Origin of the sequence: Kosakonia sp. N21 (assembly GCF_050587465.1) — a bacterium.
Lineage (GTDB): Bacteria > Pseudomonadota > Gammaproteobacteria > Enterobacterales > Enterobacteriaceae.
On the sequence record NZ_JBOBHR010000003.1, the window covers coordinates 115,344 to 173,014 of the forward strand.

Here is a 57,671-nt window from a genome sequence, read left to right on the forward strand (position 1 = left end):
TTCAATTCTGCGCGGATCGCAGACGATGATTTTCGCCCCGTTCTGTTTCGCCCGAATAATATGATTGGCGACGATAGGGTGAGAATCCGCCGGGTTGTAACCAAAGATAAACACTAAGTCCGTGTTATCAATTTCATTAATGGCATTACTCATCGCGCCATTACCGACCGATTGGTGCAGACCTGCAACCGAGGGGCCGTGTCAGACACGAGCGCAGCAATCGACGTTATTGGTTCCAATAACGGCGCGCGCGAATTTTTGCATTATGTAGTTGGTTTCATTACCCGTACCGCGGGAAGAGCCGGTGGTCTGGATGGCATCCGGACCGTACTTCTCTTTGATCGCTTTTAAGCGCCCGGCGACATAATCGAGGGCTTCATCCCAGGATACAGACTCCAGTTTGCCGCCACGCTGGCGGCGGATCATCGGGGTTTTCAGACGAGGCGTCAGGATTTGGGTATCGTTAATGAAATCCCAACCGTAGTAGCCCTTCAGACAGAGGGTACCCTGATTGGTCTTCCCCTGTGCTGCCTCCGCCCGAACGATTTTGCCGTTATCGACCACCAGATGGATCTTGCATCCCGAGGCGCAATACGGGCAAACCGTGACGACTTTTTTCATCACTTTCGCTCCAGTTAACATTGTCGCCCCCCATTATGCATCTTCTATGCCATAGCGTTATTGGGGGTATTGACTGATATTACGGCGGATATTTGGTCAAAATACTGACGAAACGCAGGTCATCGTCAAAAGTGACGTGTCGAAAGGCGAGGGGGATGTGACCGTGATTAAAAAAACGGCATTTATTCACTGCATTTATCTCTGGCTACCAACAGAATGGATCACACTTAGCCCAACGAAGCCTGCGGACGCGACTGATGAAACCTGCGATTTTGGTGGTGGATGACGATACGGCGGTGTGCGCACTGCTGGAAGATGTGCTTAACGAGCATGTCTTTACGGTCTACGTCTGTCATAACGGGCTGGATGCGCTGGCGCTGGCTGGCGAAAAAACGGATATCGCGCTGGTGCTGCTGGATATGATGCTGCCGGATATCAACGGGTTGCGCGTGTTGCAGCAGTTGCAAAAGCAGCGGCCTGAACTGCCGGTTGTGATGCTTACCGGTTTAGGCAGCGAGTCGGATGTGGTGGTCGGGCTGGAGATGGGCGCAGACGATTACATTGGTAAACCGTTTAATGCGCGCGTGCTTGTGGCGCGGGTTAAGGCCGTGCTGCGCCGTACTGGCGTACTGGCCGCCGAAACGCCTGCGGCGAAATCCGCCGGTTTCCTTTTTAACGGCTGGCATCTCGATCCTGAACGCTGCGAGCTGTTTAACCCGCAGCAGCAACGGGTGGCCCTGACACAGGGCGAGTACAGTTTGCTGCTGGCGCTGGTGCAGAACGCGCGCCGGGTGTTGAGCCGCGAACAGCTGCTGACGTTAACCCACAGCGAAAGCGTGGAGGTCTTTGACCGCACCATCGACGTACTGATTATGCGGCTGCGACGCAAAATCGAAGCGAACCCTCACCAACCCGGTTTTATCAAAACCCTGCGCGGCCTGGGCTACGTATTTGCCGCAGATGTTGCCCATAACCACCAGGCGGCGTAGGCCATTAACGCGCGCCGGACGTTACGCCGGAAGATCCATCTCCTGTTGCAACGCTTCCAGCGTTTTTGCGCCATCAATTGCGTTGGCGCACAGCAGACTGGCGCGGGCGCAGGCGTGCGCCAGACGGACGCTGGCCTGCAACGACCATGCTTCATGACAGCCATATAAAAATCCGGCGCAGAACGCATCCCCCGCGCCAACGCTGCCAATAATTTCCGCCTGGCTTAACATGCGCGAAGGGATCCACTCGCCTGCCTGCCCGGCGGCTTCGCCCCACGCACCTTCCGGGCAGTGGATCACCACCCGTTGTTTCACCCCTGCCGCCAGCAGTTTTGCCGCCGCGAGGGAAATATTGTCGATATGCGGCCCGTCGTCCGCGGTGCGCATCTCCAGGCCGCTGAATTCTCCGGCTTCCAGTTCGTTAATCACCAGATAATCGAGATGCTTCAGACACGGCAATACCAGCGGCTGATAGCGCGGATCGCCCTTGCGCGACACCAAATCCAGCGAGGTTTCGTAACCCTGCTCACGCATTTGCGCCAGCAGCCGCGCGCTGCGGGTGCCAAATGTCTCGTCCGGCATATCCAGGCTGTCGAGCAGCAGTAAATAGCCGAGATGGAAGATTTTCATGCTGCTATCAAGGCGTTCGAAGGCGGGCAGATCCAGCAGACGATTAGCCCCTGGCGAGTGGAAAAAGGTGCGCTGCCCGGTGGGATCGGTCATCACTTGTGACATGGAGGTCGGTGCGGCGTGAGTGCGTTGCACATGCTGGCGGTTGACATGGTACTGCTCAAGCATCGCCATAATATAGTCGCCATCGCTGTCTTCACCCACCAGCCCCACTGCCTGCAACGGCATGCCGGTGTGCATTTTCGCCAGCGTCAGCAGCACATTAAGCGGTGCGCCGCCGGTCGACCGCTCGCTGTGGGTGATCTCCGCCAACCAGCCGCGCTCCGGCCACTGCACAATTTGGTGGACATGATCGACCAGCATATTTCCCGCCGCGATAACCCCCTTACGGTCCATCAGATTTGCCCCGCGCTGCCAAAGATCCGCATCTGCCCGGCAACGGTATCGGTTATCGCTTCTTCGATACCCAGCAGCAGTTGCGCGAACTCATCGTACAGCGGCTGGCGGTTTGCCATTTGCTGCTCAATGGCGCCCAGCGCCGCCTGTGACATGCCGGTGTAGAAGTTGATTTTGTGGATGCCGAGCGAAATAGCGCGCCGGAAATCCGCATCGCTGATGCCGGACCCCCCATGCAGCACCAGCGGCAGTCCGGTCTGCTGGCGAATTGCATCCAGCCGTTCAAAATCGAGTTTCGGCTCGCCTTTGTATTTGCCGTGGGCATTGCCGATAGCCACGGCAAGGGTGTCGATACCGGTGCGATCCACAAAGTCCCGCGCCAGTTGAGGATCGGTAAAGTACGCTTCATCGGCGTGACCATAGAGCGCGCCGCCTTCATCACCGCCTACCGCCCCCAGTTCCGCCTCGACCGAAACGCCGACGGCGTGGCACATTTTCACTACTTCCCGGGTCTGGCGAATATTCTCTTCATACTCCAGCGTGGAGCCATCGAACATCACGGAGCTAAAACCGAGACGCAAAGCGCGCACCACCGACTCAAAATGCAGACCGTGATCGAGGTTAAGCACCACCGGAATGGCGTGGCGGGCGGCTTCAAACTTCACGGCCTCAACCAGCGAATCCAGCGAGATATATTTAAAATGCACTTCAGCAATATTGATAATAAACGGCGAACGTTCCTGCTTTGCAGCGGCGAAGAGGGCGCGCAAAAAGTGGGAGTCGAGCACATTGAACGCACCTAAGGCGTAGTGATGCTCGCGGGCGTGCGCCAGCCCGTCGGCAAGAGAAATCATCGGCATAATGGCCTCCTTCTACACCGGATAGTTAGCTCAGAAACAGGTGGTATTCGTTGCACAGCACCAGCTGTGCCGGTTCGTCTTCCAGCACGTTATTGAAGCGATCAAACGGTTGCAGGAAGCGGTTGTCATGTTCGTCATCATTCACTGACGACACTTCGCCAACCAGCACATCGCCGAAGCCCGGTTCGCCCCAGAAGCTGTGATACAGCCCTGGCGCCAGCGTGATGCTTTCCCCTGGTGAGAGGCGCAACTGGCTGCCTGCTGCGTGAGTCTGAATGCAGCCATCAATGACCACGGTAACGTCGCGCATGTCTGTTTGTTCGTGCGCGTCGGCGTTCCACAGTTCAATAATTAAATTACCGCCGCCACGATTAATGATGTCTTCGCGCTTACGCCAGTGAAAATGCATCGGCGTGACCTGTGCGTCGCGCACATGCATGATCTTTTCCGCATAACACTTTTCATACGGCGTGCCGTTGGGCGAACCGTTGCGCAGGGTAAACAGTGTCAGACCCTGAGCGGCGAAGTTCGATCCGCCAAAGGCGGTGACGTCCCACCCCAGCTTCAGATCGAAGACTTCGCGCCAGGCTTCCCGATCAAGTTGTTGCCATTTGGTCGGCGGAAAGTTGGCGAACGGCGGCAGGTGCACATCATGCATCGAGAAAAACTGCCGCGTATGACCGAGAATTTCATTAATCGCAGAGCGTTTCATGGTATCCCCTGGGTTGGCGTTCCCTCTCCCTTGCGAGAGAGGGAGATGTCCCTTATTTAACCGTCCAGCCTTTGTAGCTGCCGACATTCTGTTTATCGATCAGGGTCACCGGGATCAGCACCGGCGCTTTGGGGGCCGGTTTGCCCTGCAGGATGTCATAACCAATTTCCACCGCGCGGGCCGCCATCACTTGCGGATCCTGCGCCGGAGTGGCGACAAACAGTGAGTTTTTACGTTTCAGCGCCTCTTCACCGTCCGGGCTGCCATCGACGCCGACAATAAAGAACTCGTTACGCTGCGCCTGTTTCGCTGCCAGATCCGCGCCGATCGCCGTCGGATCGTTAATCGCGAAGACGCCATCGATTTTCGGGTTCGCGGCCAGCAGTGACGTCATCACCTCCAGCCCGCCTTCGCGGCTGCCTTTGGCGTTTTGGTTATCAGACAGCACCTTAATATCCGGGTGGCGTTTAAACTCGGTCTGGCAACCTTCGACACGGTTCTGCACCGCAGAAACCGGCGGTCCGTTGATGATCACCACATTGCCTTTGCCTTTCAGGCGGTCAGTAATGTATTTACAGGCGATTTCGCCTGCCTGGGTGTTATCGGAGGTGATGGTCGCGTCAGCGCCTTCTGCCGCAACGTCTACCGCCACCACCACAATACCGGCGTCTTTGGCGCGTTTTACCGCCGGGCCAATGCCTTTGGAATCGGCGGCGTTGAGAATGATCATGTCGACTTTGGCGGCAATAAAGTTATCGATCTGTCCTACCTGCTGGCCCAGATCGTAGCCGCTGGAGACCAGTGTGACTTTGACGTTATCGCCTGCCAGTTTGCGTGCTTCCAGCTCCGCGCCTTTGGTGATCTGCACGAAGAACGGGTTCGCCAGATCGCCCACCGTGACGCCGATGGATTTCAAATCTTTGGCCTGCGCAAAAGGTGCACTGGCCAGCAGAGCGCCAGCGCAGAGCGCAGTGACAAGAGGTTTAAGACGCATGCTGTAATCCTCGCTTCTGTTTTGTAGGGTTTCGTTATGCTGCCTGATGATGCCGGGTACGGTATTTGTCGATCAGCACCGCAATGATGATCACCGCCCCTTTGATCACCAATTGCCAGAAGTAGGAGACGCCCATCAGCGTCATCCCGTTATTTAGCGTGGCGATAATCAGCGCCCCCACCAGCGTACCGGTGATGGTGCCAATGCCGCCGACAAAGCTGGTGCCACCGAGGATCACCGCCGCGATCGCGTCCAGCTCATAGCCCATGCCGAGGTTGCCGTTGGCGCTGTACAGGCGCGAGGCGCTCATCACCCCACCCAGCCCCGATAACAGGCCGCTCATGCCATACACGAACAGCAGCACCAGCCACACCTTAATGCCGGTCAGCCGTGCGGCCTGCATATTGCCGCCGACCGCATAAATATGAACCCCGAGCGTGGTGCGGCGCAGAATAAACCAGCACAGTGCCACTACCGCCAGCGCGATCACTACCAGCCACGGCACCGGGCCAAGGTAGTTGTTGCCCACCCACTCAAAACTGATGTCGGAGTTGATCACCGTCGTGCCATCGGCCAGTAAATACGCCGCCCCACGCAGCGCCGTATAGGTGCCGAGCGTGACGATAAACGGCGGCAACCCGGCAAACGCGACCAGCACACCGTTAAACAGGCCGAGCAACAGGCCGAGCATCAACGCCGCCGGGACCGATAGCATGGCGAATTGTGGGATCAGCGACACCACCATTGCCGCCACCGCCGTGGTGCCGAGAATTGAGCCGACCGACAGGTCGATCCCGCCGGTGAGGATGATGAAGGTCATCCCGGCCGCCAGCACAATATTGATTGACGCCTGACGGGTGATATTCAGCAGGTTACTTTCGGTGAAGAAGTTCGGTGCGATAAAACCGAAAACAGCGACGATCAGGATCAAAATCGGCAAGATACCGACCGTTTGCATCAGATCGCCCATCAGCATCTTTTTCGCGGAAGCCGATTTCGCCACCGGCACGGCGGCATTGTCTTTGGAGTCAGTCATGAGGCACCGCCTGGTGATGAGAGTCGTTAACGCCGGTGGCCAGCGTCATAATGTTTTCCTGGGTGATGCTGTCGCCGTGCAACTCGCCCGCAATACTGCCTTCGCGCATCACGTAGACGCGGTCGCTCATGCCGACCACTTCCGGCAGTTCGCTGGAGATCATCAGAATGGCCACGCCCTGACGCGCCATCTGGTTCATGATGCGGTAGATCTCGCTTTTCGCTCCGACATCGACGCCGCGAGTGGGCTCGTCAAGGATCAGAATGCGCGGGCCTATCGCTACCCAGCGGGAGATCAGCAATTTTTGCTGATTGCCGCCGGACAATCCGCCCGCCCGTACCTGCGCATGCGGTACGCGAATATTGAGCAACTTGATGGCGTCATCGGAGATGGTCTGCGCTTTTTTGCGGTTAAGCATGCCCCAGGCCGCGTCGCGTTCCAGCGTTGCCATGGTGATATTCTCCTGCGCTGCCAGTTCAAGGAACAGGCCCTGCTCTTTGCGGTTCTCCGTCAGGAAACCAATGCCTAAATCAATCGCCGCGCGCGGGGAGTGGATCACCACCGGTTCACCGTCGATTTCGATCATGCCGCCAGTGGCTTTACGTACGCCAAAGATCAGTTGCGCCAGCTCTGAACGCCCGGCACCCACCAGCCCGGCGAGACCGACGATTTCCCCGGCGCGGACGCACAAACTGACGGGCTGAATTTTTTCACCGTCGGTCAGGTGATGAATGTTCAGCCGCGGGTTACCGAGCGGAATATCGCGCTCTTTATTAAACAGGTCGCTTAACGGACGCCCGACCATCATGCGCACCAGTTCGGAGGCATTCAGTTTGTCGCGCGTCAGGCTGCCTACGTACTGCCCGTCGCGCAGCACGCTGACGCGATCGGAAAGTTCATACACTTCCGCCATGCGATGGCTGATGTAGATAATGGCCATCCCTTCGTCGCGCAGACGCAAAATGAGTTCAAACAGGCGGTGTGTTTCGCGGGAGGAGAGGGCGGCGGTGGGTTCATCCATCACCAGAATGCGGCTGTTGCGGTGCAGCGCACGGGCGATTTCCACCTGCTGTTGTTCGGCGATGGTCAGTTTCATCACCCGGTCGGTGGCCTTAAAGTGGGCACCGAGACGGTCAATGACCGCCTGCGCCTGAGCGACCATCTCTTTGCGTTGTACCAGCCCGCCGCGCGCCAGTTCGCTGCCCAGAAAGATGTTTTCCGCCACGGTCAGATTGGGGGCGAGTTGCATCTCCTGGTAAATCAGGGTAATGCCCGCAGCCAGCGCATCTTTCGGCCCTTTGATGGCGTAGGGCTGTCCGTCGATCAGGATCTCGCCGCTGGTAGCACTGTAAGCGCCGGCAAGGATCTTCATCAGCGTGCTTTTTCCTGCGCCGTTCTCGCCCATCAGCGCATGGATCTCACCGGGCCAGACGGTTAAATCCACCCCTTTGAGCGCAAAGAACTTGCCGAACGCTTTGGCAATATTGCGCATCTCCAGTACGGGCATGTTGCTCATGTCCTGGCTCCTGAGAAGAACGATATCCGCACTTCATCACACGTTGGTAAATGCAAAATGTCAGAAGCTGTTCATATTTGTCATAGTGACGTTAAGAAACTGTTTAACCCTCTTCTGGAGCCGCTATGCCGTATCGTGCGAATTCGTTTTTCGCCAGTACCCGTGGGCGATTGCTGTTCTTCAACTTGCTGGTGGTGGCGGTAACGTTAATGGTCTGCGGCGTGGCGGTGCTGGGGTTTCGCCATGCCAGCCAGATCCAGGAGCAGGTGCAGCAGCAGACGCTGGATGATATGACCAGCAGCATGAATCTGGCGCGGGATACCGCCAGCGTTGCCACGGCAGCGGTGCGGTTGTCGCAGGTGGTGGGCGCGCTGGAATACAAAGGTGAAGCGGAACGGCTGGAGGCAACCCAACACGCGCTACAGTACTCGCTGAGCCAACTGGCGAATGCGCCGCTGGCGCAGCAGGAGCCGCAACTGGTGGCGCAAATCACCCGGCGCAGCCATGAGTTGCAACAGAGCGTCACCGAGATGCTGCAACGCGGGCAGCGCCGCCATCTGGAACGTAATGCGCTGCTCAGCTCGCTGTACCAGAACCAGAGTTATTTGCGCCACCTGCAACAGGTGAATGCCCGTGATGGCGGCAATGTTCCTGATAAACGGTTACTGGAGGAGATGGATCGGTTAATTATTGCCGCAATTCAGACCCCTTCGCCGCGTCCCACCGTCCGGCAGCTCACCGATATCATGGGGCAGTTACCGCAGCGCATAGACAATTCTGCGGTGGGGTTTATTTTGCCGGATTTCAGCGCCGAACTGCGTAAGCTTGGCCCGCTGTCGCTCCAGCTTGAAGAGAGTGATTTGGCGATCAGCTGGTCGATGTTTCATATCAAAGCGCTGGTGGCGCTGTTGAACAGTGATATCAACCGCTATGTTGCCGCTGTGGCGCAGGCCTCGGATCTGCGTACCGTTCAGCGCCACCAGGAGATGCGCTCTATCATCTTCTTTATCAGTGGTTTCGCGCTGCTGGCGCTGGTGATCACCGGGTTCGCCGGATGGTATATCTACCGTAATCTGGGCTCCAATCTGACGGCGATTTCACGCGCCATGTCGCGGCTGGCCCATGGCGAGCAGGATGTGTCGGTGCCTGCACTGCAACGTCGTGATGAGTTGGGCGAACTGGCGCGTGCCTTCAACGTGTTTGCCCGTAATACCGCCTCGCTGGAGCACACGTCAAAGCTGTTAAAAGAGAAAAGTACGCAACTGGAAACCACGTTTCACGCCATGCGCGATGGGTTTGCGCTGTTTGATAATCAGGGCTGCCTGGTGGTGTGGAATCCGCAATATCCGCTGTTGCTGGGCTTAACGGCGCAGGCATTACAGCGCGGTCAGCACTATCAGATGCTGCTGCGGCAGGTGAGCGACTTCCCCGCGCACGTGCAGGAGAATCTCGCCCGCCCGCTGCCGAAAGCGCAGGAGTTGCGACTGGCGGATAACCGCACGATCGAACTGCGTTTCAGCCCGGTGCCGGGGCGTGGGATGGTCAACGTGGTGCTCGATCGTACGGAACGTAAGGGACTGGAAGAAGCGCTGTTGCACAGCCAGAAAATGAAAGCGGTAGGGCAGCTTACCGGCGGCCTGGCGCATGATTTCAACAACTTGCTGGCGGTGATTATCGGCAGCCTCGAACTGGTGGATCCAGTCTCACCGGATGCCCCGCGTATTTCCCGCGCCCTGAAAGCTGCCGAGCGAGGGGCGTTGCTCACGCAGCGGCTGCTCGCATTTTCCCGCAAACAGTCGCTGCATCCGCATGCGGTAGAGATGCAGCCTCTGTTAGAGAACCTTGGCGAGCTGATGCGCCACTCGCTCCCCACCACGCTGGTGCTGGACATTGAAGCGCAGCACCCGGCGTGGCCTGCCTGGATAGATGTCGGGCAACTGGAGAATGCGATCATCAATCTGGTGATGAATGCCCGCGATGCGATGGAAGGGCAAAGCGGTGTCATTAAAGTCCGGACCTGGAACCAGCGCGTCACCCGCCGTGACGGGCGCAAACAGGATATGGTGGCGCTGGAAGTGATCGACCATGGCTGCGGGATGTCGCAGGAGGTTAAAGCGCAGGTGTTTGAGCCCTTCTTTACCACCAAACAGACCGGCGGCGGGAGCGGGCTGGGGTTGTCGATGGTCTACGGCTTTGTGCGTCAGTCCGGCGGTCGGGTTGAAATTGAGAGTGCGCCAGGGCAGGGTACTACGGTGCGTTTGCAACTCCCGCGCGCGACGGTGCAGGCGCTCAGTCATGCGGAAGCTGATCAGGCGCAGGTGCGCGACACCAGCGATACGCTGATTCTGGTACTGGAAGATGAAGCCGATGTGCGCCAGACGCTCTGTGAACAGCTCCATGAGCTGGGCTATCTGACGCTGGAGGCGGAAAGCGGTGAACAGGCGTTGCAACTGCTGGAAGCCTCGCAGGAGATCGGCATATTGATAAGCGACCTGATGCTGCCAGGGCGTTTAAGCGGGGCCGACGTGATTAACGCGGCGCGCCAGCACTACCCGCAATTACCGTTGCTGCTGATTAGTGGCCAGGATCTGCGCCCGGCACATAACCCCGCGCTGCCAGACGTTGAACTGTTGCGTAAACCCTTCACCCGTGTACAGCTCGCGCAGGCGCTGCGGCGTATTGCGGCATAAAACAGAATCTGAAAATGAACGCTATTTTGCTGGTGAAGAAAAAAAAGCAGAGTAAATTTTAGCGTGTTATTTCTGGTGATGCTCTTCACAGACCCTGAAATAACACTCTTGTCCTTCCTGTTGATGCCGGATAAATTGGATTTATCAGGATTGTTACTCTATTAAGGCTAAACCTGAAATCCGCTTACTCCCCGTTTCGACGGCTTTTGGATTTCAGGTTTTTTTTGTTTTTATTCATCATGAATATGCATGAATAATATCAAAATATAGTTGAAAATAATAAAGGGAAGATAGAGTGAAAAAATGGCTGTGTTGTAGTTTGCTTATTATTACCTCTTTTTCACTCAGCGCCCGCGACGTCACGCTAACCATACTGCATACCGGCGATACGCATGGGCGGGGCATGAGCGAAGAGGGGATTGGTTACGGGAAAATAAGTGCTTATGTAAAGGAAAAGCGTAATACAACGGATAACGTCCTGTTTCTGGACGTCGGCGACGCGGTCAGTGGCGTACCGGTTACCGATTTATCGCTCGGAGAGACCAATATTACCGCCATGAACAGGATGGGCTATGATGCTTTTACGCCGGGCAATGCCGATTTTATTTTTGGCGGACAGACGTTGCTGGCGCTGAATAAAAAAGCCCGTTTCCCTTTTGTCTCGGCGAATATCTTATATCAGGGTAAACCGGCATTTACCCCCTTCATCATTAAGAATATTGGTGGGATGAATGTGGGGATTATTGGTGTTTCCCCATTGAATGCCATGATGGCGACAACAGAAAGTAAATTGTCCGGTTTTTCGGTCAGCGATCCTGTTACGGCAGTGAAAGAGACGGTTGCAGCGATCAAAAATAAAACCGATGTGATTATTGTGCTGGCGCATTTGGGCAAAGTTGACCTGGACGTGAATATCGACAAATTGATTGCCGCCGTACCGGATATTGATGTGGTTGTTGACGGTCATGACCATATTGAGGTGAGAAACGGCGTGCAACTGGGTAATACTGTCATGGTCAATGCCGGGCAGTATGGCGACTTTCTGGGCGAGCTGACGTTAACCTTCAGGAATAACCATCGGGTAGACTGGCATGAACGCCTGCTGGATAAAACGGCGCTTGCCGACGTGACCGCCGATCAGGATGTCGAAACCTTTATCCGCCAGCAACAGGCCCGAAACGCAGAAACGTTAAGCAATATCGTGATGACATTGCCTTTTACGCTGGACGGAAAACGCGAACATGTGCGCTCAGCGCAAACCCATTTGGGCGCATTGCTGGCCGACGCAGAACGAGAATACGCCAGTGCGGACATCGCGTTTACCGTGGGCGCTTTTCTGCGCGACAGCCTCAGTGCCGGGCCGGTGTCTTACGGGCAGTTGTTGAAAGCGCTGCCCTTTACGCTCCCGCTGGTCACCCGTGAAATGAGCGGGAAACAGGTTAAGGATTTTATCGAACATAACTATACGGAAAAGCAGCTGATTTCCGGTGCTTATGCTCACGTGAGCGGCATAACCTTTGCGGTAGATTTCAGTCGGCCGGTTGGCGACAGGATGACCGACATTCGCGTCAATGGTGCGCCGCTGGAGGTCAATCAAACCTACCGGGTCGCCTGTAACGAGCAGGTAAGCGATTACGGTATCCGCGAGATTGCCATCCGCGATCGTTACGAGGTGACGATGGCGTCGCTGCTGAGCGAATACGTGAATAAGCATGCCGATCTGCCGCCACCGCAACCGCGCGTGCGCCTTATCCCGTAACGCCAGGGATTTGAGATTTCTCCGCTACTCGCCCGCCATGGCGTAAATTAACGTACAGCCAGTCACCTTTTGAGACTGGCTTTATGAAACGTTACGCGACAGCGCTGTTAGTCGGCGCACTTTCTCTCAGTGGTCAGATGGCCCATGCCGATATTATCGACGATGCCATTGGCAATATTCAGCGCGCGATCGGTGATGCGTATAACACGGATAACAGTCGGGATGATGATCAACGTTATCAGGACGATAGCGTGCGCCGCGACGACCGCAGTCGACGCTATGAAGATCGCCGCAGGCAACTGGAAGACCGACGCCAGCGGCTTGACGATCGCCAGCGCCAGCTCGACCAGGAGCGACGCCAGCTTGATGATGAACAGCGCAGGCTGGAAGACGATTATGACCGCTAACGGCGTTATGCCGGAACGCGTACGCGAAGCCCGAGGCGTGCCGGGACAATATCTTCCAGCAGGGCGACCAGTTGCGGATCCATAAAGTGGTAATGGTCGGGAATATCCAGCACATGCACCGGTTTATGCTGCATCAACCGGCCAAAGTCGGCCATAATCCGGTTCTTGTGCTGTTCTTCCATTACGCAAATAACATCTGCCCAGGAAAGAATGGCAGGGGAAACCGTTTTTCTTGCCTGGCGTTGAGTACCGGCGGAGCGGGCATTGAGCCCGGGATAGCGACGAAAAACCTGCTCAGCCGTCGGGCTGCGCCATTGGTTTCGGCTACAAATAAAAAGCACATTCATGGCAGGTTATTACTCATTAATGCCGCGTAGTGCGAATTACTACCTGATCACACGCGGGTATTTAAGACCCGTTGCGTTGCGCGCAACAACTTTTCGGTGCGAGTCTGTACGCTTTATCCCTCAAACTACCTCTTTACAGGCTGCGTTTGCTTATCCCGGCTCCATCGGGAAATACCGGGACGAATATAGCCATATTGTGCGGTCTAATCCAGCACAATCCGCATGCCATCATACCCTGCTTCGAACCCCGTCGGCAGCGGGTTTTTCATCATCCATTGATCAAAGACATGACTGATATGCGTTAAGATCACCCGCGGGCAGCGAATCACCGCATTCAGGGCGATAATCGTGGTCAAATCGCTGTGATTTTTTGGCGTTTCCGGGCGGGGTTCATAACTACAATCTATGATAACCACCTGCGGATGATTATTGAGCAAAAACTTCAGCGTCTTGTCGGGCAGACCCGCCGTATCGGACAGCCAGGCCACCCGGCTGTGCGCGGACTCAAGCAAATAGCCGAACGTTAATTTCGAGTGATTCAGCGGCAAAGGCGTGACCTGCAATCCCTGCAGATCGAAGACCACAAACGGCTCGACGGTGTGGCTGAAATCCAGCAAACCGGGATGCTTAAACAGGTCGTCGCAACCTTGCTCATCTGGCGGACCGTAGACCGGGATTTTATCGCCCACGCCCCAACGCAGCGGGAACAAGCCCTGCACATGATCCATATGGTAGTGGGTCAACAAAAATTGTTGAAACGCGCCTGCCGGAAACTGCTCCATCAAATCAGGGATCCCGGCATCCAGCAGTGTTACTGCGTCATTAAACCGGACGACGGCGCTACAGGGTTTGCGGCGATGCGCCGCGTTTTGCCGCGCGCGATGGCAGGCGGCGCAGTGGCAACCAAATACCGGCACTAACTGCGCGCCGCCCGTGCCAGTGAGGGTGATTGTTAAGCTCATACGACCCCTTACAACGGTTGGGCTCACGTAATCGGCGCAGGTGAGCTGCGCCGCCATCATTACGCACTTTTCCCTTGTTGCGCGCGTATCAGCGTGACCAGTCCTTCAACTGACTGTAGCAAACTTCCGTCATTATTGAGTGTCAGGCAACCTGTTGGGGTGTAGCGTGCGGCTCTTTCCAGCCGTGCGGCGATTTCCGCCGCATTTTCCCGCCCGCGTTTTTCCAGCCGCTGGCGCAAAATATCTGCGGATACTTGTACATGCACTGGTACCAGCACGTCGCTATACTGCGCCAGCGCCTGCGGAAGATGCCCACGGGAGCCGTTCACCACCACATCAAACCCGGCTTGCAGCCAGAGATCGATCTCTGCGCCAATGCCGTAGTAAAAGCCGTTGGCATGCCAGCTCAGCGTGAAAAGATGCTGTTCAGCGCGGGTGAAAAACTCCTTTTCGCTCAGTGCAATATGGTTCTCGCTGCCCGCGCTGGCCGGGCGCGTGATATAGCGGTGCGCCACCAACAGTTGCGGGTGCTCCCGCTGGCGAAGCGCCGCCAGCAGGGTATCTTTCCCGGCGCCGGATGGCCCCATCAACCAGATCAGTCTGCCCATCAGAACACCCGTGTTCCCTGACGCCAGACGTGATCGATATGCACATGGTCGCCTTTGTGATGCACTAGCACCAGATCCGCCCGTTTCCCTTCGCCAATCACGCCGCGATCGCTGAGGTTCAGCGCCTGCGCCGGGTTTTTCGTCACCAAACGGATCGCCTGCGGCAGGCTGAAATCGTTCTCTTCATTGACCGCAATGCGAAACGCAGCATCCAGCAGGCTGGCGGGATAGTAGTCGGACGACAGCACATCCAGCAGACCGAGCTGCGCCAGCTTGTGCGCTGCCACGTTACCGGAGTGCGAGCCGCCGCGCACAATGTTCGGCGCGCCCATCAGAATGCTCATGCCGTGTTCACGGGAGGCTTCTGCTGCTGCGAAGGTGGTGGGGAATTCCGCAATCACGCTGCCCAACTGATGGGACTCCACCACGTGCTCACGCGTGGCGTCATCATGGCTGGCCAGCGGCAGGTTGCGTTCCCGGCAATGGGCGGCAATCGCCAACCGGTTCGGCTGAGACCAGCGCGCCGCCAGTGCCAGTTGCTCTTGTTCAAACGCATCCATCTGTTCATTGGTGAGATGGTATTTGCCCTGATAGTAATCGCGGTACTTCTCATAGCTGGCGTACTGACGCTGACCCGGCGAGTGATCCATCAGCGACACCAGCGTGACGGGTTCGCGGCTAACCAGTTTTTCAAATAACGGCAGCGTGGTGTGATGCGGCAATTCACAGCGCAGGTGCAGACGATGCTCCGCGCGGTTCAGGCCGCGTTTTTGCGTCTCTTCCACGGCGTTAATCATCTTTTCCAGATTCTCCAGCCGATCGCCGCCGTCGCGCACATCGCCAATCGCGACCGCATCCAGCACGGTGGTGATGCCGCTGGCGACCATCAGCGCGTCGTGGCTGCTCATTGCCGAGTGTGCAGGCCAGTCCACTTTCGGACGCGGCGTGAAGAATTTATCCAGGTTATCGGTATGCAGTTCGATAAGGCCCGGCAGCAGCCAGCCGCCGTCGCCGTCGTGGGCACCGGGCTGGCTGCTCAGGGTTTCGGCGAACGTGCGGATCATGCCGTCGCGGATCTCCAGCGATCCGTTAACCACTTCATTTTCAAGGATCAGTTTGACATTGTTGATGATCATGCGTGAATTCCCATCGGATACAGACGGTCGGCAACGTGTTCACGTACTGCGCCATCGTGAAAGATGCCGACAATCGCCGCACCGCGCGCTTTTGCCTGCGCAATCAGTTCAACGACGGCGGCGCTGTTTTTCTCATCCAGCGAAGCGGTAGGTTCATCGAGCAGCAAAATCGGGTAGTCGACAATAAAACCGCGGGCGATATTGACGCGCTGCTGTTCACCGCCGGAAAAGGTGGCAGGAGCGAGGTGCCATAAACGTTCCGGCACATTGAGCCGCGCCAGCAACTGACCTGCTTTCTGGGCGCAGACATCGCGTGGTACGCCCTGTTCCAGCAGGGGTTGCATCACCACATCCAGCGCACTGACGCGTGGGATCACCCGTAAAAACTGGCTCACCCAACCGATGGTGTGACGGCGGACTTCCAGCACTTTACGCGCCGGGGCATGCACCAAATCCACCCATTCATCGCCGTGCTTCACATGGATATGACCGGCGTCCGGCAAATAGTTGGCATACAGGGAGCGCAGCAGGGTGGATTTCCCACTGCCGGAGTGCCCGTGTAGCACCACGCATTCTCCTGCATCCACACTCAGCGAGGTTTCGCGCAGTACGGGCAGACGCACGCCGTTTTGGTGGTGCAGAACAAAGGTTTTACTGACATTTTCCACACGTAAGACAGGCATTGGACACTCCTTAATTTTGTAATACCGAGGAGACCAGTAATTGGGTGTACGGATGATGCGGATCGTCGAGAACGCGGTCAGTTAACCCACTTTCCACCACCTGACCCTGTTTCATTACCAGCAGGCGGTTCGCCAGCAGGCGTGCAACGCCTAAATCATGGGTGACCATCACCACGGCCAGGTTCATTTCCACCACCAGGCCGCGCAGCAGATCCAGCAATCGAGCCTGGACTGATACATCCAGCCCTCCGGTGGGTTCATCCATAAACACCAGCTTTGGCTGTGTGACGAGGTTGCGGGCGATTTGCAGACGCTGCTGCATACCGCCCGAAAACGTCGTGGGGAGATCATCAATGCGTGATGGCGGGATCTCCACATCGCTTAGCCACTGCTCCGCCGTGGCGCGGATCGCCCCATAATGACGTGCGCCGGTGGCCATCAAACGTTCGCCAATATTGCCGCCCGCAGACACCTGGCGACGCAGGCCGTCCAGCGGATGCTGATGCACCACACCCCATTCGGTGCGTAGCAGTCGGCGGCGCTCGGCCTCGCTCATGGCGTACAGGTTGCGGTTCTGATAGAGAATGTCGCCCTGCTGCGGCGGCAAGCGGGCCGAAATCGCGTTCAGCAATGTGGTTTTACCGGAACCGGACTCCCCGACAATGCCCAGTACCTCACCAGGCCAGAGATCGAACGACACATCGGTAAAACCTTTTCCCGGCGCATACAGATGCGAGAGGTGATTCACCGAAAGCAGCGGTTGGGTCATTTACGTAAAGCCTCGCTCTGTTGGCGGCAGTAATCGGTGTCGGAGCAGACGAACATCCGTTTACCGGTATCGTCCAGCACCACTTCATCCAGGTAGCTGTGGGTCGAACCGCAGATGGCGCAAGGGTGATCCCATTTTTGCGGTGCGAAGGGGTAGTCTTCAAAATCGAGGCTGACCACCTGCGTATAAGGCGGCACAGCGTAAATCCGTTTTTCTCGCCCGGCGCCAAACAGTTGCAGAGCGGGCATCATGTGCATTTTCGGGTTATCAAAAGCCGGAATGGGCGAAGGATCCATGATGTAGCGGTCATTGACTTTCACCGGCCAGGCATAGCGGGTGGTGAAGTTGCCGAAGCGGGCGATATCTTCATACAGCTTCACCTGCATGACGCCGTACTCTTCCAGCGCATGCATGGTGCAGGTCTCGGTTTCGCGCGGCTCAATAAAGCGCAATGGCTCCGGAATCGGCACCTGGTAAATCAGAATTTGATCGGCGGTCAGCGGCGTTTCAGGAATGCGGTGGCGGGTCTGTATCAGCGTGGCGTCTGCGGTGCATTCGGTGGTTTCCACCCCCGTCACCCGACTGAAGAACTGGCGAATCGACACGGCGTTTGTGGTGTCGTCCGCCCCCTGATCGATCACTTTCAGCACATCGTCTTCGCCAATCACGCTGGCGGTGAGCTGAATGCCGCCAGTTCCCCAGCCATAGGGCATGGGCATTTCACGGCCGCCAAACGGCACCTGGTAACCGGGGATGGCCACCGCTTTGAGCAGCGCCCGGCGGATCATGCGCTTGGTTTGCTCATCAAGAAAGGCAAAGTTATAGCCGGTCAGCGCGTTAGCCACGGTGCTTCTCCTGTTGTAACTGTCTGAGCAGGTCCAGTTCAGCCTGGAAATCGACGTAATGGGGGAGCTTGAGGTGTGAAACGAAGCCCGCAGCTTCAACATTATCCGCATGCGCCAGCACGAACTCTTCGTCCTGCGCCGGGCTGCGCACCGGTTCACCGTAGTCGGCGGCTTGCAATGCGCGATCCACCAACGCCATCGCCATGGCTTTGCGCTCGCTCATGCCAAACACCAGCCCATAGCCACGGGTAAAATGCGGCGCCTCCTTCTCCGGGGCGACAAATCCGTTGACCATTTCGCATTCGGTCACCAGCAGTTCGCCAATATTCACGGCGAAACCCAGCTCTTCCGGCACAATTTCCACCTCGACATAGCCACTGCGGATCTCGCCGGCGAAGGGGTGATTGCGCCCGTAACCACGTTGGGTGGAGTAGGCCAGCGCCAGCAAATACCCTTCGTCGCCGCGCGCCAGTTGTTGCAAGCGTGACGCCCGCGAACAGGGGAAGACCGGCGGCTGGCGGGTAATGTCATCCGGTATTGCGCCGCTGTCCTGCTCGGCTTTCGCCAGCCCTTCGTTGACCAGCAGGCTGAACACATGCGGCGTGGCCTCTTGCTGGCGGGGCTCCGCGGTGCGCAACGGGGTGGTGTCGCCTTCGGCAAGCAGGGCGAAGTCCAGTAACCGGTGGGTGTAATCGTAAGTAGGGCCAAGCAGCTGGCCGCCGGGAATATCTTTGTAGACCGCTGAAATACGGCGTTCTAAACGCATGTTTGCGCTGTCGATGGGTTCGCTAACGGCCAGACGCGGGAGCGTCGTGCGGTAAGCGCGCAGCAGAAAGATGGCTTCGACGTTATCGCCGCTTGCCTGTTTCAGCGCCAGCGCCGCCAGCTCGCGATCGGCGATGCCCCCTTCGGTCATCACCCTGTCCACCGCGAGGTGGAGCTGTTCGGCGACTTGCCCGACGCTCAGTTCCGGCAGTTCATTGTCGCCACGACGTTTGTGTTCCTGCAGAGCGTGGGCGGCGGCAATCGCCTTTTCGCCCCCCTTGACAGCAACGTACATCAGCACACCTCCACAAGCGTGGTTCTGGGGATAGCCAGCGCGCGGTCGCCGCAGGTCAGGATCACATCGATGCCTGTCGGGAACGAGTGCGGACGGTCGGTAAACTCATCGGTAATACACTCCGGCAGTTGCGGCGCAATCATGCGCTCTTCCAGAATGCCAGGCCCGGTGAGGCGCAGCATGCGCCCGCCGCTCAGGCCAGGAAGTTGCAAGATCAGCGTGGCGCTGGTTTCCGGGCTGCTGGCGGTACCGCCAGGCAGTGCGCTGAGCTGCAAGGCGCTCAGGGTGTGATCGGCCACTGCGAACAGCGACTGTTGCGGTTGATCCACCAACGGTGCATTGGTGTGAAAACGCAGGTTCTGGCGGACCAGATCGTTGCTGAGCGCACCGGAGAGCCAGATTGGGGTGTCGTTGTCCACCAGCGTCAACAGTACGCTGGTGGAGGCCGGGTTGAGCGGCGGCCAACCGTGCTTCAGTTGCGGTAGCGAGACAATGACGCCCGGCTCGCTCATGGCTTTTAGCAGGCGGCGAAAACAGTGTTGGGCATCGTGAACCGCCGACGCGAATGCGGGTTGTAAGGTCATGCGTTATCTCCGCGAACCAGAGTAAAGAAGTCGACCCGGCTGGCGTTGACTTCGGCCTGGCGCGCGTCAATACGCGCAGCGCGGTCTGCTTCCAGCGGGGTAATAAGGGTTTCCATCAGGGTCTGATATTGGGTGGGATCCTGTAACAGCGCATCGCACACGGCGCAGCGTTCGGCATGACCTTTATCACGGCCCAAAACCCAGCTAAATCCGAGTTGCCCACCAGCGAGTTGAACCACGGCGCGGGTTAAGGTTGCATCGCCGGGGAAAAAACGGTCGCCGGTCGCGCCCATGCGCGCCTGAATTTGCACCAGCCCGGTTTGCGGCGCCCGTATTTGTTCATATTCCGGCGCCAGCCCGAGTGTGCGCATCCGTGCCCGTAGCATCTCCGGGGTGGAGCGGGCCAGCGTTGCCATCCAACGCTGACGGGTGGAGGTATCAAAATGCATTCAGTGCTCCATGGTGAATTCAATCATGTCGGCGCGCGTCAGGCTGACGGAGTACTCCGTTGCGTTGATTTCGCCTTCACGGTGATTAAGGGTGCGCACGCAGAGCAGCGGCGCCATCGTGGGGATCTCCAGCCAGCGGCTCTCTTTGGCCTGCGCGCGACGAGCGCTGATGCGTGTCTGGGTACGTTTCAGGCAGAGACCGGATTGTTCGCGCAAAAAATCGTGCAGCGAACCGCTATTGAACTGTTGCAGCAACGGCCACAACGACATGTCGCGGAAGTAGTGATCAATCAAGCAGAGCGCAATGCCATTCACGCGGCGGCGGGTGCGCAAGTGAATCACGTTATCGCCTTCCTGCACACCTAACGCATCTGCCACGTGGCTGGGTGCCGGACGCAGCACCGCCAGCAGACGCTCGCTGGTGGGATGGCTGCCTTGATCCAATAAGTTCTGGCTAAAGCGCGCCTGCGCATTGAGGGGGTAATCGAACGGGCGCATCAGCACCAGCACGCCAACGCCCTGGCGGCGCTGTACCCAGCCTTTTTCCACCAATTGATCGATGGCGCGGCGTAACGTGTGGCGGTTAACCTCAAAACGCGCCGCCAGTTGCTGTTCGGCAGGGAGCCAGTCACCGCAACGGTAGTTATTGCGTAGCTCCTGCTCCAGTCTGGCGGCAATTTCCTGATAACGTGTAGGATAACTGGTCGGATGTCTGGATAAGTACATGGTCATCAACGCCCCGTAGGCCAGATAAGGTGTGGCCTTATGCTGCAGCGTTAATGTTTCATTTACGTTATACGTGGATTGCGGAGGGATGAATGCTGGTGGGGAGGGGACGTTATCAGGCGGGAAGCTGACTTCCCGCCGATACATTAGTTCTTTTTAACAAATTCTGATTTCAGCTTCATCGGGCCGAAACCGTCGATCTTACAATCAATATTATGATCGCCTTCCACCAGACGAATATTCTTCACTTTCGTGCCGATCTTCAGCATTGAAGAACTTCCTTTTACTTTCAAATCTTTAATTACGGTCACGCTGTCGCCGTCGGCTAACAGGTTGCCATTTGCATCCTTGACGATTAATTCGTCGGCGTCGTGACTGGATTCTGCGGTGTTCCACTCATGTGCGCATTCCGGGCAAATGAACATGCCGTTATCTTCGTAAGTGTATTCGGAATTACATTGTGGACAGTGCGGGAGTTGCATAGGGGATTTCCTCAAAAGTACATACACGGCCAGCATTTAGCTGACACAAAAAGGCGCATTGCCTGAAAAGTCCGCAATTATACAGCAAAACCGCACTTTTGCCGTTGTTATTGTTTTTTTTCATAAAGGATAAAAAAGTGATGGCGGTGACATAACCTGTCATTCGCTTAAGCGATGCTTATCGCAGAAACGTTATCAGGATTATCTCATGCTTAATATTCGGAATATTTACGGGTGGAAATTGCCAGCATTTACTAATTCAGATATGGTGACAGGTAGTACCTGATGTAATTAGCTACAAACTGTCATACCTGCTGCCTCCAGCGCCACTGGGGGATAATTACCTCTCAATTTGGGTGGGTAAATACATGACGATATATCCTGGCTGTTTCCAAAAATGCGCTACGCTGAAATTCTCTGGTTTTTTATGACCGGAGGGGTGTTGCTGTCATTTTTTGAGATAAAAATATCATTTCCTGATTCCCATCAGGTATTTATCTTTTTGAAGATATTTTCCACACGTAATTATAAAAGCCGAAACTTAACAAATAACTGCGCGGCTAAATAAAAGTAAGAAATTTGCGTTAAGGAAAGACTTTTAACATGCACACACAGACAATTTTTGAATTAAGCCAGGAGGCAGAGAGGCTGTTACAACTCTCTTTGCATAATCTCCAGGCGTTGAAAAAAATGCCGGCGGCGACGTTTGATGAGACGAGCCTTCCCGGTGCAGCAGAAAATGCCAACGTACTGCCTTTACATTTCAGTTCGCGCGGCGTTGAGGCACAACAGGCCACGCTGCACAATGAATTACGGAAAATCACCCGTCTGGAAATGGTGCTGGCGATCGTTGGCACCATGAAAGCCGGCAAGTCGACCACCATCAATGCGATTGTGGGTACTGAGGTGTTGCCCAATCGCAACCGTCCTATGACGGCATTGCCGACGCTGATTCGACACACGCCTGGTCAGAAAGAGCCGGTGCTGCATTTTTCTCACGTAGGGCCGATTGATGCACTGTCGCAGCAGTTGCAGACCCGTCTATTTAACTACGATCGCGAAAAGCTGGCGCAAAAGCTGGAAATCGATAAAGACATGGCCGGTCTGCTGGATCGTATTGCCCAGGGGAATGCGTTTGATAAACACTACCTTGGCGCGCAGCCGATATTCCACTGTTTGAAAAGCCTCAACGACTTAGTGCGGCTCTCGAAAGCGCTGGACGTGGATTTCCCTTTTTCCGCCTATGCCTCCATCGAACATATTCCGGTGATTGAAGTCGAGTTCGTGCATCTGGCCGGGCTCGATAACCAACTCGGTCAACTGACGCTGCTGGACACCCCGGGGCCAAACGAAGCCGGGCAGCCCCACCTGCAAAAAATGTTGAGCGAGCAGTTAGCCCGCGCCTCCGCCGTGCTGGCGGTGATGGACTATACACAGCTTAAATCGATTTCTGATGAAGAAGTGCGCCGCGCGATTTCCGCGGTTGGCCGCTCGGTGCCGTTGTATGCCCTGGTGAATAAATTCGACCAGAAAGATCGCAATAGCGACGATGAAGAGCAGGTTCGGGCGCTGATTTCCGGCACGCTGATGAAGGGGCAAATTAATCCGACGCAGATTTTCCCGGTCTCTTCCATGTGGGGATATCTGGCTAACCGCGCGCGCCATGAGCTTAAAAACCAGGGCCGCTTGCCGCACCCGCAGGATCAGCGCTGGGTACAGGACTTTGCCGAAGCGGCTTTGGGGCGTCGCTGGCGCACAGACGATTTAGACGATATCGAACATATTCATCATGCCGCCAACCTGCTATGGGAAGACTCGCTGTTCGAGCAGCCAATTCGCAAGTTGTTGCACGCGGCCCATGCCAACGCCTCGCTGTTCGCGCTGCGTTCAGCTTCGCATAAGTTATTGAATTACACCCAGAGCGCCCGCGAGTATCTCGATTTTCGCTACCAGGGATTAACGGTGGCGTATGAGGAACTGGAGCACAATATTACGCGTCTGGAAGAGGATATGGCGCTGTTGCGTACCAGCCAGGAGAGCGTTAGCGACGAAATTGCGCACGAAGTGGAAGAGGCGCTGGCTGCGGCGGAGACCTTTATTCATGGTCAGCAGTTTGAAATCGTCGAGGCGATTGATGCCTGGTTCCACGAGGGAAAACTGGTGCGCATAGCCCGCGACAGCAAGGCGGATCTGCGTCTGAACGCGGGATTAACCCCGGACCAGCTTATTCTGGAAGATGAAGGCCAGGCGCAGATTGTGATCAGTAAAATCCGCTCAGGTTGCGAGACGATTTTGCTGGCGGCACAGGAGCGCATCAGCCGCGGGCTGGCTCTGCGTTTTGATGAACTGGAGCATACGCTGACCCGCTCTCTGAACGATACGATGCGTCCCATTGAGACCCGTATTAAAGAAGAGCTTAACCACGCGGGCTTCCGTGCACGTATCAGTTTTCCGGCCTTCCAGCCCAGCACGTTGAACTTTAATACTCGCTCGCTGTTTACCAACGTGATTGCGCCGGAAGATGTTCCCGCCGGGCAAGCGGCGCGGGCGAGCAGCGTGCGGGAAACGGTATCGCGCTGGCTGAATAACCCCAGTTGGGGATGGGATGATTATGTGGTCACGCGTACCCGCTATGTCATCGATGTCGGCTCGTTACATCAGAAATTGATCAACCATATCGCGCATTTTTGTGAACAAATCCGTAAAGCTTTAGCCGCACAGGTCGATGTTTCTGTTACGGCAGGGATGGCAACATTTTTCGCCGAGTTCTCGTTAAGTCTCGCGGGACTACAGGAAAGTTTGCGTGACAGCCTGGCGATACGGCAGCAAAACGAATCGTCAGTATTGGCGTTGCGGCAGCATTTGCAACACTGTATCCGGACGGCAAATTGGATCCACGAGGACGCTCGTCTGTTACGCGATGACATACAAACCCTATTCGCGGCAGATCAACCATGAAAAATCGACTCCTGGAAGGGCCCGGACGCGTACTGGAAAGTATCCATCCGAAATTTATCGTGGATTTGGTGCAAGGCGTTGATGCGTCTCGTCAGTCAACCATCGTGCCCCAACAGCAGTTGTTCCGTGAAAGACTGACGCAAGAGATCATGGCGCAAACGCAACTGCGCCCGTGGGCCATGCCCGGCGTGTTAAACGACAATGATACGCTCCGCCTTGGGCTGGCTGAAAAACTGGCCAGCATGCTCGATCCTGGTCATCTGGCATTAACCCGCATTACCCAGCGACTGACGGCTATGCAGCAAACCAGTCGTCCTGCCAGTGCGACACCCGGTTTACAACAACAGTACGATGAACTGGTTGAGCATTTTAGCCAGCGTGCCGCGTGGAAAGAGAAAGCGCTGACGCAGCGTGGGTTAGCGGTGCAGGCGGGAAACCATAGTGAGCAGGTGTTTACCCACTGGCGCGCCGGGAGCTACAGCGGCTGGTCAATGGCCGGGCGCTGTTATGTGGCGCTGGAAGAGTTGCGCTGGGGGGCGTTTGGTGATGCCTGCCGGCTGGCGAATGAAGATGTGGCGAATATGCTGAAAGACAATCTGCGCGTGATGGCGGCGGATTTTCTGGCGCAGGGCATTAATGCTGCACCGACCACCCGCCATTTTTATCATCAATGGCTGGCGACGCCATCGACGCCCGGGTTGATGGATTATAAAGATCTGTTAGGCTGGCTCGGCGACTGGTGCGATGCAGAACGTCATCCGGTTTGCTGGTCGGTGACGCAGAGCTGGCAAACGGTGGCGTTAGGTATGCCGCGACTCTGTTCCGCCTCGCGGATCGCGACGGCGATGGTGGATGAGATTTTTGCTTAACCGTTGGTGTGCCCTGCAATTGTCTGGCCGGACGGGTCGTTAATTGCAGGACATAGCGAACAAAAAAAGCCCCTGACGGGCTTTTTTTGTGGGCGCTTAATGCCCGGTGGACTCGACGGCGGTTTCCGTTTTGTCCGCGGCTTGTGGAAGAGTGCCGAAACGCTTTGCATACAGCGCCGTGATGATCGGCACCAGAATCGCCGTCACAATCACACTGGCGGCAACCAGTGCCGTTGCGGAAGCGGCGACAGGCTGAAATGCCGGGTTAATCTGCGCGATGATCACCGGGTTAGCCACCGCTGCGCCAGCAGCGGAAGAGGCTGCCACACCGGCGGTACCGTTGCCACCGCCGATCACGCGGTCGGCAATGATCAGCGGGATACCGGTGATGATAATGACCGCCACGCCGAGGAAGATACCCAGCAGACCGGTATCCAGAATCACGCTCAGATTGATGGTGTTACCCAGCGCAAAGCCGAAGAACGGGATCAGCACCGGCGTCGCCTTGCTGAAGAATGCCCGCAGATCGTGATCGAGGTTACCGAGCGCAAAACCGATCAGGAACGGCAATACGGCACCGACAAAGTGGTGTGGTTCAAAGGAGGCCAGACCCGCGGAGCCGAGGATCACCATGGTCATCAGCGGACCGGATTCCAGCGACATCAGCACAAATGCCCCGGACTCTTCTTTGCTGCCGTACTGGTTCATCAGGCTGGCGTACAAGCCGCCGTTGGTCATATCCATGGCGGAGACGATAGCCAGCACCGAGAGACCGGCGAAGAAACCGGTCTGGATCCCGGTGTCCGGAATAAAGGACGCGGCGATCATGGCAACAACCCACGCGACGGCGATTTTGGTCATCACCAGCGTACCGGATTTACGTAATACCGTACCGGTGGCGCGTAAATCAATGGATGCACCAATACAGAAGAACCATACCGCCAGAATCGGTACTGTGCCGGTAATCATCCCTTTGGTGAAGGAACCGAAATACGCACCGGTATCCGGCGCAAGTGTATTCAGAATAGCCCCTAATAGCAGCGGGACCAGCATCATCCCCCCAGGGATACGTTCAATTGTGGCCTTGATTTTCATAATGAGCCCTCATTTCCCGTCATCAGCATGAGCGAGGAAAGGTAAAGTTAATATTCAATACTTTCAAAAAGTTAAATGATTATGTTATCGGTTCGCTCGCGGTCATTTCCTGCCTTCATTCGGGCTATGCGCCCTGGTTATGCGCAGAATTGACCCTAACGCCGCTGTTTCTGCGCGTATCATCCGATCTTTGGAATATTGATTCAATAAGAATAAAACAGTGTTTTAGTTATCTTCGTCACATATTTTGTGTAAAGATTTTCTGATGTTTTATCGAATTAAATCGCTGTAAATGCGTTGTGAAAAATCAGGCGGAAATAAAGGCAGCAGAGTAATAATCACGGAGGGAATGAGGAGCGGTAAAAGTGGGGTTGATTATCACGCAGGAGAATGTGTGAATTTGATCACATTTTAAAACCCTGCTAGGGTAAAAAGGTCATTAACTGCCCAACAGGCGTCAACAGGTTCGGTTGTACAGGCTGCCATGCCAGTGTAAGTAAACCTGCTACGCTTGAATAACAAAGCTGAAAATGCTGTAAAAACGCCCGGCAATAAAAGGAACGTCGGGCGGTTCGGGCGAAAGTCTAAAGAGGAACCGATGCATGTTAAAAAGGAAAAAAATTAAACCGATCACCCTGGGTGATGTGACCATCATTGATGATGGCAAACTGCGTAAAGCGATTACCGCCGCCTCACTGGGTAACGCCATGGAGTGGTTTGATTTCGGTGTTTACGGCTTTGTGGCCTACGCCCTGGGGAAGGTCTTCTTCCCGGATGCCAACCCCAGCGTGCAAATGATTGCCGCGCTTGGGACCTTCTCCGTACCGTTTCTGATCCGACCGCTCGGCGGTCTGTTTTTCGGCATGCTCGGCGATAAATACGGGCGGCAGAAAATCCTCGCTATCACCATTGTGATTATGTCGGTCAGTACGTTCTGTATCGGCTTGATTCCCTCTTATGCCACGATTGGCATCTGGGCACCGATATTGCTGTTGCTGTGTAAGATGGCACAGGGCTTCTCGGTGGGCGGGGAATATACCGGGGCATCCATCTTCGTTGCGGAGTACTCCCCGGACCGTAAACGTGGGTTTATGGGCAGCTGGCTGGACTTTGGCTCAATCGCCGGTTTTGTGCTGGGGGCGGGTGTTGTGGTGCTGCTCTCGACCATTGTGGGAGAAGAGAACTTTCTTGAATGGGGCTGGCGTATTCCGTTCTTTTTAGCGCTGCCGCTGGGCATTATCGGTTTGTATTTGCGTCATGCACTGGAAGAAACACCGGCATTCCAGCAGCACGTCGATAAGCTGGAGCAGGGCGATCGTCAGGGGTTGCAGGAAGGGCCGAAAATCTCCTTCAAAGAGATTGCCACCAAACACTGGCGCAGCCTGCTGACCTGTATTGGTCTGGTGATTTCCACCAACGTCACCTATTACATGTTGCTGACGTATATGCCAAGCTACCTGTCGCACAACCTGCACTACTCCGAAGATCACGGCGTGCTGATCATCATCGCCATTATGATCGGCATGCTGTTTGTTCAGCCAGTGATGGGGCTGTTGAGCGACCGTTTTGGTCGTCGTCCGTTCGTTTTGCTGGGGAGCGTCGCGCTGTTTGCGCTGGCTATTCCGGCCTTCATTATGATTAACAGCAACATCATCGGCCTGATTTTCGCGGGTTTGCTGATGCTGGCGGTGATCCTGAACTGCTTTACCGGAGTGATGGCCTCAACGCTGCCTGCGATGTTCCCCACGCATATTCGTTATAGCGCGCTGGCCAGCGCCTTTAATATTTCGGTGCTGGTTGCGGGTCTGACGCCTACGCTGGCTGCCTGGCTGGTGGAGAGCTCTGACAATCTGCTGATGCCGGCTTACTACCTGATGGTGATCGCGGTGATTGGTCTTATTACCGGCCTGACCATGAAAGAGACGGCGAACCGCCCGCTGAAAGGTGCGACGCCAGCGGCGTCGGATATCCAGGAAGCGAAAGAAATCCTGCAGGAGCATCACGATAATATCGAGCAGAAGATCGACGATATTGATGAGGAAATTGCGCAGTTGCAGGAGAAACGTGCACGGCTGGTGCAGCAGCATCCGAAAATTAACGACTAGCCCGATGATGAGCGGATGGCGGCAACGCCATCCGCATCGTTATCAGCAGCCTGCCGCAATATAGTCCCCGTTCGCACTCACCGGGATGACGGTTAAGAACAACACCACCGCAAACAGTATTAACGCCACGCCACCCGCTATTTTCAATAGCGGAACCACCTTGCTTAACTGACCTGCGTTGCCACCAAAAAAGGTCGCTGTGCTGTTGCGCGCATAGCGCACCGCCAGCGATAACCCCATGATGGACAGCGCCGTGCCTGCCGCCATGGTCATTACCGCGGCGATGCCCCATGTCACGATACCGAGGGCGTTTGAGAACAGCAAAATCATGATCGCACCGCTGCACGGGCGTGCGCCAATGGCGAGGATCACACCCAGACGCGTTTTCCAGTCGCCCTGCGTTGCCGCACCGACACCGTGATGACCGCAACCGCACCGATCGCTATGCTGATGCAGCGGGGCCAGGCTGTGAATGTTCAGCGTGCGCAGGCGCAGATCGTTGATTGCACGCCAGGCGACATAAGCGCCAAATCCGCCAATCATCACGGCGCTGACCTTTTCCACATACCAACGGCTTTCGCTCAGATCGCCAGCGGCGAGATTAAATCCCACCGCCAGAATAAAGACGAACAGGATAGCGCTGACGCCCTGCATCAGACTGCCCAGCACCGGCACCACGCGCGCGGCCATCTCGCTCTCTTTGTTGGTGCTCAGATAGGTGGTAACGATAAACTTGCCGTGCCCAGGTCCAATAGCGTGCAGCACGCCATAAAAGAAAGCGCCGGTAAGCAGCCACAACCCGCCGCTGTACTGGTGGTTATTCAGTTGCAGCAGGTACATCACCAGATAACGGTGCAGGGTGATTTGCGTGGCCAGACACCATTGCAAAAACGCGCCCCAGTGGGCATGGATCGTGAAGAGCGCAAACAGCGCCACAGCCAGCGCGGCAAAGGCCGCAGGCAAGCGCCAGTCGCGGGTAAGAGGTTGCGTGGTCATAGGCTTACGGACAATGAAAGAGTGATGCCTGAAGTATAGGCGGCGAAGGATATCAGCTCCAGACTTCGCCGCAGGTTGCATCAGGAAGGAAGCAGTCGTTTATGCCAGCGTCCCAGCACCACTACCGTGGTCAGCGAACCCAGCAGAGCGCAGAACATATCGGATTGCGTATCCCAGGGATCGCCCTGAGTGCCGAGAAACTCATCCGCTCCCTGACCCATCGACAGTGCAGCCCACCACTCAACCAGCTCATAGGTGGCGCTGATCGCCAATGCAATGCAGCAGACAATAAAGTCGAGCATTTTTCCGCCGCGCACATAGCGCCCGCGTAGCAGAATCTCCCGCGCCGCCAGTGCCGGCACCAGCCCCTGGAAGAAGTGGCCGAGTTTGTCATACGGGTTACGGCTCAGGCCAAACAGGTGCTGCACATCAAAACCGATTGGCACTTTGGCGTAGGTGTACATCCCGCCGACCATCAGAATGATGGCATGGAAAAAGATCAGCCCATACAGCAATGTGGTTAGCGGGTAGCGCCGCCAGGTGGCGAGCAGCAGGGGGACGACGATCATTACGGGCACCACTTCCATCAGCCAGGTGATGCGGTCTTTCGCCATCAGACCGGTATAGACCAGAATCAGTGCCAGCAGGAGTGCCGCCACGTTCAGCGTGGTGCGGTTAACGCTCTTAATCATACGAATATCCGTTTCGGGAAAAAGATAACTATCAGCGCGATAGCGTTAAAAAACAATCCTGCGGGCAAAATGACATTCCCCTGGTCTCCACTTTCTCTTTTACAGCAATCTTCCGGTTATATTCGAGTGTTGGTAAAGTGAACAACCGATACGGATGAGCAAGCAGAAGGGCATGCAGGGTGAGCGGGATCATTGATTATCAAATCGAAAAATATAGCTTTGCGGAAGCCGCTGAAACACCACGCCTGACACAGCAGTGGGCGGATGTGGCGCAAGAGTGTTTGCAAGTCCGCGCCGTAGCGGAAGAACGGTTACGCATTGCATTGCTGAATGTGGACTACGTGACCAGCTTTGAGCTCCCTTTCCGGTTATTGCTGATCCGCGCGCCGCAGCTGATCGCCAGCGTGCGGGATGAACTGCAACTCAACCAGAAAAACGTCATTTTCAATGGCAAGCGCTTTGGCTGCGTCTATAGCCTGAAAAACAATTTGAGCGACATCCCCGACGCTTTTCAGTACCGCCTGTCGACCCGCATCCGGCGGGTTGATCCGACCGGAACGGCGGCGACGCCTTACCAGCAAATCGCCAAAGAGGTGCGCGCCCCGCGAGAACGCCTGAAGATGGCGCTGGAGCAGGGTTTGCAGGTCACCGCACTTGATGCGTTGTTCTGGTTTGGTAGCCAGCGTATTGCCGCCGATATTCAGCGACTCAGAAAAGCCGGTGTGCGAATCGCCACAGCCGAAACAGAGGTGTCCGATAATCTGACCGGCACAACCCGCAAAGTTCCGGTTTACCGGAGAGAAGAAGGGTGAGTGAGTTTGTGGCGAATAAGCGGCTCAAGAATACGGGGATTTTTAATCCCCGTATTTCCAGGCTCTGATTGGCTGGGCTTGATGAGTAAAATTCCCGTACTGTCTTCAGCAACAGACTCAATAGGTCAGATACGCTTTGATGTGCCTATGCGAAATATAACCTCGCTTTACAACCTCAAGTGACTTATCTCCGCTACTCCCGGTTTTCTGGCAAATAAACCGCGTCAGAATAATACAACCATTAGATGCCCTACCGGGATGTTTTACGCTATCTCCCTGAATCAGGAAGCCTGATCGCACATGCAGAGTATTTTCAGAATTTGGATGCAACCGAAGCGAATACGCACCGGTATTAGGGTGATGAAAGGAGTGATCTGTAATTGAATAGTTACTTTATTGGCAGAGGATGCATGTCAGGTGTTCTTTCCATCCGGCGTAATGTTTCAAGCCATTCCATCGCGAGATTAACCTCATCGCTTTCATTATTTTACCCAGCATTCCTCCGGGGGTAATTTCTGTAAGTGCAGAAAGAAGCAGGAATGGTACGCAACTGTTACCTGATCATACCTGTTAATCGCTGTGATGGCGAATCGAGATCATTTTAGGAAGTTATTAGGATAATTCGGTGAAAACTCTGGACGAAAAAGCATGAAAACACCGTCTGGAGAGGTTTCAGAAGACAAGGTGATCACCGATTAAGTATTTTGAATTTAATCTGTGAGTCTATTTCAGAGAATATATCCTTCTGACAGTAGAGATTTATTGTTAATATTTTATTACATTTTGAAATAAATAAATTAACACATAAAATGTAAATTAATGAAAACTTATATATATCTTGTTGATATATATGATTAATTTTGCATGAAATGATTCTAAATATTTTGATTTGTAAATGAAGGTGTTAATTGTCATATTAATGCTATGGTTATTTTGCTGCATTGAAAATGTAGCGCAAAATAAGCTTTCTTAATCTGTTACAAGGAGTAAAGATATGAATGGCGTGAATGTCGCATCTGGAATTATTGGAGCTGGATTGATTGGCGGTCTGAGTGCTTTTAGCGCGTCGGCCAGTGTAGACACTACAACCAGTACAACTGCAACTCAAGTAACCCCTTCACAAACTGAAACGGAACAAGATAAGACGTCGTCAAATCGTACAATGCAAATTGAGCAAACTACCTTAGCATGTATGGCATGCTCAAATATTTAATGGACTAAATATAAAGGGGGCATGATTAATCCCCCTTTTAATTAATACAAAGGATGTATGATGAAAGGGTATCTGAGCAATGACGTTAAGTCGACAAATTTACACCGATATCTCAGTAGTAAGAATTTTACTTTATCGGAAATTTTCTGGAAAGTACAAAATGTTATTAAATGTAAGGCTGCCTATATAGGCGGATCCATTATCTATGGGATAGATAATATCTATTCTGATATTGATGTGTTAGTAATCGTTGACGAGAGTGAGGGACAACTTCCGGCTCAGCTCACGCAACTTGATATAAAAGGTGTACGGGCTGATTGTCGTACTATAGCCATTGGAAGAGTAAATGCTTCAATTGAAAATATAATAAACAAAGCAACAATAATTGCGGATAATAAAAATCCATTCAGAATTGGTCTAAAAAGTGAAGAGCATGAAGCTTTAGATCGGATTGCTAACGGTATAAATATTCATGAAAATTTCTTTCAAGTCAGAGAGTTTTATAACTCTTTAGCGCTGGTTTTAACCTTCGACAGGATTAATGATTTCTTTGGAATATACCAGGATGCTGTTGGGGCATTGTTATCTAATCAACTTTATTACTCATATACACGAACGCTAGAGTGTGCAGCTAAGGTGGTAGATATATTTTTATCTGCCAATGGTTATATAAATGAATCGGTTAAATCAAGGGTGGTCGCTTTGGATGTTTTCTATCCAGAGGAAAAGATCACCGCATGGTATAAAAATTTACTGGCTGATTTAAATATTGGTAATAATGCGAAATCTGCGTTAAGAAGTCGACTTAGAGAGATGAGTCTAATGATTTTAGATCTTCAACTTAAAAAGTTTGATATGATAGAGGCATACAATGGAAAATGAATACTACTCTATTAACTTAGATACAAGATTTGTTCTTAAAAGCAAAAATGAAGTCATTGCGCAAAAAATAGGTTCAATGGCATTAGATTCTAAATGTCTCCTTTTGAAAGGTGAGGCATGTATCAAATTAATAAAATTCTTAATGTCGGCGCGTTCTTATTCTGAAATCAAAAATCAGTTCTCAGGGGATATGTTAAATATAAGTGAGGTGGTAATTAATCTAATAAAGTATGATATTGTCAGCGTGAGTAAAGACAATGCTATATTTTAGTAATTTTCTGTTTTACCTCGGATTGCATGCGGTTTTATCTATGCCGGGAGATGAAATTTTCCCTTGTTCCCCATTTCCTTTTATAAATGAGAGAGTGAATAGTAACTGGTTTATAAATCGAGAAGTAAACCGAACTACATATAATAAAGTTGCTTACGACTTTGATGGCACTATTTATATACAAAATTCCACTTCCAGTCACACTGGCATCCGTTCACTTAATGTCGTAGTGATCAACTATATGTTGCATGACTTAAAATCTGGAAAACATATTCTTATTATTTCCAATCGACCCGAAAAATATCGAGAGGAAATAAGAGCAATTTTGCGTAATGTCTTTGATGAAAACGTGTTAAATGAAGTAACTATTATTCTTCTGGGTGACACTAAAGAAATAAAAGCCAAATACATTGAGGCTAATAACATCAGAATTTTTTACGGTGATTCAGACTCTGATATGAAAAGTGCAATAATGGGTGGTGCTATTCCAGTGAGGGTTTTGAGAAATATAAATTCACTAGACCGGAACGGAGCAAATGTTGGCTTGTATCAAGAATTAATCATGGGCTGCTCTCAGCGAGCATATTGAGGCAACGATGACGATGGACAGTGTTGTAAAACCTACTATTGCTGTCATAGGATTAGGCTATGTAGGATTGCCTGTTGTTTGCGAGTTTTCAAAATATTTCACTATTATTGCTTTTGATTGTGAACCCAAAAGAGTAGCACAGTTAAAAAGTAATATAGATATAACTGAAACTGCTTCATACAAGCGAAGGAATGAAATAAATATAAAATGGACTAGTGATGCTTTTGATTTGGAAAATGCAAACTTTTTTATTGTGTGTGTGCCCACGCCTGTTGATAATGATAACCTGCCAGACTTGTCGTGTCTGCTAGCTGCGACAGCAACCATCGCCCGTTATTTAAAATATGGCAGTACAGTTGTTTATGAGTCCACTGTATACCCAGGCACAACAGAAAATATTTGTCAGCCGAAACTTGAAGAATATTCTAATCTTAAAGCAAATGTTGATTTTTTTATTGGCTTTAGTCCTGAAAGATTGTGTCCGGGTGATGAAATTCATTCTTTAGTTAATACTGATAAAATTATCGCTTGCTCCAGTTCACTTGGTTTGGAAAATATCCATTCAATTTATCATAAGATTTATATAAATGGTTTGCATTTATCTTCAAGTATTAAAAGTGCAGAAGCTGCAAAAGTCCTGGAAAACACACAGCGAGACGTTAATATTGCACTAATGAATGAGGTGCACGAACTTTTTCAGAAAGATGAGATAGATACTTATGAGGTCTTACGTTTAGCTTCATCAAAATGGAATTTTTGTAATTTTGTACCTGGCTTAGTTGGCGGTCATTGCATTAGCGTTGATCCATACTATCTTATTAATTACGCATCCAAAATGGGACTTACATTACCGCTTGTCACTATATCCAGAAAGGTCAATGAAGAGAAAAAAAATAAGATTTTGAATATAGTGTTTGAGTTTTTTAAAAGTAAAAGGATTTCAAACCCTACAATAACCATACTTGGTATCACATACAAAGAAAATTGTACGGATCTCCGCAATTCAAAATCTTTGTTGCTTTCTGAAGACCTGGCAAGAAAAGGTTATATCGTTCAACTTAATGATGTTAAGTTAATTGAGACATTTGCCACTGACACTATAGTAGAAAATGGGCTAGTTACTTTTGAAAAATTATCTAAGAGTGATGTTTTAATAATTTGTGTTGCTCATGATGGATACAAGAGATTAAAACTTGCAGATTACAAACAAATTGTCAAAGATAATTCATTGATTATAGATGTAAAAAATATTATTAGCGCAGATATGAGAAGTGAATTATTAGATAGTAAAATTAATGTAATTAAAGGATGATGGCATGCAGAACCTTCAGAGTTTAATCAGGAATGATTTGCCTGGTAATTTTAATGAAGCATATAATTTATATAAAAGAAAAGAGTTGATACTTTGCAACTTAAATGGAATTGTTGTACCACCCTATGAGGTTCTGATCCATCCCTCAAGTTATTGTAATCTCACATGTCAATGGTGTATAGGTGAACATATACATGTTGAAAGTAGCGAGGAAATGGAACCTCATTACATTCCAAAGAAAAATAAAGATATTTTACCTAATGTATTGCACAGTGAAAAAGCATTAATGTCCGTGATCGAAAATATTCTTTCTTACAAGAAAAATATTACCACGGTAATCGATGGAATAAAAATTAACAGGACATTTAGTGTCGAGAATTTCAGCTTTTCAGGAATAACGGGTGAGCCATTAATTGCAAAAAAAGCGCTTGTATCAGCAATACGTAAAATAACATCAGAAGGCAAAAGAACTGGGCTGTTTACTAACGGACTCAAAATTGGCGCTGATATTTGCGATGCGCTTTCGAAACTATCCTATATCAACATTAGCGTTGATTCAGGAAGCAATCAAACTTACAACACACTAAAATGTTCAGGTCGGGAATCTCAGTTAAATGAATTAGATAAGGTGTATTCTAACATATATCTTTTAAAGCAGTTTAAAGATTTAAATATGACAGAGCTTGAGATTAATTGTTCATGTATATTATACCCTGAGAATTTCCGTGAAATTTACACGTTGGCAAAAAAGTTAAAATCATTGGGTGTTTCGAATCTAAGGCTAAAAAAAGATATTTATGGAGAGAAAGTATTAAGCGAGACGGAAAAACTTGAATGTCTGACTCTGATTGGCAACATCCGTAATGATCTTGAAGACTCTTCATTTAAGCTTATAACTGTGCATGATTTGAATAATTCAGAAGAGCAAGCGCAAGATTTTGACACCTGTCTGATTTCCAGAATGATGGCCGCTGTGGGGTCTGATGGCATGTTATATCCATGCAACTACCATCCAAAACCTAATGGTTACCATATTGGAAATCTTGTCGAAAAAACACTTGAAGAAATTTGGGAATCTACACATCGTGCTGATATCGATTGTCAGCTTCCCGGGATATGTCCATCGGTCTGTGATCCATTCAAAACGCGATCAAACAGACTATTTGATAAACTACACCATAATTATCAGCAGTCTGATTCTACACAAATCAAAAATTTCTTTATTGAAGCAGAAAAAATTTTCGGAGGGCAGTTAAAATGAGATTTCCAGCACAGGTATTAGTCGTTCCTTACCAGATTATTAACAATGAGTTATTGCTGACTATCCTGAAACGACAGGACATGGATATATGGCAATGGATAGCTGGCGGAGTTGAAGATAATGAATCCTTTGCCGATGCAGCACTGAGAGAGTCTGAAGAGGAGTTGGGTATTCCATCAAGTAAACTTGAGTTAATGCATTTGGATTCAAAATGCTCTATACCTAAATCATACTTTAAGGCCAGTAAGAATTGGCCCGACGATATTTATACTATAACAGAACATGCCTTTGCTGTACGGTTTGAATCCCATGAAGACATATCATTAAGCGCTGAGCACACCACATATAAAATAATAAAATTTAGCGAGCTTGGACGTTACAACACTTGGGATAGTAACAGAACGGCTGCTTGGGAGCTTCATCAAAGACTATTACAGATGGAACTTATTTGCAGATGAAGTATTCTCAGGCTTGTTACGTCGACACCTTCTTTGATGGTTTCGTATGGCATCAGGGAGGGTGGTGTATTCGACAGAATAATGAAGGACATTACAATATTAGTGCTGAGCCTAAAGCCAGGGGGTGTCGAGTTCTGGCGTTAGCGCCATTGATAAATATGCATGCACATTTATTACATGTGCCGAGATATAACCATCTCAGTGGCGTCTCAGTTCTGGAGAGTAAGCCAAATATAGGACATGATTCTTTTAATGAGCGCATTCTTGGTTCAACGCAAAATTCTGCCCTTCATGGTGTCAACATTGTGTGCTCAAGTATTAGACCCGAAGATGTTGGCGAGTTTATTCATATATATAATGACCTTCCCATATATGTTATACCTTTTTTAAGTATCAAACAATATCATGAGCGTGATTTAATAATTCAAAGGCTCCAGGAACTGCAAGATTTCTTTACCAAAAAAAATATCCCTATCAGACCAGCACTGTTAATTCATTCACTTTATAATATAAATGAAAAATCAATGCATTATTATAGCCGGTATGCCATGGAGAATAACTTTGTTCTAAGTATCCATTTTTTTGAATGGCCGGGAGAACGGGATTTTTACAATAATCCGGGTGATGACAAAGAAGATGAAATATTTTCAAGGATGAAAGCGAACTGGCCTAAAGAAACATTAAGTAAATATCTGGAAAACTTTTTTTTAAATAATAAATTGATGAGAATTCTCATTCATTGTAATTACCTTCCTTATCAGCTTTCTTATGCTAATCACGACTTGAATAATTTGATTGTCTTTTGCCCGGCATCTTGTGTAAGACTAAGAAATAACGTAGCGATGCCTGAAAATCTGAGTGGTATTGCGTTTGCAACCGATGGTTATTTTACTAATATGGGATATGATCTTTTTACCGAAATAAAGACATATAACATAGTGTCGCAGGTAAATAATCGTAGCTATCATCCTGATAAGATGCTCTCAGGAATAACGGGAAATCCTGCTAGTTATATGTTGCGCTTGGGTTTAGTATTAGACAGAAAATTTATTTACAATTTTCGTAATATAAACTTCTATTATAAGAAGAGTGGGTGCATTCCCCCTGAAAATACGGGTTTTGATTTATTGAATTATCATGATAATTACGATAGGTATAATATTTATGGATAAATTTCTAAGTATGGGAGAGCCTTTTTTAGGGTGTGACCTCGACGATCATTTTATTGATAGTTATACCAAACAACTTTCTCTAGTAATGAAGGATGGTACGTTTTCTGCAAACAATCTTATTCAGGATTTTGAAAGAAAGTTCATGGGTATTTTTGATGAGGATAACTTCTCCCTTCTTAATAATGCTACAACCGCATTAGAGTTAGCCTTATATCTTATCAAGATAGAATCTGGTTATGTGAGTGTTATCACTCAGGCCATAGGATTTTTTGGTGTTCATTCTATGATAATCAGCCGTGGTTATCCTTTAATTTTATGCGATGTTCAAAAAACTTCATTCGACTTCGAGCTTGCAGAGCTAGAGCTTAAACTGCTTAATGGCGCCAATGTTATTCTTGTTACGCATATGAATGGCATTCCCTCAAATATGCACGCAATATCTGACCTGGCAGAGAGAGTATCTGCTAAGACGGGGGAAAAAATATGGATTATAGATGATCTATCAAGAAGTTTAGGCTCCAGGATTGAAGGTAGGAACTTGTCATCTTTTAGCGATTTTTCAGTTTTTTCATTTCAGGCAAAAAAACATCTAACTTTGTTAGGTGAAGGTGGCGGTATCGTATGCAAAAATAATGAACATGCAGACGCTGTTAAGTCTGCAAGAGGGTTCGGTGATAAAAAATTTTTTGGATTTAATCACAAAATATCTTTTTCTCAAGTATTGTTTGGCTTGAATCTAATAGACAAAATCCAGGATCAAATAGAGCGAAGGATATCTATAGGAAAAAATAGAGATAATAAGGTGTCTGGAATTGAATTATTCGATTTTTTATATCCTGAAGGTTTTGATTTTACATGTACTTACTACCTTTATACTCTAAAAATTAATGAAGACTATCCTGCGGATCTGCGAGAGAAAGTGATTGAATTGCTTAACGCAAAAGGCATAGGTAATTGCATTGCAAATCTACCGGTTTATAAAACATCTACGTTCATAAATGAGAAACTTTACCATCCTGTTTGCCCTAATGCCGACACATTAGGGGATAGGATTTTATCTATTTCTCTACATCCTTCATTTACTGATGTTGAGGAAAATTATATCATCAACTCACTCTCTGAGATAGCATATGAACTCAGCTAGATTTCCACTTAATATATCGGAAGTTTACACGCGTTTTCCTTCCAATATGAAGTTTATTCCATTGAATACTAGATTGAATTCCGAATGTACCATGTTGGAATCAGACGGCTATATTATAAAAAGTTGTAAAATAAAAGACAAAAGAATATTTCAGGAATTTTTCAAGTTAATGCATTCTTTTAATAATGATCTGTTTTATAGAGTGCTCAAAACCAGTAGTGGTAGTTTTCTATTTCATCATAACAGCCACGATATTTATGCCTATGAGAAAGTCAAAGGGGATGTATTTGTTTTTAATCTTAGTAGCGCATCTTTGCTCGGAAGTGCGTTAGCTGCTCTACATAATGTAATGGATATCCCTGAGTTTCGATCTAATGATCGCAAGTTAGAAAAAATGGTCAGTGTTTTTTTATCTCATGAACCTGATTCATTATACAATGGGCAATATAGAAAACGATATGTTTTAGACTTTATAGATACTGTTCCTGATTTTTTGGATAAACCGCAAAATTTTATTCATGGTGATATGTGGAAGGAAAATATTATTATTTCTGGAAAAAATATCACATTTATAGACTTTGATAGTATGCATTTATTTTATAAAGACTATGAGGTTATGCGCTGTTTTTTCATATCTTTCCTTGATTCTATCATTGATGAAAAGAAAACCATAATAGAGCTCATCGAGAAGTATCAAAATTACTTTATTTCGTATATGAATGTCGGTTCGTTGGATTTAAATTCGGCTTTCAATTTCTACTTATTTGTGTTCTGCCTGGAATGTGATGTTGAAGATCAAGCGTGTCATGATAGTGCAATGCTATCGTTTCTCATAAAAAGACAGTATTTATTGATGACCTTGATTGAGAAACGACTCGATATTTTATCTGTATTTAATGGTTGGGCAGGAGATTTAAATGTTATCTAATGTCATCGGCATTAAATTAAATGTTCATTTTGCAGAAGTAGTGATTGGGATAGAAAGTAATGATGAACAATTTCTGGATGAGATGAAATGTATTTTCTTCAACCACATCAGCTCTTATCAAGGCAACGCCGATATTCATATTTCTGCTAATTTTGGTGTTCAGTTGAGCCACTTTATGGATTTGAATAAGAGGCTTACTTCCGCCAGATGTGGTTTGCTAGTTGATACTGTGAATGACACGTTTGATTTGAAAATATATTCACTTTTTAAATCTAAGAAGTTATATAAAGCTGCATTCAGAGAGATAAGAGATTATATAGACGGCTTTATCGTCAATCAGGAGGTTATGACTTTGCATGCCGCATGCGTAAGTAATGATCGTGGAGCGGTCTGCATTATGGGTGATAAGTTTGCTGGTAAAACAACTTTGATGCTCAAGTTGCTTTCTCTAAAATATAATTTTTTATCTAACGATAAGCCTTATGTATATCTATTTGGCTCAGATTTTTATGCTTTTTCATTACCTGTAAGTGCAGGTGTTCGCTTGGGTAGTATAAATATTTTTCCGAATTTGCAAGAAGAAATTCAAATAAGGTCCTCATCAGGTGATGTTGAATTTTCTTCAAACGGAAGAGTTCATCTCACTCCAAAGGCCCTTTGTGATATTTTCAATGTGAATTACCAGCATCATTCTAAAGTAAGGAAATTTATTTATCTTTCTACTGGTTATGCTGATACGCCTGTGTTGGCTAATCCTAAAGTCAATATTCAAGATAGTATTCTTACTTGTAAAAATACTTTTTTGCAGGATGCATTTTCTAAAATAGAGATAAAAATTTGTAGCACTTACGATGAGGCGCTTTATGAATCGACTATTTAGACGATAGCCCGAATAGCGAGAATTGTGATGGAAGAAGTTTTTAGTAGTCTCTTACCGGAGCGCTTTGATAAAAGCACGTGTGCTGTATTTACATACTGCCGATGAAGTGAAAGGAATTGATAAGGTGAGGGCGGCATAACCCGGCGACAGAGCACCAAAACCAAAGAACCACATGTGTTCAGATTCTTTCAATAGTGGTGCCCGGACTCGGACTAACGCCGTAGGCGTTGAACAGCGCGCTTGCCGCGCTGGCCCCGAAGGGGTGAGCCGCTTGCGGCGAATAATCGAACGAAGTTCGATGGAGAGTCCGGAAGCAGAAAAGCAAAAACCCAGCCATAGGCTGGGTTCTCTGAATAGTGGTGCCCGGACTCGGAATCGAACCAAGGACACGGGGATTTTCAATCCCCTGCTCTACCGACTGAGCTATCCGGGCAACGGGGCGCATTAAACCTTAATCGTCTTAAGGCGTCAACCTTATTTCTTTAAATGCTAACCGGTTGCTCAACTTTGCGGCAATCTGTGCGATTCTGCGGCGTAAAACGGGAATTGCACAAATCTTCCAGACTTTTATTGACCGGCGAGGAATGCTAAAAAACCTGAAGGCGTTCCGGAGGCTCTATGGCTAATGACTGGCTGGAACTGCGGCAGCATGCAGACACCGGCATTGAAACAATTCGCGCTCACTTTGAAGGGCACGCATACGATCCGCACTGGCACGATAGCTACCTGGTGGGGATCACGCTGGCGGGCACTCAGCAGTTTCATTGCCGTCGCGAGCGTCATCGCAGCAGGCCGGGCGACGCTTTTTTACTGGAACCGGGCGAGATCCACGATGGCGATGCGCCCGTTGCCGGCGGTTTTACCTATCTGACCTTTTATCTCGATGAACACTGGCTCAGCGATACGTTACGCGGCCTGTATGAGTCGGTGCCGTCCAGCTATTCACTCCATTTTTCTCATACTATCGCCCGCGAACCGCTGCTGATCGGCGCGATTGCGCAGACCTTTTACGCGCTACACCGCGAAGAGATACGTATTGTCCAGCAAAGCGCCATGGATACGCTGCTTAGTCAGCTGACGCACCATTGCCAGTGGCATAAGCGGCTGCCTTCGCAGGTACAAAGCGCGGCGATAGCCCACCGCGCCAGGGATTATCTTCATGCACATATTGGTGACAATATTGGGTTGTCGGACCTGGCGCGGGAAACCGGCACCGATCGCTTTACGCTGACGCGCTGTTTTAAGCGCGAATTCCACTTAAGTCCTCATGCCTGGCTTATTCAGCTTCGCCTTGCCACGGCGCGCGCGCAACTGGCGCAGGGCGCACAACCGGCCAGCGTTGCCGCCGCATTAGGCTTTGCCGATCAGAGCCACCTCGGGCGCTGGTTTCAGCGGGCTTATCGCCTCTCGCCCGCGCATTACCGCAGGTTGTGCACAAATCTTCCAGACGATACGGAAAAATAACGCCACAGTCTGAGGCTCATGACTAAGGAGCCCGATTGTGAATCTGCTGCATAACTCTTTGCCGTTCTTACTCTTCGCGTTTGTCGCCTCGATTACGCCGGGACCGACAAATATCCTGATCCTCGCCAGTAGCCAGCGCTTTGGCGTTAAAGCGACGCTGCCCGCAGTGGTGGGCGCGTGTGTGGCGGCGAGCCTGATCGTTTTTATCTCCGGCGCGGGTGCCGGGGAGAGCCTGCGGGACTACCCGCTGGTGCGTGAGGTGATGAGCTGGGCTGGCGCGTTGTGGCTAAGCTGGATGAGCTGGCAACTCTTTTTTGCTCCCGCCACAGATTTACAGGGCGAAGCACCGCGCCCCTTCAGCGGTCGCGCGGCGGCCATGTTGCAGTTGATCAACCCTAAAACCTGGATGATGGCGCTGGCGGTGGTGAGTCTGTTTGCCCCGCACAGCGGTCAACCGCTGCGCGAGGTATCGCTGCTGTCGCTGTGGTTTTTACTGATTTCCCTGATTTGCCTGAGCGCATGGACGCTGTTGGGCAAAGCGGCCAACCGGCTGTTTCGCACGGTGACATCCCTTGTCTGGTTTCAGCGCGGGATGGCGCTCTGTTTGCTGGCCTCCGCCTGGGCGGGGATGTTTGGCGTTTAAGTCAGCGCGCCGCCCTGGCGGCAGCGGGCAAAGCGCAAAATATCTTCCGCCAGCCGCTGCGCGGTATCGACATCGGCCTGGCTGCGGTTCACCAGCATCCGGCTCAGGCAGCCTTCCAGCACCAGTTCCATCTGCTTCGCTACCATAGCCGGATCGTCCACTTCCAGCCGGGTCAGCAATTCATGCGTAAAGTCGTGGGCGTCGCGTTTTTGCTGATCCGCCAGTTGGTGGATGGGATGACCCGGATCGGGAAAGAAGGTGCAAGCGGCGATGAACAGACAGCCGGGATAACGGTTATTGCTGACGCACTCAGTCAGCGCACCGTAGCGTGCAAGGAGCTTCTGTTCACTGCTCAGTTCTTCATTCAGCAATAGCTGCCTGCGCCAGATATCCACCTGCTGGCTCAGATAGCGCAGGGCGTCATACAGCAGGGCTTCTTTATCCGGCCAGAAACGGCGGAACTCATCAATGGGATAATCAATGCGTTCGGCGACCATCTCCAGCGTGGTGTCTGCAATCCCTTTTAATTCAAGCAACTGTAAAGTTTGGCTCAAAACGTCTTCGCGTTGCACGGTGATGTCCTCCGTTATGTGAAGCGTATTCCCCCAACCAAGTGTTGTTTACGGGGCTTGATTGCGCAAATGTGAGGCAAAGGCGGCGGCGTCCATAAATCCGGTTACTCTGGCCGCAGGCTGCTCTTGCCCCTGGGTATCAAAAAACAGGATCGTCGGCAGGCCGAGCACGTTCAGGTGCTGCAGCAGCGCCGCATCCCGGGCGTTATTGGCGGTGACGTCCGCCTGCAATAACAGCGTATTTTTTAGCGCTGCCTGTACCTGCGGATCGCTAAAGGTGTACTTCTCAAACTCTTTGCAGGCCACGCACCACTCGGCATAGAGATCCAGCATCACAGGGCGACCCCTGGCCTGCGCCAGTGCCTGGTTCAAGTCGTCCACGGTTTTCACTGTTGTAAACGTCAGCGGTGCGTGCGTCTGTGCGGTTGGTGCGCCGAAGACCCAATCTTGTAGCGGGCGTGCACACACCAGCGCTGCGCCGAGCAGCGCAATTTGCAGCACGCGTACAATGGGGCGCTTCGCGCTGAGGCTGGTGATAAAGGCCCAGGTGAAAAACGCGATGCCTAACAGCGCCCACATGCGTAGTCCCCAGATATCGCCAAGCACGCGCTCCAGCAGGAACACGGGCAGGGCGAGGATCACAAAGCCGAAGGCGATTTTGACCTGCTCCATCCACGGCCCGCTTTTCGGCAGCAGTCGGTTACCGAACACGGTGACCAGTATCAGCGGCAGCCCCATACCCAGCGCATAGAGATAGAGCGTACCACCGCCGAGCCACAGGTTGCCGCTCTGGGCGATGTACAGCAGGATGGCGCTCAACGGCGCGGTGGTGCAGGGAGAGCAAATCAGCCCGGCAATCGCACCCATGGTGAATACACCACCCATTGATCCGCCTTGCTGCTGGTTACTCCACAGCGTCAGGCGGGTTTGCAGAGCAGAGGGAAGTTGCAGCGTAAACAGGCCAAACATAGAGAGCGCCAGCAGACTAAACAGCGCCGAGAGGCCGATCAGCACATACGGATGCTGTAACGCGGCCTGGTACGATAATCCGGCGGCCGCAACCACCAGCCCCAGCGCGGTGTAAGTGAGCGCCATCCCCTGGACGTAGATGAATGCCAGCAGTAATGCGCGCGGTGTGGCGAGACGTTGCTTGCCGCCGAGCACGATGCCGGAAATCAGTGGATACATAGGCAATACGCAGGGGGTAAAGGCAATGCCGATGCCGATCAGCAGCGCCCAGAGTGCGGAGAAGGGCAGTGCATTTCCCCTCACCCCGGCCCTCTCCCCCGAGGGGAGAGGGGGAATAGCCGTTCCGGATGCGGCAGGGGGAACAGTAGTCCCGGAAGCGGAAGGGGGAATAGCCGTTCCGGATGCGGCAGGGGGAATAGCCGTTCCGGAAACGCCAGGGGCAACAGAAGTGGGGGTACCACTGGTCGTTGCCACCACGTCCATCAGCGGCACGACTTTGGTTTCCGGCGGGTAGCAGAACCCGGCATCGGCACAGCCCTGGTAAGTGACGGTCAGCGTTGCGCCTTTCGCCGCCTTAGCCACCTTAAGCGGCACGCTCAGTTGCTGGCGGTAGATGTCTGTTTTGCCGTAAAACTCATCTTCGTGCATCTCCCCTTGCGGTAGCGAAAGGGGGCCGATACTCGCCTGTGCAGGCGTAACGCGAATCTGCTGGCGATAAAGGTAGTAGCCTTTTTTCACCTGCCAGTTGAGGGTCAAATCATGCTGATGTTGCTGAAAATCGAAAACAAAGGCCTGATCGGCAGGCACAAAGTCAGAGCGGCCGGGCGCGTCAAATAATCCGGCAAAGGCGGATGTGCTGCACAGCAGCAGGATCAGCGTAAGGATGCGTTGAGCCATGAGAGGTAGTCGTAATCTCCGTGGGTAACGGGTAAAGCCAGTAATTCCGGGGTCTGATACGGGTGGTGCGATTTTATACAAGCGAAGAGATCTTCGAGATGGGCGACGTCGGTTTTCAGCAATAGCTGAACTTCGTACTCTTGCTCCAGCTTGCCTTCCCAGTAATAGAGCGAAGTGGCGCCCGGCAAAATGGTGACGCAGGCAGCGAGTTTCTCCGCCAGCGCTTTTGTCGCCAGATCCTGGGCGGTGGCTTCGTCCGGGGCGGTGCAGAGTACAACAACGGCATCAGGCGTGTTCATCGTCAACCTCGTAGCAGCGAAAACATCGACTATACCACGCGAAGACGGATCGGGCCGCCAGGCGGCCCGATTTTAAGCACTTTTACAACAGGATACCGCCGAACACGAAGCCCAGGATCACGCACAGCGCAATGGCGATCACGCCGGGTATCAGAAACGCGTGGTTAAAGACAAACTTACCAATCCGCGTTGAACCGGTGTCGTCCATTTCGACCGCCGCCAGCAGGGTCGGGTAGGTCGGCAGCACGAACAGTGCAGAAACCGCCGCAAACGAGGCAATCGCGGTAAGCGGCGTAACGCCGAGCAGCAGAGCGGCAGGCATCAGGGCTTTGGTGGTCGCCGCCTGCGAGTAGAGCAGGGTTGCGGCGAAGAACAGCACCACCGCCAGCAGCCACGGGTAGCTGTGCAGCAGGTCGCCCGCCACCATCTGGATATCTTCGATGTGATGTTTTACAAAGGTGTCGCCCAGCCAGGCGACGCCGAGCACACAGACGCAGGCGCTCATCCCGGATTTAAAGGTCCCGGCGTTGAGGATCTCTCCGGTGTCGATTTTGCAGGTCAGGCAGATAAGCGTCGCGATAGTCAGCATAAAGACCACAATCGCTTCGTTACGCGGCAGCACCGGGTTGGCTATCAAGCCGACGGTGGGGCTGATGGCCGTGGCGTACAGCATTACCGCAATAATGCCGATCAGAAACAGCAGCACCGAGCGTTTGGCATGCGGTTTCAGCGCGAAAACCTGGCTGCCGCGCAGTTTCACTTCTCCCTTCGCCAGACGCTCCTGGTAAATCGGGTCGTCTTTCAGTTCGCAGCCAAGGAAGTTACACACCACGGCAGTGATCATCACGGCAATCAGCGTGACCGGAATACAGATCGCCAGCAATGTCAGGTAGCTCACACCGAGCGGCTCCAGGATCCCGGCGAAAAAGACCACCGCGGCGGAAATGGGCGACGCGGTAATGGCGATTTGCGAGGCCACCACGGCGATGGACAGCGGGCGGGATGGGCGAATGCCTTGCTCTTTCGCCACTTCCGTTATCACCGGTAGCGTGGAGAATGCGGTATGCCCGGTACCAGCGAGAATGGTCATAAACCAGGTCACCAGCGGGGCGAGAAAGGTAATGTATTTCGGGTGGCGGCGTAACATGCGCTCCGCCAGACTGACCAGATAATCCATCCCTCCTGCGACTTGCATGGCGGCGATAGCGGCGATGACCGCCATAATGATTTCAATAACGTCGAACGGTATTGCGCCGGGTTTGATTTGAAAAAAGAGCGTCAGTATGAGCACTCCGAAACCACCGGCAAAACCAATGCCGATGCCGCCGAGTCTGGCACCAAGGTAGATGGCGATCAGGACGAGGACAAGTTCTGCAGCAAACATAGTTGGCTTCCTTGTTTAACTAAGTGATATCGAATTGTTATAGTTTAGTAACCATCCAAAAGAAAAAGGCACACCGTTCAGGGTGTGCCTTTTGTCTGTTTAGCCGTAGGGGTTACTGTTCACTTTCATCGGTATAACGTTTCGCTTTGTAGGCCGGGTGCATCAGGTTCTGCGCCGAGAAGATGTCGTCCAGTTCGGCTTCCGTCAGCAAGCCGCGCTCCAGCACCACTTCCCGTACGCTCTTGCCCGTTTCGGCGCAAATCTTGCCGACGATATCGCCGTTGTGATGGCCGATAAACGGGTTGAGATAAGTGACGATGCCGATGGAGTTGTAAACGTAGCCTTCGCACACTTCTTTGTTGGCGGTAATGCCGTTAATGCATTTTTCCAGCAGGTTGTAGCAAGCATTGGTCAGGATATGAATCGACTCAAACATCGCCTGGCCGATCACCGGTTCCATCACGTTGAGCTGTAACTGACCCGCTTCAGAGGCCATGGTGACGGTGATATCGTTGCCGATAACTTTAAAGCACACCTGGTTCACCACTTCCGGCACCACCGGGTTCACTTTGGCTGGCATGATGGAAGAACCCGCCTGCAACTCCGGCAGGTTGATTTCATTCAGCCCGGCGCGTGGGCCGGAAGAGAGCAGACGCAGGTCATTACAGATTTTGGAGAGTTTGACCGCCAGACGTTTCAGCGAGCTGTGTACCATCACATATGCGCCGCAGTCAGACGTTGCTTCAATCAGGTCTTCCGCAGGGACTACCGGCAGGTTGCTGACTTCCGCCAGTTTCTGCACCGCCAGTTGCTGGTAGCCATCCGGCGTGTTGAGACGCGTCCCGATCGCGGTCGCGCCGAGGTTCACTTCCAGCAGCAGCTCGGATGTCCGCAGCAGGTTTTTGGTTTCTTCATTCAGCAGCACGTTGAAGGCATGGAACTCCTGGCCGAGCGTCATCGGAACGGCGTCCTGCAACTGTGTGCGGCCCATTTTCAGGATGTCCTGGAACTCAACGGCTTTACTCTCGAAGCCTTCGCCCAGTTGTTTAATGGCATCAACCAGTTTGACGATAGAGGCATAGACCGCAATACGGAAGCCGGTCGGGTAGGCGTCGTTGGTGGACTGGCATTTGTTCACATGATCATTCGGGTTCAGGAACTGGTATTCGCCTTTCTGGTGGCCCATCAGCTCCAGGCCAATGTTGGCCAGTACCTCGTTGGTGTTCATGTTCACGGAGGTTCCTGCGCCGCCCTGATAGACGTCTACCGGGAACTGATCCATGCATTTGCCGTTGTTCAGGATCTCATCACATGCGGCAACGATAGTGTTCGCGATACTTTTAGGGATGGTTTGCAGCTCTTTGTTCGCCAGCGCTGCCGCTTTTTTCACCATTACCATGCCACGTACAAACTCAGGTATGTCGCTGATTTTGCTGTTGCTGATGTAAAAGTTTTCAATCGCTCTCAGAGTATGCACGCCGTAGTAGGCATCCGCCGGCACTTCCCTGGTACCTAACAAATCTTCTTCGATACGAATGTTGTTTAACATGTGAACCTTCTTTTTCAAGCTACGAATGAATACACCAAACACACAGTATTAATGTGGTTATGTGTCTTTTCCGACCGACGATTATCCCCATAATCGGCCAGATACCCGGAATGATATGCTGATGATAGCGAAATGCCGTAATCTTGATCACTTATTATATTCGCCGTTGCATCATAATTATTAATATGTGAAATGAGTCACCGCTTCGTGACAGACAGAAAATTTTCATCCGCCGGGAAATTGAATTTTCCGCATTCGCCACCATCTCAGTAACCATGCGATTCGCAAACTCATTCAGACAGCCGCCACAGGGCGTCTGTCCGCCGACAGGAGAAGCCAGTGCGCTGGATACCGTTTATTGCCTTTTTTTTATACGTTTATATTGAGATTTCGATTTTTATTCAGGTCGCGCATGTCTTTGGCGTTCTGATGACGCTGATTCTGGTGATCTTTACCTCGGTGATCGGCATGTCGCTGGTGCGTAACCAGGGCTTCAAGAACTTTATGCTGATGCAGCAGAAAATGGCGGCGGGCGAAAGCCCGGCGGCAGAGATGATCAAAAGCGTGTCGCTGATTATCGCGGGTCTGTTGCTGGTGCTGCCAGGGTTCTTTACCGATTTCCTCGGCCTGTTGCTCCTGCTGCCGCCGGTGCAAAAGCACCTGACGCTGAAACTGATGCCGCATTTGCGTTTTTCGCGTATGCCTGGTGGTGGTTTTGGCGCGGGAAGCGGCGGTGGAGAGACCTTTGAAGGGGAGTATCAGCGCAAAGACGATCAGCGCGATCGCCTGGATAACAAAGACGACCGCTAAACAGGATGCCCGGCGATGCCGGGCTTGTTTTATGAGTGAACAGAGGGGGAGGGTGCGATCCGACGTTTGGGTAAAAAGAGCCATAACGCGGCGAACATGAATACCGCATAGAGACTTTTCCAGCCGGGAACCACCAGTAACAGTAAACACAGCACGCTACCCACGATCGCCAGCGCTTTGTAGCGCCCCCTCAGCAACCGGCAACCCGCCAGCATACACAGCAGATAGATAGTGATGAAAATCCCGTTCGCGTAGATGATCAGCGTATCGAGATTAATGCTGAATGCGTAAATCGCGAGGGTGCAGAAGATGCAGCAGAGGATCACTGCGCTTAACGCATGTTGCGGTAGCTGTCGCCCGGAGAGGCGCGCCAGCGCGCTATCCGGTTTGTACATTGCCTGTGACCACACCAACCGGGCGAAGCTCTGAATGTAAATATTCAGGCTGGCAAAGCAGGCCAGATAACCAATGATGCAGGCGATCCACAACGCCTGCTTGCCGAACAGTTCGACCACAATCACCGGTAATGACGCCGCCGCGCCCTGATCGCGCCACAGGTCAAAGTGCAGCACCACCACGGTACAACCCCAGTACACCGACCCCGCCAATAGCAGACCTATCATTAACGCACGGGGAAAATCGCGCTCCGGGTTTTTGAACTCTGAGGCCAGGTGGGCGAAAGCCTCCAGCCCAACGAAGCACCAGAACATGACCGCCAGCGATGAGGACATCTCCGACACCGATACCTGCGATAACGGCGGGAAGACAATGTCCGCGAAGTGAATACCGCCGCGCCACCAGATAGCGACAATCAGCGCAACAATCAGCAACGCAATGATCGATTGCAGATTGGCGCTGGAACCAGCGCCGCGCGTGCCTAAAAACCAAATCAGCGCCAGCGTGCCCAACTCTGTCATCAGCAACTGCGATCCTTGCCAGCCAAACATGCCCTGCCAGAAGCCGGCGGCAATATGCAATGCGGCCGGTAACCCTACCGGGATCACCGAGAGAAACAGCCAGCCCGTTACCCGTTCCAGACGCGGACCAAACGCCATGCCGACAAAGTGCGCGACCCCGCCTGCGCTGGGAAAGTGACGACCCAGCACGGCAAAAACAATCGCCACCGGAAATACCAGTGCGATCAGCAACGGCCATGCCCATAAACTACTGTTACCTGCAGCCACGGCGGCTAACGCCGGTACCGCAAAAACGCCGGTGCCAAGTAAGGAGGTGGAAAGCAACCCGATGCCCTGAGCCAGCCCCAGTTCTTGTTTTAATCCGCCCATTGTCCCTGCATCAACCTCTGTCTGATTGACCTCAAGAGAAGGGATGTTATCACAATCGGTTTTCCTTATGGCTGGACCAGCAGTGCTGCTATTTTCCGCACTTTTGCGCATTGACGCACTTTCGTAAATTTTTTTTGTTCTTCCCCCTTGAAGGGGGAAAAATCGACCCCCATCTCTCAGGTCACCAGCCGGAGATCCCTGTGCGGACCGGCGTCATCCATAACTGATAAAGACTTCCTCAAAGGAGAGCTATCAATGAGTATTCGTCCGTTACATGATCGTGTGATCGTCAAACGTAAAGAAGTTGAATCCAAATCCGCTGGCGGCATCGTTCTGACCGGTTCTGCAGCAGGCAAATCAACGCGTGGCGAAATCATCGCTGTCGGTAAGGGTCGCATCCTGGAAAACGGTACGGTGCAACCGCTGGACGTTAAAGTGGGCGATATCGTGATTTTCAACGATGGCTACGGTGTTAAAGCCGAGAAGATCGACAACGAAGAAGTGCTGATCATGTCCGAAAGCGACATTCTGGCAATTGTTGAAGCGTAATTTCACGCGCGAAACTGAACGAATTTAAGGAAAGAGAAAATGGCAGCTAAAGACGTAAAATTCGGTAACGACGCCCGTGTAAAAATGCTGCGCGGCGTGAACGTTCTGGCAGATGCAGTGAAAGTTACCCTCGGTCCGAAAGGCCGTAACGTGGTTCTGGATAAATCTTTCGGTGCACCGACCATCACCAAAGATGGTGTTTCCGTAGCGCGTGAAATCGAACTGGAAGACAAGTTCGAAAACATGGGTGCGCAGATGGTGAAAGAAGTGGCCTCCAAAGCGAACGACGCTGCAGGCGACGGTACCACCACCGCAACCGTACTGGCGCAGTCCATCATCACTGAAGGCCTGAAAGCTGTTGCTGCGGGTATGAACCCGATGGATCTGAAACGTGGTATCGACAAAGCTGTCGCGGCTGCGGTTGAAGAACTGAAAGCGCTGTCTGTACCGTGCTCTGACTCCAAAGCCATTGCTCAGGTTGGTACCATCTCCGCGAACTCCGATGAAACCGTCGGTAAACTGATCGCGGAAGCGATGGACAAAGTCGGTAAAGAAGGCGTGATCACCGTTGAAGACGGCACCGGTCTGCAGGACGAGCTGGACGTGGTTGAAGGTATGCAGTTTGACCGCGGTTACCTGTCTCCTTACTTCATCAACAAGCCGGAAACTGGCGCTGTCGAGCTGGAAAGCCCGTTCATCCTGCTGGCTGACAAAAAAGTGTCCAACATCCGTGAAATGCTGCCGGTTCTGGAAGCTGTTGCGAAAGCCGGCAAACCGCTGGTTATTATCGCTGAAGACGTGGAAGGCGAAGCGCTGGCTACCCTGGTGGTTAACACCATGCGTGGCATCGTGAAAGTGGCTGCGGTGAAAGCGCCTGGCTTCGGCGACCGTCGTAAAGCTATGCTGCAGGACATCGCAACCCTGACCGGTGGTACCGTGATTTCTGAAGAAATCGGTATGGAACTGGAAAAAGCAACCCTGGAAGACCTGGGTCAGGCTAAACGCGTTGTGATCAACAAAGACACCACCACCATCATCGATGGCGTGGGTGAAGAAACGGCAATCCAGGGCCGTGTAACTCAGATCCGTCAGCAGATCGAAGAAGCGACCTCTGATTACGACCGTGAAAAACTGCAGGAGCGCGTAGCGAAACTGGCAGGCGGCGTTGCGGTTATCAAAGTCGGTGCTGCTACCGAAGTTGAAATGAAAGAGAAAAAAGCCCGCGTTGAAGATGCCCTGCACGCGACCCGTGCTGCGGTAGAAGAAGGCGTGGTTGCTGGTGGTGGCGTTGCGCTGATCCGCGTAGCAAGCAAAATCGCTGACCTGAAAGGCCAGAACGAAGACCAGAACGTGGGTATCAAAGTTGCGCTGCGCGCAATGGAAGCTCCGCTGCGTCAGATCGTGCTGAACTGCGGCGAAGAGCCGTCTGTGGTAGCGAACACCGTTAAAGCAGGCGACGGTAACTACGGTTACAACGCAGCAACGGAAGAATACGGCAACATGATCGACATGGGTATCCTGGATCCGACTAAAGTGACTCGTTCTGCTCTGCAGTACGCAGCATCTGTAGCCGGTCTGATGATCACCACCGAGTGCATGGTGACTGACCTGCCGAAAGGCGACGCGCCGGACTTAGGTGCTGCTGGCGGTATGGGCGGCATGGGCGGTATGGGCGGCATGATGTAATTGCTGCCGGACACATGCGCAGGGTTTACTCTGCCGTGAGTTCAAACAAAAAAGAGCGGGTTTATCCCCGCTCTTTTTTTATCTTTTAAATCCTGTCTGCGATGGATTGCGTTAATCACGGAGATGCTGTCAGGGCATCGGTTTTTTGCGCCACAGCCAGCGGGGTAGGCTCACACTCGACAACCCTGTCTTCAATCAGCTTCATATATTTCATCTTTTCGGCGGAAGAGAGCGTCCGCAGCGTGTTGTTACCCTCAAGGGAGAAGATCTCACACTGTTTCCTATCCTTCATTTGCCAGCAAACGGCGGTGAAGCGCTCGCTCTCCTCCTGACGTTGCCACAGCCACAGACTGATGAGTAACGAAATAAGGAGCAGAGCCGGGAGCGATACCCGCGCGATCTGTTTATAGCGTGGTGGTGTCTCATCACGCTTATCCGGTTTACTGGTTTTATTTTCCTCCGCCTCGCGCACAATATGTACTTCAGCGTTAAACATAAAACCGGTTTTAGGAATGGTTTTAATCAGTTGAGGGCCTGCGCCAAAATCGGTGAATATTCGTCGTAACAGCGATATGTACTGGTTCAGTGTGTTATTTGACGAGTGTAATCCATATGCTTCCCAAACTGATTGAAAAACAGCATCCCGGGTTATGACTTCTCCACGGTGTTCAATTAAATAAGTCAGTAATCGGCTGTTGGTGAGCGTTAAATGTTTTTTTTCGTTTTCAGTGTCGATACGCCATATCGCGCCATCGGCAGGTCTGAAATAAATGTCCTTATCAATGATAAATTGCATAAGAATACCTTGCGTAACCATCCTTGCTACAGTGTTAATGAACCGAATTAACGTAAAGTTGTTAGAAAGTCGTGTAATCATGTGCTTTATAACGACATCTGTTATGCTTCTCAGTAAATTTCTCTTTTACTTACCTGGCTGATAAAAGAGTCACAGTGTCATCATATTGTCCAGTGGACATTTATTGTCAATAAGTTAATGTTTTTTCTTGTTGATTGACAGAATAGAAGACATTAATACGCTTTGTTTCTGTTGTATAAATTGGTTTTTAATTATTTATTGTTTTATATTAATTAGCGTTTCCTTTTATTTTATTGTGAGTTGTAGTGGATTGTGTTGTTTATTGATTTTGTTTTGATATAAGTATCTGATGTTAATGACCTTCTCTTACTATTGAAATCCATGAGTCTTCATTGGAAATCGGGCGCTATTAATTTCTGTTACGGCAGGATATTAATGGTTCTGGTCTGGTGTTTACCCCACGATTCAATTTTAAGGGAAAGAGTAATATGAAATATTTACATGCCGTTGTATTCAGCATCGGATGCCAGGCCATGCTGTCTGCCTGCTCAACGAATGTGGCTAAAAATAATTCCCCGATGACACCTGCAGTAAGCAATAACATAATAAAAGCAGGCGCCGACACGGCTACGACGAAAAAAACAGCCTTCTTCGATGGTATTGTTATCGCCTCAACCAATAATTCGTGTATTGACCAGTTTAATTTTATTCGTGGTAATAATACTGATGCTTATCAACGCTACTCCTCTGATTATGCGAAAATCGGGGAAGGTTATCGTTTCTTAAATGTGAATAAAAACATTATGGGCAAGGAAGCGAAGGACGTTTATACCCTGCAACTCGATGTGAAACTGGACACGCTATGTGCAAAAGTGCACTACACCAGTTATCAAATCGTTAAAGAGAAAATGAAAAATCTCGCCAGCATTTAATAAATAAATCACCAATCTTTGTGAGCGGCCATAAGTCATGCGGCGCGTTATTCTTTTTTTGCGGTGATGTAATGATAACGATAATTCGACTATCCGGATGGAAACGGGGCCTAACCTGGGGAATGATATTTCTTCAGTTCTTGAGCCCATTATTATTAACCATCACGGCAGGCGTTCGGGCGAGCGAATATCAGGATTACCAGACCATGAGTGAAACCATGGCGGGTTTGCAAAACCTGATTAACGAACAAGGAATGCCTCCTCAACCCTCCCCACCTTCTGGCGCGACAAACCGGGCAATTCTTTCTTCCACACTGCCCGAGTTGGGCGGTGAATCTGATGCCGAACAAGTGCGCGCGAGCGTATCACCGGAACAGGATGCGGCGTCGAACCTGGTGCAGGTGGGGCAGTTATTTACATCGGGTGATATTCGTGAATCGTCGTTTGGACTGGCGCGCAGCCTGGGGGAAGGGTTAATTAATCAGCAGGTTAGCGACTGGTTGGGACAAAAAGGGACGGTGAAGGCGTCACTGGGAACCAACCGCATGATGACCGGCGATCTGTTGCTGCCCCTGGTGGAGACGGATCATCATCTGTTATTTAGTCAGCTTGGTCTGCATAGCAATCAGGATCGCAATATCGCTAATCTCGGTGTGGGCTATCGCCATTACCGTCATGACTGGATGTTCGGCGTGAATACCTTTTATGACTACGATTACACCGGCAAAAACGCCCGTCTGGGGCTGGGGGGTGAGGTCGGGACCGGTTATATGAAGCTCGGCGTGAATGCGTATTACCCCCTCACGGCGTGGCATCCCTCTTCGCTCGATTCGATGAACATGTACGATGAGCGGCCCGCAAAAGGCGTCGATATGCGGCTTGAAGGCTGGCTACCGTCGCTACCGCAGTTGGGGGCAAAAGTGAAATATGAACGCTATTTTGGCAAGCATATCGCGCTCAGGTCTGGTGGGGGGCTCAGTCATCTGAAAGATGATGCCCAGGCGTTGACGTTAGGTCTGAGCTATATGCCCTTTCCATTGGTGACGTTCTCCGGCGAGCGTTCAGTGGGTGATAATAGGGATACCCGGCTGGATCTTTCCCTGAATTACCGTTTGGGTGTGCCGCTCTGGCGGCAACTTGAGTCTGCTGGCGTTGATTTTCAGCGCAGCCTGTCAGGCAGCAAATATTCGTTGGTGGATCGCAACAACGATATTGTTATGCAGTACCGTAAGCAGACGCTTATCGGCATCTCTTTACCCCGGCAACTGATTGCGGAAGCGGGCGCGATACTGCGTATTCCTGTGACGGTGACGCAAGCCAGATATGGCCTGGCGCGCATTGAGTGGAGCGCATCGGCTAATTTTACCGCCAATGGCGGTAGCTGGCGTCAACCTTCTGCTACGGAGCTGGAAGTGCAGGTTCCGGCTTATGTGTCCAACTTCAGCCGGGCGCTGAGCGCGCCGCAGGAGTATATCCTGACCGGGGTGGGCATTGATAAGAACGGCAACCGCGCCGCGCCCGCCAGCACAATTATTCGGGTCATGCCTTCCGGCGAAGTGATCCAACCGCTGGCTGTTCTGCCTGGCGTGGCGCAACTGGCGGATAAACAGCACGCGTTCTCTATTCGTGCGCAGGTCGTTGATGAGCAGGGTCAACCGCAGGCGTCTCAACGTGTGACGTTCAATGTTTCACGGTTAACCGACAGTAGCGGTATTTCGGCGGCAACCCTGTTTACCGACGGTATGGTCGATAACAATGCGCTGAGCGTGGAGACTGACAACCAGGGGATCGCCGTGGTCAATGTGCGCAGCGGTGTTGCCGGAGAGGGGTTAATTACGGCTTCGTTACGCAATGGTCATGCCCGTAAAGCTACCGTTTCGTTTATTGCCGATTCCACGACGGCCCGACTGTCGGATTTTGTCATTGTGACGGACAATGCGCTGGCTGATGGCGCACAAACTAATGTGTTGCGTGCGACCGTTCGCGATCTTTATGGCAATCCGTTGGAAAATTACGCTGTTGATTTTTCTATCGATAATGGCGCGGTCGCCCTGGGCGGTAATACAGCCATGTCCGACAGGAACGGTGTGGCTACGCTGTTGCTGACCCATACGCGCGCGACCACCAGTACCGTCATTGCGCATGCCAATAACACCACCCTCAGCCACACGGTGAATTTTGTCGCCGATCGTTCCACGGCACGTTTTGCGCAAAGCAGTATTACTCAGGATGCCACAGCTAACGGAGTCGACAGCAATATCTTACGGGTTAACGTGGTGGATGCGCGTGGCAATCCCCTGTCGGGAGTGAGCATACAATTTTCCCCTGAGCTGCCTGTGAATGTCACGCCTGCCCAGGTGACCACTGATGCACAAGGCGGTGCGCAGACGTCACTGACAAGCCGCAGGGCAGGCCAGTTCGCTACCGTTGCGAAGATGGTTGAAACAGGCCAGACAGTACAACTGAACTCTCGCTTTGTTGCGGATAAAAACGCGATCCAACTCACCAATGAAAGCCTGATTATTGCGCCGGATAATGCCGTTGCGAACGGTCTGGTGCGCAATGGCGTTACCGTTATGGTTGTGGATGCCAACGACAATCCTCTTCCCGGTGTGGCGGTCGGTTTCAGTGTTAGCGCCGGGGCAACATTGGCGGCGACGTCGGATTTTACCGGCATGGATGGTAAAGCGCAGACTACGGTGGTGAGCGATCGGGCTGGCGTTTATACGGTGTCAGCGACGGTGAACGGTAGCACGCTGAACAAAACGGCGGTTTTCGTTGCCGATGTGACGACGGCGCAAATCACCACTGCGAATCTGGTTGTGGAGAGTGAGGGGGCGGCGGCAAATGGCATTGCCACCAACAGTGTGAGCGCGACCGTTACCGACGCGCATGGCAATGCGCTTGCGGGGATAG

The 57,671-nt window shown here is 51.8% G+C and carries 55 protein-coding genes and 1 tRNA gene (2 of these 56 cut by a window edge); 26 read left to right on the plus strand and 30 right to left on the minus strand.

The window, feature by feature from the left end; all coding sequences use genetic code 11:
- Window positions 1-621, minus strand: partial view of a formate dehydrogenase subunit alpha gene (fdhF, locus tag ACQ3G7_RS07645; RefSeq protein WP_430889411.1) — the 5' end (the start) only. The gene continues 1,527 nt to the left of window position 1, outside the view; only the first 621 of its 2,148 coding nucleotides appear in the window; its start codon is at window positions 619-621; its stop codon lies beyond the left edge, outside the window.
- Between the two features lie 257 nt (window positions 622-878).
- Here fdhF and ACQ3G7_RS07650 point away from each other — a divergent pair, with 257 nt between their 5' ends.
- Window positions 879-1,610 carry a response regulator gene (locus ACQ3G7_RS07650; protein ID WP_430889412.1) on the plus strand — a complete coding sequence of 244 codons (732 nt, stop codon included), beginning with the start codon at window positions 879-881 and terminating at the stop codon, window positions 1,608-1,610.
- A 21-nt stretch (window positions 1,611-1,631) separates the two neighbouring features.
- Here the strand turns inward: ACQ3G7_RS07650 and ACQ3G7_RS07655 are convergent, their stop codons facing one another.
- From ACQ3G7_RS07655 to ACQ3G7_RS07680, 6 genes are read right to left on the minus strand one after another with little or no spacing between them, the layout of a single operon-like run.
- Window positions 1,632-2,639: a carbohydrate kinase family protein gene (locus tag ACQ3G7_RS07655; RefSeq protein WP_430889728.1), complete on the minus strand. Its 1,008-nt coding sequence runs from the start codon at window positions 2,637-2,639 to the stop codon at window positions 1,632-1,634.
- Window positions 2,636-3,496: a ketose 1,6-bisphosphate aldolase gene (locus tag ACQ3G7_RS07660; protein WP_263098391.1), complete on the minus strand. Its 861-nt coding sequence runs from the start codon at window positions 3,494-3,496 to the stop codon at window positions 2,636-2,638. Before ACQ3G7_RS07660 ends, ACQ3G7_RS07655 begins: the two co-directional genes overlap by 4 nt.
- Window positions 3,497-3,521: 25 nt before the next feature.
- A complete protein-coding gene (locus tag ACQ3G7_RS07665; RefSeq protein ID WP_430889413.1) occupies window positions 3,522-4,208 on the minus strand; it encodes a D-lyxose/D-mannose isomerase in 687 nt (228 codons plus the stop codon).
- A gap of 52 nt (window positions 4,209-4,260) precedes the next feature.
- Entirely contained in the window at window positions 4,261-5,202 is a 942-nt protein-coding gene (locus ACQ3G7_RS07670) for an ABC transporter substrate-binding protein (RefSeq protein ID WP_430889414.1), read from the minus strand.
- Window positions 5,203-5,236: 34 nt separating this feature from the next.
- Complete coding sequence (locus tag ACQ3G7_RS07675; RefSeq protein WP_430889415.1) at window positions 5,237-6,238, minus strand: ABC transporter permease subunit; 1,002 nt, start codon at window positions 6,236-6,238, stop codon at window positions 5,237-5,239.
- On the minus strand, window positions 6,231-7,754 hold the full coding sequence (locus ACQ3G7_RS07680; RefSeq protein WP_430889416.1) for a sugar ABC transporter ATP-binding protein: 1,524 nt from the start codon (window positions 7,752-7,754) through the stop codon (window positions 6,231-6,233). The genes ACQ3G7_RS07675 and ACQ3G7_RS07680 overlap by 8 nt, the downstream gene beginning before the upstream one ends.
- Before the next feature lie 125 nt (window positions 7,755-7,879).
- Here ACQ3G7_RS07680 and ACQ3G7_RS07685 point away from each other — a divergent pair, with 125 nt between their 5' ends.
- From ACQ3G7_RS07685 to yjdP, 3 genes are all read left to right on the plus strand, one after another.
- Window positions 7,880-10,444, plus strand: coding sequence for an ATP-binding protein (locus ACQ3G7_RS07685; RefSeq protein ID WP_430889417.1), 2,565 nt, complete (start codon window positions 7,880-7,882; stop codon window positions 10,442-10,444).
- Window positions 10,445-10,739: 295 nt separating this feature from the next.
- Entirely contained in the window at window positions 10,740-12,203 is a 1,464-nt protein-coding gene (locus ACQ3G7_RS07690; protein ID WP_430889418.1) for a bifunctional metallophosphatase/5'-nucleotidase, read from the plus strand.
- Window positions 12,204-12,286: 83 nt separating this feature from the next.
- A complete protein-coding gene (yjdP, locus tag ACQ3G7_RS07695) occupies window positions 12,287-12,610 on the plus strand; it encodes a DDRRRQL repeat protein YjdP (protein WP_263098384.1) in 324 nt (107 codons plus the stop codon).
- Window positions 12,611-12,615: 5 nt separating this feature from the next.
- Here the strand turns inward: yjdP and ACQ3G7_RS07700 are convergent, their stop codons facing one another.
- The 12 genes from ACQ3G7_RS07700 to ACQ3G7_RS07755 form a co-directional block, all read right to left on the minus strand.
- Entirely contained in the window at window positions 12,616-12,957 is a 342-nt protein-coding gene (locus ACQ3G7_RS07700) for a low molecular weight protein tyrosine phosphatase family protein (RefSeq protein WP_430889419.1), read from the minus strand.
- 203 nt (window positions 12,958-13,160) lie between these two features.
- Window positions 13,161-13,919, minus strand: coding sequence for a phosphonate metabolism protein PhnP (phnP, locus tag ACQ3G7_RS07705; protein WP_430889420.1), 759 nt, complete (start codon window positions 13,917-13,919; stop codon window positions 13,161-13,163).
- 59 nt (window positions 13,920-13,978) lie between these two features.
- Window positions 13,979-14,530 (minus strand): ribose 1,5-bisphosphokinase, encoded by a 552-nt coding sequence (gene phnN, locus ACQ3G7_RS07710; protein ID WP_263100984.1) that lies wholly within the window; start codon window positions 14,528-14,530, stop codon window positions 13,979-13,981.
- On the minus strand, window positions 14,527-15,663 hold the full coding sequence (gene phnM, locus ACQ3G7_RS07715; RefSeq protein ID WP_430889421.1) for an alpha-D-ribose 1-methylphosphonate 5-triphosphate diphosphatase: 1,137 nt from the start codon (window positions 15,661-15,663) through the stop codon (window positions 14,527-14,529). Before phnM ends, phnN begins: the two co-directional genes overlap by 4 nt.
- Window positions 15,660-16,346 carry a phosphonate C-P lyase system protein PhnL gene (phnL, locus tag ACQ3G7_RS07720; protein WP_061498622.1) on the minus strand — a complete coding sequence of 229 codons (687 nt, stop codon included), beginning with the start codon at window positions 16,344-16,346 and terminating at the stop codon, window positions 15,660-15,662. Before phnL ends, phnM begins: the two co-directional genes overlap by 4 nt.
- 10 nt (window positions 16,347-16,356) lie before the next feature.
- A complete protein-coding gene (gene phnK, locus ACQ3G7_RS07725; protein WP_263098381.1) occupies window positions 16,357-17,115 on the minus strand; it encodes a phosphonate C-P lyase system protein PhnK in 759 nt (252 codons plus the stop codon).
- Entirely contained in the window at window positions 17,112-17,960 is an 849-nt protein-coding gene (locus tag ACQ3G7_RS07730) for an alpha-D-ribose 1-methylphosphonate 5-phosphate C-P-lyase PhnJ (protein ID WP_430889422.1), read from the minus strand. Before ACQ3G7_RS07730 ends, phnK begins: the two co-directional genes overlap by 4 nt.
- The gene (locus tag ACQ3G7_RS07735; protein WP_430889423.1) at window positions 17,953-19,020 is read right to left on the minus strand and encodes a carbon-phosphorus lyase complex subunit; all 1,068 of its coding nucleotides are present in this window, start codon (window positions 19,018-19,020) and stop codon (window positions 17,953-17,955) included. Before ACQ3G7_RS07735 ends, ACQ3G7_RS07730 begins: the two co-directional genes overlap by 8 nt.
- Window positions 19,020-19,604, minus strand: a complete 585-nt coding sequence (gene phnH / locus ACQ3G7_RS07740) for a phosphonate C-P lyase system protein PhnH (RefSeq protein ID WP_430889424.1) — start codon at window positions 19,602-19,604, stop codon at window positions 19,020-19,022. The genes ACQ3G7_RS07735 and phnH overlap by 1 nt, the downstream gene beginning before the upstream one ends.
- On the minus strand, window positions 19,601-20,053 hold the full coding sequence (phnG, locus tag ACQ3G7_RS07745) for a phosphonate C-P lyase system protein PhnG (protein WP_263098377.1): 453 nt from the start codon (window positions 20,051-20,053) through the stop codon (window positions 19,601-19,603). Before phnG ends, phnH begins: the two co-directional genes overlap by 4 nt.
- Window positions 20,054-20,779, minus strand: coding sequence for a phosphonate metabolism transcriptional regulator PhnF (gene phnF, locus ACQ3G7_RS07750; RefSeq protein ID WP_263100983.1), 726 nt, complete (start codon window positions 20,777-20,779; stop codon window positions 20,054-20,056).
- Between the two features lie 146 nt (window positions 20,780-20,925).
- The gene (locus tag ACQ3G7_RS07755; RefSeq protein ID WP_263098376.1) at window positions 20,926-21,261 is read right to left on the minus strand and encodes a zinc ribbon domain-containing protein YjdM; all 336 of its coding nucleotides are present in this window, start codon (window positions 21,259-21,261) and stop codon (window positions 20,926-20,928) included.
- Window positions 21,262-21,864: 603 nt separating this feature from the next.
- Here ACQ3G7_RS07755 and crfC point away from each other — a divergent pair.
- Entirely contained in the window at window positions 21,865-24,219 is a 2,355-nt protein-coding gene (crfC, locus tag ACQ3G7_RS07760) for a clamp-binding protein CrfC (RefSeq protein ID WP_263098375.1), read from the plus strand.
- Complete coding sequence (locus ACQ3G7_RS07765) at window positions 24,216-25,088, plus strand: diguanylate cyclase regulator RdcB family protein (protein ID WP_263098374.1); 873 nt, start codon at window positions 24,216-24,218, stop codon at window positions 25,086-25,088. The genes crfC and ACQ3G7_RS07765 overlap by 4 nt, the downstream gene beginning before the upstream one ends.
- Before the next feature lie 96 nt (window positions 25,089-25,184).
- On the opposite strand, the gene kdgT is transcribed toward ACQ3G7_RS07765, so the two are convergent.
- Window positions 25,185-26,183 (minus strand): 2-keto-3-deoxygluconate transporter, encoded by a 999-nt coding sequence (gene kdgT, locus ACQ3G7_RS07770; RefSeq protein ID WP_430889425.1) that lies wholly within the window; start codon window positions 26,181-26,183, stop codon window positions 25,185-25,187.
- 602 nt (window positions 26,184-26,785) lie between these two features.
- Between kdgT and proP the strand changes: the two genes are divergently transcribed.
- Window positions 26,786-28,288 (plus strand): glycine betaine/L-proline transporter ProP, encoded by a 1,503-nt coding sequence (proP, locus tag ACQ3G7_RS07775; protein WP_430889426.1) that lies wholly within the window; start codon window positions 26,786-26,788, stop codon window positions 28,286-28,288.
- A 42-nt stretch (window positions 28,289-28,330) separates the two neighbouring features.
- Here the strand turns inward: proP and ACQ3G7_RS07780 are convergent, their stop codons facing one another.
- The gene (locus ACQ3G7_RS07780; RefSeq protein ID WP_430889427.1) at window positions 28,331-29,284 is read right to left on the minus strand and encodes a nickel/cobalt transporter; all 954 of its coding nucleotides are present in this window, start codon (window positions 29,282-29,284) and stop codon (window positions 28,331-28,333) included.
- An 80-nt stretch (window positions 29,285-29,364) separates the two neighbouring features.
- Complete coding sequence (locus tag ACQ3G7_RS07785) at window positions 29,365-29,976, minus strand: DUF2238 domain-containing protein (protein WP_430889428.1); 612 nt, start codon at window positions 29,974-29,976, stop codon at window positions 29,365-29,367.
- Between the two features lie 179 nt (window positions 29,977-30,155).
- On the opposite strand from ACQ3G7_RS07785, the gene ACQ3G7_RS07790 reads away from it, so the two are divergent.
- The 12 genes from ACQ3G7_RS07790 to ACQ3G7_RS07845 all read left to right on the plus strand — a co-directional run bounded on the left by ACQ3G7_RS07790 (window position 30,156) and on the right by ACQ3G7_RS07845 (window position 40,898).
- Window positions 30,156-30,788, plus strand: coding sequence for an ECs1377 family protein (locus ACQ3G7_RS07790; protein WP_430889429.1), 633 nt, complete (start codon window positions 30,156-30,158; stop codon window positions 30,786-30,788).
- A 994-nt stretch (window positions 30,789-31,782) separates the two neighbouring features.
- Entirely contained in the window at window positions 31,783-32,001 is a 219-nt protein-coding gene (locus ACQ3G7_RS07795; RefSeq protein WP_430889430.1) for a hypothetical protein, read from the plus strand.
- Window positions 32,002-32,061: 60 nt separating this feature from the next.
- A complete protein-coding gene (locus tag ACQ3G7_RS07800; protein ID WP_430889431.1) occupies window positions 32,062-32,883 on the plus strand; it encodes a hypothetical protein in 822 nt (273 codons plus the stop codon).
- On the plus strand, window positions 32,873-33,154 hold the full coding sequence (locus ACQ3G7_RS07805) for a hypothetical protein (protein ID WP_430889432.1): 282 nt from the start codon (window positions 32,873-32,875) through the stop codon (window positions 33,152-33,154). Before ACQ3G7_RS07800 ends, ACQ3G7_RS07805 begins: the two co-directional genes overlap by 11 nt.
- A 40-nt stretch (window positions 33,155-33,194) precedes the next feature.
- Window positions 33,195-33,743, plus strand: coding sequence for an HAD family hydrolase (locus ACQ3G7_RS07810; RefSeq protein ID WP_430889433.1), 549 nt, complete (start codon window positions 33,195-33,197; stop codon window positions 33,741-33,743).
- A gap of 7 nt (window positions 33,744-33,750) precedes the next feature.
- Window positions 33,751-35,055: a nucleotide sugar dehydrogenase gene (locus tag ACQ3G7_RS07815; RefSeq protein ID WP_430889434.1), complete on the plus strand. Its 1,305-nt coding sequence runs from the start codon at window positions 33,751-33,753 to the stop codon at window positions 35,053-35,055.
- Between the two features lie 4 nt (window positions 35,056-35,059).
- Complete coding sequence (locus ACQ3G7_RS07820) at window positions 35,060-36,316, plus strand: SPASM domain-containing protein (RefSeq protein ID WP_430889435.1); 1,257 nt, start codon at window positions 35,060-35,062, stop codon at window positions 36,314-36,316.
- Window positions 36,313-36,774, plus strand: coding sequence for an NUDIX hydrolase (locus tag ACQ3G7_RS07825; protein ID WP_430889436.1), 462 nt, complete (start codon window positions 36,313-36,315; stop codon window positions 36,772-36,774). Before ACQ3G7_RS07820 ends, ACQ3G7_RS07825 begins: the two co-directional genes overlap by 4 nt.
- Complete coding sequence (locus ACQ3G7_RS07830; protein WP_430889437.1) at window positions 36,771-37,946, plus strand: amidohydrolase family protein; 1,176 nt, start codon at window positions 36,771-36,773, stop codon at window positions 37,944-37,946. The genes ACQ3G7_RS07825 and ACQ3G7_RS07830 overlap by 4 nt, the downstream gene beginning before the upstream one ends.
- Window positions 37,939-39,090 carry a DegT/DnrJ/EryC1/StrS family aminotransferase gene (locus ACQ3G7_RS07835; protein WP_430889438.1) on the plus strand — a complete coding sequence of 384 codons (1,152 nt, stop codon included), beginning with the start codon at window positions 37,939-37,941 and terminating at the stop codon, window positions 39,088-39,090. Before ACQ3G7_RS07830 ends, ACQ3G7_RS07835 begins: the two co-directional genes overlap by 8 nt.
- A gap of 91 nt (window positions 39,091-39,181) precedes the next feature.
- Window positions 39,182-40,018, plus strand: a complete 837-nt coding sequence (locus ACQ3G7_RS07840; protein ID WP_430889439.1) for a phosphotransferase — start codon at window positions 39,182-39,184, stop codon at window positions 40,016-40,018.
- Entirely contained in the window at window positions 40,008-40,898 is an 891-nt protein-coding gene (locus tag ACQ3G7_RS07845; RefSeq protein ID WP_430889440.1) for a phosphoenolpyruvate carboxykinase (ATP), read from the plus strand. The genes ACQ3G7_RS07840 and ACQ3G7_RS07845 overlap by 11 nt, the downstream gene beginning before the upstream one ends.
- 357 nt (window positions 40,899-41,255) lie before the next feature.
- On the opposite strand, the gene ACQ3G7_RS07850 is transcribed toward ACQ3G7_RS07845, so the two are convergent.
- Window positions 41,256-41,331: transfer RNA gene (locus ACQ3G7_RS07850), tRNA-Phe, on the minus strand.
- Window positions 41,332-41,516: 185 nt separating this feature from the next.
- Between ACQ3G7_RS07850 and ACQ3G7_RS07855 the strand changes: the two genes are divergently transcribed.
- Together ACQ3G7_RS07855 and ACQ3G7_RS07860 are read left to right on the plus strand one after the other, a co-directional pair.
- Window positions 41,517-42,362 (plus strand): AraC family ligand binding domain-containing protein, encoded by an 846-nt coding sequence (locus ACQ3G7_RS07855; protein ID WP_430889441.1) that lies wholly within the window; start codon window positions 41,517-41,519, stop codon window positions 42,360-42,362.
- A gap of 37 nt (window positions 42,363-42,399) precedes the next feature.
- Window positions 42,400-43,005 carry a LysE family translocator gene (locus ACQ3G7_RS07860; protein WP_430889442.1) on the plus strand — a complete coding sequence of 202 codons (606 nt, stop codon included), beginning with the start codon at window positions 42,400-42,402 and terminating at the stop codon, window positions 43,003-43,005.
- On the opposite strand, the gene ACQ3G7_RS07865 is transcribed toward ACQ3G7_RS07860, so the two are convergent.
- The 5 genes from ACQ3G7_RS07865 to aspA all read right to left on the minus strand — a co-directional run bounded on the left by ACQ3G7_RS07865 (window position 43,002) and on the right by aspA (window position 48,675).
- Window positions 43,002-43,577: a transcriptional regulator gene (locus ACQ3G7_RS07865; protein WP_263098364.1), complete on the minus strand. Its 576-nt coding sequence runs from the start codon at window positions 43,575-43,577 to the stop codon at window positions 43,002-43,004. The two genes, ACQ3G7_RS07860 and ACQ3G7_RS07865, sit on opposite strands and share 4 nt — an antisense overlap.
- A 48-nt stretch (window positions 43,578-43,625) precedes the next feature.
- Complete coding sequence (locus ACQ3G7_RS07870) at window positions 43,626-45,443, minus strand: protein-disulfide reductase DsbD (RefSeq protein WP_430889443.1); 1,818 nt, start codon at window positions 45,441-45,443, stop codon at window positions 43,626-43,628.
- The gene (gene cutA, locus ACQ3G7_RS07875; protein ID WP_430889444.1) at window positions 45,419-45,742 is read right to left on the minus strand and encodes a divalent cation tolerance protein CutA; all 324 of its coding nucleotides are present in this window, start codon (window positions 45,740-45,742) and stop codon (window positions 45,419-45,421) included. Before cutA ends, ACQ3G7_RS07870 begins: the two co-directional genes overlap by 25 nt.
- 82 nt (window positions 45,743-45,824) lie before the next feature.
- Window positions 45,825-47,126, minus strand: a complete 1,302-nt coding sequence (locus ACQ3G7_RS07880; RefSeq protein WP_263098361.1) for an anaerobic C4-dicarboxylate transporter — start codon at window positions 47,124-47,126, stop codon at window positions 45,825-45,827.
- A gap of 112 nt (window positions 47,127-47,238) precedes the next feature.
- Window positions 47,239-48,675: an aspartate ammonia-lyase gene (aspA, locus tag ACQ3G7_RS07885; protein WP_061498553.1), complete on the minus strand. Its 1,437-nt coding sequence runs from the start codon at window positions 48,673-48,675 to the stop codon at window positions 47,239-47,241.
- Between the two features lie 339 nt (window positions 48,676-49,014).
- On the opposite strand from aspA, the gene ACQ3G7_RS07890 reads away from it, so the two are divergent.
- Window positions 49,015-49,485 (plus strand): FxsA family protein, encoded by a 471-nt coding sequence (locus ACQ3G7_RS07890; protein WP_430889445.1) that lies wholly within the window; start codon window positions 49,015-49,017, stop codon window positions 49,483-49,485.
- A gap of 29 nt (window positions 49,486-49,514) precedes the next feature.
- On the opposite strand, the gene yjeH is transcribed toward ACQ3G7_RS07890, so the two are convergent.
- A complete protein-coding gene (yjeH, locus tag ACQ3G7_RS07895; protein WP_430889446.1) occupies window positions 49,515-50,771 on the minus strand; it encodes an L-methionine/branched-chain amino acid transporter in 1,257 nt (418 codons plus the stop codon).
- A gap of 255 nt (window positions 50,772-51,026) precedes the next feature.
- Here yjeH and ACQ3G7_RS07900 point away from each other — a divergent pair, with 255 nt between their 5' ends.
- Window positions 51,027-51,320: a co-chaperone GroES gene (locus tag ACQ3G7_RS07900; protein ID WP_007372708.1), complete on the plus strand. Its 294-nt coding sequence runs from the start codon at window positions 51,027-51,029 to the stop codon at window positions 51,318-51,320.
- A gap of 39 nt (window positions 51,321-51,359) precedes the next feature.
- Complete coding sequence (gene groL / locus ACQ3G7_RS07905) at window positions 51,360-53,006, plus strand: chaperonin GroEL (RefSeq protein ID WP_263098357.1); 1,647 nt, start codon at window positions 51,360-51,362, stop codon at window positions 53,004-53,006.
- Between the two features lie 115 nt (window positions 53,007-53,121).
- On the opposite strand, the gene ACQ3G7_RS07910 is transcribed toward groL, so the two are convergent.
- A complete protein-coding gene (locus tag ACQ3G7_RS07910) occupies window positions 53,122-53,802 on the minus strand; it encodes a winged helix-turn-helix domain-containing protein (protein WP_430889447.1) in 681 nt (226 codons plus the stop codon).
- A gap of 509 nt (window positions 53,803-54,311) precedes the next feature.
- On the opposite strand from ACQ3G7_RS07910, the gene ACQ3G7_RS07915 reads away from it, so the two are divergent.
- The gene (locus ACQ3G7_RS07915; RefSeq protein WP_430889448.1) at window positions 54,312-54,755 is read left to right on the plus strand and encodes a YuaE family lipoprotein; all 444 of its coding nucleotides are present in this window, start codon (window positions 54,312-54,314) and stop codon (window positions 54,753-54,755) included.
- A gap of 206 nt (window positions 54,756-54,961) precedes the next feature.
- Window positions 54,962-57,671: the 5' portion of an Ig-like domain-containing protein gene (locus ACQ3G7_RS07920; RefSeq protein ID WP_430889449.1), read on the plus strand. 1,232 nt of this gene lie beyond the right edge of the window; only the first 2,710 of its 3,942 coding nucleotides appear in the window; the start codon lies at window positions 54,962-54,964; its stop codon lies off the right edge, out of view.

Bases quoted from the DNA above. Each gene is read 5' to 3' on its own strand.
- ACQ3G7_RS07680 (WP_430889416.1), bottom strand. From the start codon at position 7,754: ATGAGCAACATGCCCGTACTGGAGATGCGCAATATTGCCAAAGCGTTC.
- ACQ3G7_RS07755 (WP_263098376.1), bottom strand. From the start codon at position 21,261: ATGCAACTCCCGCACTGTCCACAATGTAATTCCGAATACACTTACGAA.
- ACQ3G7_RS07735 (WP_430889423.1), bottom strand. From the start codon at position 19,020: ATGTACGTTGCTGTCAAGGGGGGCGAAAAGGCGATTGCCGCCGCCCAC.
- ACQ3G7_RS07845 (WP_430889440.1), top strand. From the start codon at position 40,008: ATGTTATCTAATGTCATCGGCATTAAATTAAATGTTCATTTTGCAGAA.
- ACQ3G7_RS07795 (WP_430889430.1), top strand. From the start codon at position 31,783: ATGAATGGCGTGAATGTCGCATCTGGAATTATTGGAGCTGGATTGATT.
- groL (WP_263098357.1), top strand. From the start codon at position 51,360: ATGGCAGCTAAAGACGTAAAATTCGGTAACGACGCCCGTGTAAAAATG.
- ACQ3G7_RS07670 (WP_430889414.1), bottom strand. From the start codon at position 5,202: ATGCGTCTTAAACCTCTTGTCACTGCGCTCTGCGCTGGCGCTCTGCTG.
- ACQ3G7_RS07855 (WP_430889441.1), top strand. From the start codon at position 41,517: ATGGCTAATGACTGGCTGGAACTGCGGCAGCATGCAGACACCGGCATT.
- ACQ3G7_RS07880 (WP_263098361.1), bottom strand. From the start codon at position 47,126: ATGTTTGCTGCAGAACTTGTCCTCGTCCTGATCGCCATCTACCTTGGT.
- yjdP (WP_263098384.1), top strand. From the start codon at position 12,287: ATGAAACGTTACGCGACAGCGCTGTTAGTCGGCGCACTTTCTCTCAGT.
- ACQ3G7_RS07915 (WP_430889448.1), top strand. From the start codon at position 54,312: ATGAAATATTTACATGCCGTTGTATTCAGCATCGGATGCCAGGCCATG.
- kdgT (WP_430889425.1), bottom strand. From the start codon at position 26,183: ATGAAAATCAAGGCCACAATTGAACGTATCCCTGGGGGGATGATGCTG.
- ACQ3G7_RS07785 (WP_430889428.1), bottom strand. From the start codon at position 29,976: ATGATTAAGAGCGTTAACCGCACCACGCTGAACGTGGCGGCACTCCTG.
- ACQ3G7_RS07820 (WP_430889435.1), top strand. From the start codon at position 35,060: ATGCAGAACCTTCAGAGTTTAATCAGGAATGATTTGCCTGGTAATTTT.
- ACQ3G7_RS07815 (WP_430889434.1), top strand. From the start codon at position 33,751: ATGACGATGGACAGTGTTGTAAAACCTACTATTGCTGTCATAGGATTA.
- ACQ3G7_RS07805 (WP_430889432.1), top strand. From the start codon at position 32,873: ATGGAAAATGAATACTACTCTATTAACTTAGATACAAGATTTGTTCTT.
- ACQ3G7_RS07825 (WP_430889436.1), top strand. From the start codon at position 36,313: ATGAGATTTCCAGCACAGGTATTAGTCGTTCCTTACCAGATTATTAAC.
- phnP (WP_430889420.1), bottom strand. From the start codon at position 13,919: ATGAGCTTAACAATCACCCTCACTGGCACGGGCGGCGCGCAGTTAGTG.
- phnK (WP_263098381.1), bottom strand. From the start codon at position 17,115: ATGACCCAACCGCTGCTTTCGGTGAATCACCTCTCGCATCTGTATGCG.
- ACQ3G7_RS07685 (WP_430889417.1), top strand. From the start codon at position 7,880: ATGCCGTATCGTGCGAATTCGTTTTTCGCCAGTACCCGTGGGCGATTG.
- ACQ3G7_RS07810 (WP_430889433.1), top strand. From the start codon at position 33,195: ATGCCGGGAGATGAAATTTTCCCTTGTTCCCCATTTCCTTTTATAAAT.
- ACQ3G7_RS07800 (WP_430889431.1), top strand. From the start codon at position 32,062: ATGAAAGGGTATCTGAGCAATGACGTTAAGTCGACAAATTTACACCGA.
- ACQ3G7_RS07780 (WP_430889427.1), bottom strand. From the start codon at position 29,284: ATGACCACGCAACCTCTTACCCGCGACTGGCGCTTGCCTGCGGCCTTT.
- ACQ3G7_RS07665 (WP_430889413.1), bottom strand. From the start codon at position 4,208: ATGAAACGCTCTGCGATTAATGAAATTCTCGGTCATACGCGGCAGTTT.
- ACQ3G7_RS07650 (WP_430889412.1), top strand. From the start codon at position 879: ATGAAACCTGCGATTTTGGTGGTGGATGACGATACGGCGGTGTGCGCA.
- ACQ3G7_RS07700 (WP_430889419.1), bottom strand. From the start codon at position 12,957: ATGAATGTGCTTTTTATTTGTAGCCGAAACCAATGGCGCAGCCCGACG.
- yjeH (WP_430889446.1), bottom strand. From the start codon at position 50,771: ATGGGCGGATTAAAACAAGAACTGGGGCTGGCTCAGGGCATCGGGTTG.
- phnM (WP_430889421.1), bottom strand. From the start codon at position 15,663: ATGATCATCAACAATGTCAAACTGATCCTTGAAAATGAAGTGGTTAAC.
- cutA (WP_430889444.1), bottom strand. From the start codon at position 45,742: ATGAACACGCCTGATGCCGTTGTTGTACTCTGCACCGCCCCGGACGAA.
- ACQ3G7_RS07830 (WP_430889437.1), top strand. From the start codon at position 36,771: ATGAAGTATTCTCAGGCTTGTTACGTCGACACCTTCTTTGATGGTTTC.
- ACQ3G7_RS07660 (WP_263098391.1), bottom strand. From the start codon at position 3,496: ATGCCGATGATTTCTCTTGCCGACGGGCTGGCGCACGCCCGCGAGCAT.
- phnF (WP_263100983.1), bottom strand. From the start codon at position 20,779: ATGTACTTATCCAGACATCCGACCAGTTATCCTACACGTTATCAGGAA.
- ACQ3G7_RS07870 (WP_430889443.1), bottom strand. From the start codon at position 45,443: ATGGCTCAACGCATCCTTACGCTGATCCTGCTGCTGTGCAGCACATCC.
- ACQ3G7_RS07840 (WP_430889439.1), top strand. From the start codon at position 39,182: ATGTTGGAATCAGACGGCTATATTATAAAAAGTTGTAAAATAAAAGAC.
- proP (WP_430889426.1), top strand. From the start codon at position 26,786: ATGTTAAAAAGGAAAAAAATTAAACCGATCACCCTGGGTGATGTGACC.
- ACQ3G7_RS07910 (WP_430889447.1), bottom strand. From the start codon at position 53,802: ATGCAATTTATCATTGATAAGGACATTTATTTCAGACCTGCCGATGGC.
- ACQ3G7_RS07900 (WP_007372708.1), top strand. From the start codon at position 51,027: ATGAGTATTCGTCCGTTACATGATCGTGTGATCGTCAAACGTAAAGAA.
- ACQ3G7_RS07765 (WP_263098374.1), top strand. From the start codon at position 24,216: ATGAAAAATCGACTCCTGGAAGGGCCCGGACGCGTACTGGAAAGTATC.
- aspA (WP_061498553.1), bottom strand. From the start codon at position 48,675: ATGTTAAACAACATTCGTATCGAAGAAGATTTGTTAGGTACCAGGGAA.
- crfC (WP_263098375.1), top strand. From the start codon at position 21,865: ATGCACACACAGACAATTTTTGAATTAAGCCAGGAGGCAGAGAGGCTG.
- phnH (WP_430889424.1), bottom strand. From the start codon at position 19,604: ATGACCTTACAACCCGCATTCGCGTCGGCGGTTCACGATGCCCAACAC.
- phnL (WP_061498622.1), bottom strand. From the start codon at position 16,346: ATGCCTGTCTTACGTGTGGAAAATGTCAGTAAAACCTTTGTTCTGCAC.
- phnG (WP_263098377.1), bottom strand. From the start codon at position 20,053: ATGCATTTTGATACCTCCACCCGTCAGCGTTGGATGGCAACGCTGGCC.
- ACQ3G7_RS07835 (WP_430889438.1), top strand. From the start codon at position 37,939: ATGGATAAATTTCTAAGTATGGGAGAGCCTTTTTTAGGGTGTGACCTC.
- ACQ3G7_RS07675 (WP_430889415.1), bottom strand. From the start codon at position 6,238: ATGACTGACTCCAAAGACAATGCCGCCGTGCCGGTGGCGAAATCGGCT.